This window comes from Cellulomonas sp. Marseille-Q8402 (assembly GCF_965119525.1).
The window spans coordinates 286,892-342,735 of sequence record NZ_CBCPLX010000002.1 but is presented as its reverse complement, the minus strand read 5'-3'; the positions used below and the strand labels follow the sequence as shown (position 1 = coordinate 342,735).

At 76.0% G+C, this 55,844-nt stretch carries 57 protein-coding genes, 1 tRNA gene and 1 pseudogene (2 of these 59 running past the window's edge); 23 read left to right on the top strand and 36 right to left on the bottom strand.

The window, feature by feature from the left end:
- On the top strand, positions 1-261 hold the end of the coding sequence (locus ACWPWW_RS12620) for a Cof-type HAD-IIB family hydrolase (RefSeq protein ID WP_454050717.1). Its footprint begins 612 nt before the window's first position; only the last 261 of its 873 coding nucleotides appear in the window; its start codon lies off the left edge, out of view; it ends in the stop codon at positions 259-261.
- A gap of 101 nt (positions 262-362) precedes the next feature.
- Here ACWPWW_RS12620 and ACWPWW_RS12615 read toward each other — a convergent pair whose 3' ends face one another.
- The 10 genes from ACWPWW_RS12615 to ACWPWW_RS12570 all read right to left on the bottom strand — a co-directional run bounded on the left by ACWPWW_RS12615 (position 363) and on the right by ACWPWW_RS12570 (position 8,840).
- The gene (locus tag ACWPWW_RS12615) at positions 363-836 is read right to left on the bottom strand and encodes an acyl-CoA thioesterase (protein WP_454050716.1); all 474 of its coding nucleotides are present in this window, start codon (positions 834-836) and stop codon (positions 363-365) included.
- Positions 837-840: 4 nt separating this feature from the next.
- On the bottom strand, positions 841-1,866 hold the full coding sequence (locus ACWPWW_RS12610; RefSeq protein WP_454050715.1) for a DMT family transporter: 1,026 nt from the start codon (positions 1,864-1,866) through the stop codon (positions 841-843).
- A gap of 70 nt (positions 1,867-1,936) precedes the next feature.
- Positions 1,937-2,416 (bottom strand): VOC family protein, encoded by a 480-nt coding sequence (locus tag ACWPWW_RS12605; RefSeq protein ID WP_454050714.1) that lies wholly within the window; start codon positions 2,414-2,416, stop codon positions 1,937-1,939.
- Between the two features lie 55 nt (positions 2,417-2,471).
- Positions 2,472-3,686, bottom strand: coding sequence for an MFS transporter (locus ACWPWW_RS12600; RefSeq protein WP_454050713.1), 1,215 nt, complete (start codon positions 3,684-3,686; stop codon positions 2,472-2,474).
- Between the two features lie 86 nt (positions 3,687-3,772).
- Positions 3,773-5,050, bottom strand: a complete 1,278-nt coding sequence (locus ACWPWW_RS12595; RefSeq protein WP_454050712.1) for an aminotransferase class III-fold pyridoxal phosphate-dependent enzyme — start codon at positions 5,048-5,050, stop codon at positions 3,773-3,775.
- A 5-nt stretch (positions 5,051-5,055) separates the two neighbouring features.
- Positions 5,056-5,829 (bottom strand): hypothetical protein, encoded by a 774-nt coding sequence (locus ACWPWW_RS12590; protein WP_454050711.1) that lies wholly within the window; start codon positions 5,827-5,829, stop codon positions 5,056-5,058.
- Positions 5,823-6,509 (bottom strand): TetR/AcrR family transcriptional regulator, encoded by a 687-nt coding sequence (locus ACWPWW_RS12585; protein ID WP_454051811.1) that lies wholly within the window; start codon positions 6,507-6,509, stop codon positions 5,823-5,825. Before ACWPWW_RS12585 ends, ACWPWW_RS12590 begins: the two co-directional genes overlap by 7 nt.
- Before the next feature lie 10 nt (positions 6,510-6,519).
- Positions 6,520-7,308 carry an SDR family NAD(P)-dependent oxidoreductase gene (locus ACWPWW_RS12580; RefSeq protein WP_454051810.1) on the bottom strand — a complete coding sequence of 263 codons (789 nt, stop codon included), beginning with the start codon at positions 7,306-7,308 and terminating at the stop codon, positions 6,520-6,522.
- A 288-nt stretch (positions 7,309-7,596) separates the two neighbouring features.
- Positions 7,597-7,953 (bottom strand): TraR/DksA family transcriptional regulator, encoded by a 357-nt coding sequence (locus ACWPWW_RS12575; RefSeq protein ID WP_454050710.1) that lies wholly within the window; start codon positions 7,951-7,953, stop codon positions 7,597-7,599.
- Positions 7,954-8,006: 53 nt separating this feature from the next.
- Entirely contained in the window at positions 8,007-8,840 is an 834-nt protein-coding gene (locus ACWPWW_RS12570) for a hypothetical protein (RefSeq protein WP_454050709.1), read from the bottom strand.
- A gap of 207 nt (positions 8,841-9,047) precedes the next feature.
- On the opposite strand from ACWPWW_RS12570, the gene ACWPWW_RS12565 reads away from it, so the two are divergent.
- Positions 9,048-10,205 (top strand): pyridoxal phosphate-dependent aminotransferase, encoded by a 1,158-nt coding sequence (locus ACWPWW_RS12565; protein ID WP_454050708.1) that lies wholly within the window; start codon positions 9,048-9,050, stop codon positions 10,203-10,205.
- A 13-nt stretch (positions 10,206-10,218) separates the two neighbouring features.
- On the opposite strand, the gene ACWPWW_RS12560 is transcribed toward ACWPWW_RS12565, so the two are convergent.
- Positions 10,219-10,743 (bottom strand): O-acetyl-ADP-ribose deacetylase, encoded by a 525-nt coding sequence (locus ACWPWW_RS12560; protein WP_454050707.1) that lies wholly within the window; start codon positions 10,741-10,743, stop codon positions 10,219-10,221.
- A gap of 75 nt (positions 10,744-10,818) precedes the next feature.
- Between ACWPWW_RS12560 and ACWPWW_RS12555 the strand changes: the two genes are divergently transcribed.
- Both ACWPWW_RS12555 and ACWPWW_RS12550 read left to right on the top strand, forming a co-directional pair.
- Positions 10,819-11,070 carry a hypothetical protein gene (locus tag ACWPWW_RS12555; RefSeq protein ID WP_454050706.1) on the top strand — a complete coding sequence of 84 codons (252 nt, stop codon included), beginning with the start codon at positions 10,819-10,821 and terminating at the stop codon, positions 11,068-11,070.
- Between the two features lie 83 nt (positions 11,071-11,153).
- Positions 11,154-11,636: an N-acetyltransferase family protein gene (locus ACWPWW_RS12550; RefSeq protein ID WP_454050705.1), complete on the top strand. Its 483-nt coding sequence runs from the start codon at positions 11,154-11,156 to the stop codon at positions 11,634-11,636.
- A 16-nt stretch (positions 11,637-11,652) separates the two neighbouring features.
- Here ACWPWW_RS12550 and dtd read toward each other — a convergent pair whose 3' ends face one another.
- The 9 genes from dtd to ACWPWW_RS12505 all read right to left on the bottom strand — a co-directional run bounded on the left by dtd (position 11,653) and on the right by ACWPWW_RS12505 (position 18,381).
- Positions 11,653-12,093: a D-aminoacyl-tRNA deacylase gene (gene dtd / locus ACWPWW_RS12545; protein ID WP_454050704.1), complete on the bottom strand. Its 441-nt coding sequence runs from the start codon at positions 12,091-12,093 to the stop codon at positions 11,653-11,655.
- Positions 12,090-13,109, bottom strand: coding sequence for an asparaginase (locus ACWPWW_RS12540; protein WP_454051809.1), 1,020 nt, complete (start codon positions 13,107-13,109; stop codon positions 12,090-12,092). The genes dtd and ACWPWW_RS12540 overlap by 4 nt, the downstream gene beginning before the upstream one ends.
- 89 nt (positions 13,110-13,198) lie before the next feature.
- On the bottom strand, positions 13,199-13,546 hold the full coding sequence (locus ACWPWW_RS12535; protein WP_454050703.1) for a DUF2516 family protein: 348 nt from the start codon (positions 13,544-13,546) through the stop codon (positions 13,199-13,201).
- Positions 13,547-13,603: 57 nt separating this feature from the next.
- On the bottom strand, positions 13,604-14,728 hold the full coding sequence (locus ACWPWW_RS12530; protein ID WP_454050702.1) for an FUSC family protein: 1,125 nt from the start codon (positions 14,726-14,728) through the stop codon (positions 13,604-13,606).
- Positions 14,725-15,915, bottom strand: coding sequence for a CAF17-like 4Fe-4S cluster assembly/insertion protein YgfZ (ygfZ, locus tag ACWPWW_RS12525; RefSeq protein ID WP_454051808.1), 1,191 nt, complete (start codon positions 15,913-15,915; stop codon positions 14,725-14,727). Before ygfZ ends, ACWPWW_RS12530 begins: the two co-directional genes overlap by 4 nt.
- A gap of 1 nt (position 15,916) precedes the next feature.
- Entirely contained in the window at positions 15,917-16,510 is a 594-nt protein-coding gene (locus ACWPWW_RS12520; protein WP_454050701.1) for an FABP family protein, read from the bottom strand.
- Between the two features lie 172 nt (positions 16,511-16,682).
- Positions 16,683-17,156, bottom strand: a complete 474-nt coding sequence (locus ACWPWW_RS12515) for a DUF4395 domain-containing protein (RefSeq protein ID WP_454050700.1) — start codon at positions 17,154-17,156, stop codon at positions 16,683-16,685.
- Between the two features lie 35 nt (positions 17,157-17,191).
- On the bottom strand, positions 17,192-17,605 hold the full coding sequence (locus tag ACWPWW_RS12510) for a thioredoxin family protein (protein ID WP_454050699.1): 414 nt from the start codon (positions 17,603-17,605) through the stop codon (positions 17,192-17,194).
- Between the two features lie 38 nt (positions 17,606-17,643).
- The gene (locus ACWPWW_RS12505) at positions 17,644-18,381 is read right to left on the bottom strand and encodes a hypothetical protein (RefSeq protein ID WP_454050698.1); all 738 of its coding nucleotides are present in this window, start codon (positions 18,379-18,381) and stop codon (positions 17,644-17,646) included.
- 169 nt (positions 18,382-18,550) lie between these two features.
- Here ACWPWW_RS12505 and ACWPWW_RS12500 point away from each other — a divergent pair, with 169 nt between their 5' ends.
- The 3 genes from ACWPWW_RS12500 to ACWPWW_RS12490 all read left to right on the top strand — a co-directional run bounded on the left by ACWPWW_RS12500 (position 18,551) and on the right by ACWPWW_RS12490 (position 21,613).
- Positions 18,551-19,285 carry a winged helix-turn-helix transcriptional regulator gene (locus tag ACWPWW_RS12500; protein WP_454050697.1) on the top strand — a complete coding sequence of 245 codons (735 nt, stop codon included), beginning with the start codon at positions 18,551-18,553 and terminating at the stop codon, positions 19,283-19,285.
- A gap of 112 nt (positions 19,286-19,397) precedes the next feature.
- On the top strand, positions 19,398-20,678 hold the full coding sequence (gene nhaA, locus ACWPWW_RS12495) for a Na+/H+ antiporter NhaA (protein WP_454050696.1): 1,281 nt from the start codon (positions 19,398-19,400) through the stop codon (positions 20,676-20,678).
- Between the two features lie 11 nt (positions 20,679-20,689).
- Positions 20,690-21,613, top strand: a complete 924-nt coding sequence (locus ACWPWW_RS12490; protein WP_454050695.1) for an alpha/beta fold hydrolase — start codon at positions 20,690-20,692, stop codon at positions 21,611-21,613.
- On the opposite strand, the gene nth is transcribed toward ACWPWW_RS12490, so the two are convergent.
- Positions 21,544-22,311 carry an endonuclease III gene (gene nth / locus ACWPWW_RS12485; protein ID WP_454050694.1) on the bottom strand — a complete coding sequence of 256 codons (768 nt, stop codon included), beginning with the start codon at positions 22,309-22,311 and terminating at the stop codon, positions 21,544-21,546. The genes ACWPWW_RS12490 and nth overlap by 70 nt on opposite strands.
- 224 nt (positions 22,312-22,535) lie before the next feature.
- On the opposite strand from nth, the gene ACWPWW_RS12480 reads away from it, so the two are divergent.
- Together ACWPWW_RS12480 and ACWPWW_RS12475 are read left to right on the top strand one after the other, a co-directional pair.
- Positions 22,536-22,958 (top strand): hypothetical protein, encoded by a 423-nt coding sequence (locus ACWPWW_RS12480; RefSeq protein WP_454050693.1) that lies wholly within the window; start codon positions 22,536-22,538, stop codon positions 22,956-22,958.
- Between the two features lie 50 nt (positions 22,959-23,008).
- Positions 23,009-23,686 carry a Crp/Fnr family transcriptional regulator gene (locus tag ACWPWW_RS12475; RefSeq protein ID WP_454050692.1) on the top strand — a complete coding sequence of 226 codons (678 nt, stop codon included), beginning with the start codon at positions 23,009-23,011 and terminating at the stop codon, positions 23,684-23,686.
- An 80-nt stretch (positions 23,687-23,766) separates the two neighbouring features.
- On the opposite strand, the gene ACWPWW_RS12470 is transcribed toward ACWPWW_RS12475, so the two are convergent.
- The 3 genes from ACWPWW_RS12470 to ACWPWW_RS12460 are packed head-to-tail and all read right to left on the bottom strand — an operon-like array spanning position 23,767 to position 24,730.
- Positions 23,767-24,249, bottom strand: a complete 483-nt coding sequence (locus ACWPWW_RS12470; protein WP_454050691.1) for a RidA family protein — start codon at positions 24,247-24,249, stop codon at positions 23,767-23,769.
- Positions 24,246-24,407, bottom strand: a complete 162-nt coding sequence (locus ACWPWW_RS12465; RefSeq protein ID WP_203669286.1) for a DUF4177 domain-containing protein — start codon at positions 24,405-24,407, stop codon at positions 24,246-24,248. The genes ACWPWW_RS12470 and ACWPWW_RS12465 overlap by 4 nt, the downstream gene beginning before the upstream one ends.
- Before the next feature lie 23 nt (positions 24,408-24,430).
- Entirely contained in the window at positions 24,431-24,730 is a 300-nt protein-coding gene (locus tag ACWPWW_RS12460) for a WhiB family transcriptional regulator (protein WP_454050690.1), read from the bottom strand.
- 241 nt (positions 24,731-24,971) lie between these two features.
- Here ACWPWW_RS12460 and ACWPWW_RS12455 point away from each other — a divergent pair, with 241 nt between their 5' ends.
- From ACWPWW_RS12455 to ACWPWW_RS12425, 7 genes are all read left to right on the top strand, one after another.
- The gene (locus ACWPWW_RS12455) at positions 24,972-27,389 is read left to right on the top strand and encodes a penicillin-binding protein (protein WP_454050689.1); all 2,418 of its coding nucleotides are present in this window, start codon (positions 24,972-24,974) and stop codon (positions 27,387-27,389) included.
- Complete coding sequence (locus ACWPWW_RS12450; protein WP_454050688.1) at positions 27,389-28,366, top strand: metallophosphoesterase; 978 nt, start codon at positions 27,389-27,391, stop codon at positions 28,364-28,366. Before ACWPWW_RS12455 ends, ACWPWW_RS12450 begins: the two co-directional genes overlap by 1 nt.
- Positions 28,367-28,502: 136 nt before the next feature.
- Positions 28,503-30,995, top strand: coding sequence for a GH36-type glycosyl hydrolase domain-containing protein (locus tag ACWPWW_RS12445; protein WP_454050687.1), 2,493 nt, complete (start codon positions 28,503-28,505; stop codon positions 30,993-30,995).
- 147 nt (positions 30,996-31,142) lie between these two features.
- Positions 31,143-31,213: transfer RNA gene (locus ACWPWW_RS12440), tRNA-Gly, on the top strand.
- A 231-nt stretch (positions 31,214-31,444) separates the two neighbouring features.
- A complete protein-coding gene (locus tag ACWPWW_RS12435) occupies positions 31,445-32,083 on the top strand; it encodes a hypothetical protein (RefSeq protein ID WP_454050686.1) in 639 nt (212 codons plus the stop codon).
- A gap of 98 nt (positions 32,084-32,181) precedes the next feature.
- The gene (locus tag ACWPWW_RS12430) at positions 32,182-34,644 is read left to right on the top strand and encodes a circularly permuted type 2 ATP-grasp protein (protein WP_454050685.1); all 2,463 of its coding nucleotides are present in this window, start codon (positions 32,182-32,184) and stop codon (positions 34,642-34,644) included.
- Positions 34,641-35,549: a transglutaminase family protein gene (locus ACWPWW_RS12425; protein ID WP_454050684.1), complete on the top strand. Its 909-nt coding sequence runs from the start codon at positions 34,641-34,643 to the stop codon at positions 35,547-35,549. Before ACWPWW_RS12430 ends, ACWPWW_RS12425 begins: the two co-directional genes overlap by 4 nt.
- An 829-nt stretch (positions 35,550-36,378) precedes the next feature.
- Here ACWPWW_RS12425 and ACWPWW_RS12420 read toward each other — a convergent pair.
- Positions 36,379-36,936 (bottom strand): DinB family protein, encoded by a 558-nt coding sequence (locus tag ACWPWW_RS12420; protein WP_454050683.1) that lies wholly within the window; start codon positions 36,934-36,936, stop codon positions 36,379-36,381.
- A gap of 132 nt (positions 36,937-37,068) precedes the next feature.
- Here ACWPWW_RS12420 and ACWPWW_RS12415 point away from each other — a divergent pair, with 132 nt between their 5' ends.
- From ACWPWW_RS12415 to ACWPWW_RS12405, 3 genes are all read left to right on the top strand, one after another.
- On the top strand, positions 37,069-37,767 hold the full coding sequence (locus tag ACWPWW_RS12415) for a biliverdin-producing heme oxygenase (protein ID WP_454050682.1): 699 nt from the start codon (positions 37,069-37,071) through the stop codon (positions 37,765-37,767).
- Between the two features lie 81 nt (positions 37,768-37,848).
- Positions 37,849-38,502 (top strand): TetR/AcrR family transcriptional regulator, encoded by a 654-nt coding sequence (locus ACWPWW_RS12410; protein WP_454050681.1) that lies wholly within the window; start codon positions 37,849-37,851, stop codon positions 38,500-38,502.
- 99 nt (positions 38,503-38,601) lie between these two features.
- Entirely contained in the window at positions 38,602-39,933 is a 1,332-nt protein-coding gene (locus ACWPWW_RS12405; RefSeq protein ID WP_454050680.1) for a diguanylate cyclase domain-containing protein, read from the top strand.
- An 84-nt stretch (positions 39,934-40,017) separates the two neighbouring features.
- On the opposite strand, the gene ACWPWW_RS12400 is transcribed toward ACWPWW_RS12405, so the two are convergent.
- The 7 genes from ACWPWW_RS12400 to ACWPWW_RS12370 form a co-directional block, all read right to left on the bottom strand.
- A complete protein-coding gene (locus ACWPWW_RS12400) occupies positions 40,018-42,063 on the bottom strand; it encodes an NHL domain-containing thioredoxin family protein (RefSeq protein WP_454050679.1) in 2,046 nt (681 codons plus the stop codon).
- Between the two features lie 70 nt (positions 42,064-42,133).
- A complete protein-coding gene (locus tag ACWPWW_RS12395; RefSeq protein ID WP_454050678.1) occupies positions 42,134-42,352 on the bottom strand; it encodes a hypothetical protein in 219 nt (72 codons plus the stop codon).
- Between the two features lie 62 nt (positions 42,353-42,414).
- The gene (locus ACWPWW_RS12390; protein WP_454050677.1) at positions 42,415-43,428 is read right to left on the bottom strand and encodes a hypothetical protein; all 1,014 of its coding nucleotides are present in this window, start codon (positions 43,426-43,428) and stop codon (positions 42,415-42,417) included.
- Between the two features lie 166 nt (positions 43,429-43,594).
- Positions 43,595-43,822 carry a DUF6458 family protein gene (locus ACWPWW_RS12385; protein ID WP_454050676.1) on the bottom strand — a complete coding sequence of 76 codons (228 nt, stop codon included), beginning with the start codon at positions 43,820-43,822 and terminating at the stop codon, positions 43,595-43,597.
- Positions 43,823-43,981: 159 nt separating this feature from the next.
- Positions 43,982-46,102 carry a S9 family peptidase gene (locus ACWPWW_RS12380; RefSeq protein ID WP_454050675.1) on the bottom strand — a complete coding sequence of 707 codons (2,121 nt, stop codon included), beginning with the start codon at positions 46,100-46,102 and terminating at the stop codon, positions 43,982-43,984.
- A gap of 12 nt (positions 46,103-46,114) precedes the next feature.
- Positions 46,115-48,220, bottom strand: coding sequence for a cytochrome c oxidase assembly protein (locus tag ACWPWW_RS12375; RefSeq protein ID WP_454050674.1), 2,106 nt, complete (start codon positions 48,218-48,220; stop codon positions 46,115-46,117).
- Positions 48,220-48,942 (bottom strand): copper resistance CopC family protein, encoded by a 723-nt coding sequence (locus ACWPWW_RS12370; protein ID WP_454050673.1) that lies wholly within the window; start codon positions 48,940-48,942, stop codon positions 48,220-48,222. Before ACWPWW_RS12370 ends, ACWPWW_RS12375 begins: the two co-directional genes overlap by 1 nt.
- Positions 48,943-49,084: 142 nt before the next feature.
- Between ACWPWW_RS12370 and ACWPWW_RS12365 the strand changes: the two genes are divergently transcribed.
- The 4 genes from ACWPWW_RS12365 (at position 49,085) to ACWPWW_RS12350 (ending at position 51,817) form a co-directional block, all read left to right on the top strand.
- Positions 49,085-49,795: a JAB domain-containing protein gene (locus ACWPWW_RS12365; protein ID WP_454050672.1), complete on the top strand. Its 711-nt coding sequence runs from the start codon at positions 49,085-49,087 to the stop codon at positions 49,793-49,795.
- Positions 49,796-49,799: 4 nt separating this feature from the next.
- A complete protein-coding gene (locus ACWPWW_RS12360; protein WP_454050671.1) occupies positions 49,800-50,213 on the top strand; it encodes an NUDIX hydrolase in 414 nt (137 codons plus the stop codon).
- Between the two features lie 160 nt (positions 50,214-50,373).
- Positions 50,374-51,294 carry a hypothetical protein gene (locus ACWPWW_RS12355; protein ID WP_454050670.1) on the top strand — a complete coding sequence of 307 codons (921 nt, stop codon included), beginning with the start codon at positions 50,374-50,376 and terminating at the stop codon, positions 51,292-51,294.
- Between the two features lie 46 nt (positions 51,295-51,340).
- Positions 51,341-51,817, top strand: coding sequence for a PPOX class F420-dependent oxidoreductase (locus ACWPWW_RS12350; RefSeq protein WP_454050669.1), 477 nt, complete (start codon positions 51,341-51,343; stop codon positions 51,815-51,817).
- Positions 51,818-51,844: 27 nt separating this feature from the next.
- Here ACWPWW_RS12350 and ACWPWW_RS12345 read toward each other — a convergent pair.
- The 4 genes and pseudogenes from ACWPWW_RS12345 to ACWPWW_RS12330 all read right to left on the bottom strand — a co-directional run.
- Positions 51,845-53,373, bottom strand: a pseudogene (locus ACWPWW_RS12345) (dihydrolipoamide acetyltransferase family protein).
- 32 nt (positions 53,374-53,405) lie between these two features.
- Positions 53,406-54,383, bottom strand: a complete 978-nt coding sequence (locus ACWPWW_RS12340; RefSeq protein ID WP_454051807.1) for an alpha-ketoacid dehydrogenase subunit beta — start codon at positions 54,381-54,383, stop codon at positions 53,406-53,408.
- A gap of 8 nt (positions 54,384-54,391) precedes the next feature.
- Positions 54,392-55,516: a pyruvate dehydrogenase (acetyl-transferring) E1 component subunit alpha gene (pdhA, locus tag ACWPWW_RS12335; RefSeq protein WP_454050668.1), complete on the bottom strand. Its 1,125-nt coding sequence runs from the start codon at positions 55,514-55,516 to the stop codon at positions 54,392-54,394.
- Between the two features lie 210 nt (positions 55,517-55,726).
- On the bottom strand, positions 55,727-55,844 hold the 3' end of the coding sequence (locus ACWPWW_RS12330) for a response regulator (RefSeq protein WP_454050667.1). 323 nt of this gene lie beyond the right edge of the window; the window shows 118 of its 441 coding nt (coding positions 324-441); its start codon lies beyond the right edge, outside the window; its stop codon occupies positions 55,727-55,729.

Genomic DNA, 55,844 nt, shown 5'->3' with positions numbered 1-55,844 from the left:
GACGTGATGAGCCCCGCCGCGGACAAGGGGCACGCCCTGGCGCGGGTGCAGGAGCGGCTGGGCGTCACGCCGGAGCAGACGATGGCGTTCGGCGACTACCTGAACGACGTCGGGCTGCTCGCCGGCGCGCGCTGGTCGGTCGCGATGGACAACGCGCACCCCGACGTCCGGGCCGGCGCCCGCTACGTCGCGCCGGCGAACTCCCGCAACGGCGTGGTCCGCACCATCGCCGCCGCCCTGGGCACGCCCCTCCCGTCCTGACGCGCCGCCCCCCGGCCCGCGAGGTCGTCACACGTGCACGAGGTCGTCCCGCAGGACCGACGACCTCGTGCGGTCGTGACGACCTCGAGCGCGACGCTGGGTCACCAGCCGTGGAGGGTGGGGGCCTCGCCGGGGTAGGACTCGAAGACGGCGCGCTCGTCCGGGGTGAAGGGGCGGGGCTGGTGGGTCCCGCGGTCGAGCTGGACCATCCGGGACCGGGCGCGCAGGTAGACGACCGGCTCCCCGGTCGTGGCGGGCTCCCCGTCGACGATCTCGTACGCGAAGTCCACCGACGACCGCCCGGTGCGCGGCACCCACACGTCGACCGCGATCGGCTCGGGCCGGAACGCCAGCGGCGCGAGGTACTCGATCTCGTGCTTGACGACGACGAGCAGCGAGTCCGTGGGCCGGCCGGCGGGGTCGACGCCCATCGACGGGAACAGCGCGAACCGCGCGTCGTCGAGGTAGCGCAGGTAGGCGGCGTTGTTGACGTGCGCGAACAGGTCGACGTCGGACCACCGCACCTGCATCGTCACGCGTCCGCGTCGGGGGGTGGGGGCAGCGGGGTCGGTCACCGGATCAGGGTAGGCCGGGTCCCTGCGCGGCAGGCGTGGCCGGGGCGCCCGGCGCGGCCGGGGCGGCGACGTCCTGCACCGGGTCGCCGCCCGGCGCCGGCTCCACCCGGGAGCGGCGCAGCCGGAGCCGGCCCTGCGCCAGCAGGATCCCGAGCAGCACCAGGACCGCGCCGGCGGGCTCGTTCCACCCGAGCTGCTCGCCGAGGACCACGACGCCGAGCGCGACCCCGATGACGGGCGTGATGTAGGTGACCGTGCTGGTCGCGGTCGGACCCCAGCGGAGCAGCACGTTGACGTACCAGAGGTAGACGATCCCGGTGCCGAGCACCCCGAGCACGACCAGGCTGCCGACGATGGCGGGCGTGAGCTCGACGGGAGTCGCGACGACCCACGGCGTCAGGAGCAGCATGAGCACGGCGCCCGCCGCGATCTGCAGGAACGACGTCGTCACGGCCGCCACCCCGCGGCCGGTGACGAACCGCCGCAGGTACCCGAAGGTGAGGCCGTAGCAGAGCGCCGCGCCGAGGCAGGCGAGCTGCCCCGCGACCTCCTCGACCGCCCCGTCGCCGCCGGCCAGCTGCCACGGCGCGCTCAGCACGACGACCCCCGCGAGCCCGAGGACGACGCCACCGACCTGCGCCCGGCTCAGCCGCTCGACGCGGAACGCCAGCGTCACGACGAGGACGGTCATCAGCGGCGTCGTCGCGTTGTAGATCGACGCGATGCCGGAGGAGACGTGCTGCTCCGCCCAGGCGAAGAGCGTGTACGGGGCGGCGCAGCCGAGCAGGCCCACGACCAGGAAGTGCCCCCACATCGCGCGGGACCGCGGCAGGGGGCTGCGGGTGACGAGCATGACGACGCCGAGCGCGAGCGCGCCCAGCACCAGCCGCGTCCACGCGATCTGCAGGGGCGCCGTGCCGGCGAGCGCGACCTTCATGAACAGGAAGCTCGCGCCCCACACCACGCCCATGCCGACGAACTGCACGACGGTGCTCAGGTCGGCCCGCCGGGCCCCGCTCTGCTCGCTCACCTGCGCAGACTACGGCCGCCCGCCGACACGCTCCGGCGGTGGTCGGACCCCGCGTCCGGGCACGTCGCGGTCAGCCGTCCGCGGCCGCGTGCAGCGCCGCGACGTCCAGCTTCTGCATCCCCAGCATGGCCTGCATCGCGCGCTGGGCGCGGGCCGGGTCGGGGTCGCCGAGCAGCTCGCCGAGCGCCCGGGGCACGATCTGCCAGGACAGCCCGAACGGGTCCTTGAGCCAGCCGCACTGCGACGGCTCGCCGCCGCCGGCGATCAGCCCGTCCCACAGGGCGTCGACCTCCTCCTGGGTGTCGACGGAGACGTAGAACGAGAACGCCTCGGTGAACCGGAACTGCGGCCCGGCGTTGAGCGCCTCGACCGGCAGGCCGTCGAGCTCGAACGAGACCGACATGACCTTCCCGCCGAGGTCGCCGGGGGCACCGTCGGGGTAGGTGCGGGTGTCGAGGACGGCGGAGCCCGGGATCAGCGACGTGTAGAGCTTCGCCGCCTGCTCCGCCTGGTCGTCGAACCACAGGAACGGGTGCACGCTGGTCTGCACGGGGTGCCTCCTCGACTCGGGTGCCGCCCAGTCTGCTCCGCGGACCTCGCGGTCGTCACGAGGTCGCGGGAGCGGCCACCCGGAAGCGCCCGGCGGTCGCCACGGTCGGCGCCACGAGCGCGGCGGGCAGCAGGAACGCCAGCGCCAGCCCCGGCCCGTCGGCGAGCAGGCCCACGGCGACCGCGCCCAGCACCGCGCCGGCGTAGTTGAAGACGTTGACCCGCGCGACGACCTCGTCGGTGCGCGCCGGGTCCAGGTCGCCCGCGGCCGAGAACGCCAGCGGGACCAGGGCGCCCACCCCCACCCCGACGACGGCGAACCCGAGCACGGCGGCGCCCGTGCTGGGCACCAGGGCGACCAGCACCAGGCCGGCCGTGGCGGCCGCCGCCGCGCCGGCGACGAGCGGGGCGCGGCCCGTGCGGGCGACCAAGCGGTCCCCCGCGAGCCGCGTGACCAGCACCGCCGCCTGGTACGCGGCGTACCCGAGCGGCGCGACGGCACCGGACGCGAGCAGCACGTCGTGCAGGTACACGGTGCTCCACGTGCTCACGGCCGAGTCCGCGACGAACGCGGCCAGCACCACGCTGCCGACCAGCCAGATGCCGCGCGTCGGCAGCGGGCCGCGCGCGGGACGGGGCGCTGGGGACGCTGCGGACGCGCTCGGCAGCACCGGGTCGGACCCGAGCAGCCGCCGGCGTCCGGCGACCGCAGCCCCCGCGAGCGCCACCGCCGCCACGACGAGCGCCCCGGTCGCGCCCGGGACCCCGGCCGTGCCGACCAGCGCCGACATGACCAGCGCGCCCACCACGGCAGCGGCCGTGTAGCTGGCGAAGAACCCGGACATCACCGGCCGGCCGTAGCGCCGCTGCACGAGGACGCCCTGGATCCCCGTCGCGGCGTCGACCACGCCCAGCCCGACCCCGTAGGCCGCGAACCCCGCGACGAACGGCGCCACCGGCACCGACAGCGCCACCAGCGGCAGAGCCAGCGCCTGCACCGCGAGGCCGGTCAGCAGCGCCGCCCGGCTGCCGTACCGGGTCGCCAGCCGCTCGGCGAGCACCGACCCCGCCGCCGCCGTCACGCAGACGAGCAGCACCACCAGGGAGACGGCGGTGTCGTCGATGCCCTGCCGCTCCTTGAACGCGGGCAGCGCCGTCACGACGGTCGCGTACCCGAACCCCTGGGCGGCGAACGCGGCGGCCACCGCCACGCGCGCCCGTACCGCCCCGGCCGCGGGAGCCGTCGTCTCGTCCGCTCTCGTGCTGTCCATCGCCCGCCCTCACGCCGTCGTCCGCTGGTGCCGTCGGTACCGGTGGTGCTGTGGTGCTGGTGGTGCGGTGGTGCTGGTGGTGCGGGTCAGGCCCCGAGCCCGGGGTGCCGCGCCCGGACGATCCCGAACGCCTCGTGCGCGACCTCGACCGTCCGCGCGATGTCCGCCGAGGTCAGGGCCGCGTTGATGAAGTGGTTGTGGTGTGAGGTGAGGTACACCCCGCGCTGCACGCACTCGGCGACCCACTCCTGGTGCAGCATGAGCGAGTCGTCCTCGGCCAGCCGGAGGTAGAACAGCGCGGGCGCCCCCGACGCCACGAGGTGCAGGCCGTGGTCCGCCGCGGCGGCGACCAGCCCGGTGGTCAGCTCGGTGCCGAGGCGCTCGAACAGCACCGGTGCGTCGAGGTCCCGCAGCTTGGTCAGGGTCGCGATGCCCGCGGCGAACGGCACGGCGCTCATCCAGTACGACCCCGTGTACTGCAGGCTGCTGACGACGTCCTTGAGCGAGTCCCGGCCGCAGAGCGCCGACACGTTGTAGCCGTTCGCGAGCGCCTTGCAGAAGCAGATCAGGTCCGCCTGGAAGCCGAAGTAGTGGTCGGAGCCGGCCAGGTCCAGCCGGAAGCCGGCGCGCACGTCGTCGACGATCAGCACGACGCCGTGGTCGTCGCAGAGCTTCCGCACGGCCTGCCAGAACCCCGGGCTCGGCAGCCGGTTGTCGACGAAGTTGCCGTGCATGTACGGCTGGGCGATCAGCCCGGCGACCTCGCCGCGGTGCTCGCTCAGCAGCCGCTCGAGCGCGGGCAGGTCGTCCCACGGCGCGTACAGGTTGTGGGCGACGTCCTCCTCGAGGACGCCGGGGTAGTCGAGCTTCTGCGTCCACGGCGCGACCCCGTGGTAGAAGCCCTCGAAGAACACGATCTTCTTGCGGCGGGTCGCCGCGCGGGCGGTCATCACCGCGAGCGTGGTGGTGTCGCCGCCGTTCTTCGCGAAGAAGGCCCAGTCGGCGCTCGCGACGGTGTCGACCAGCAGCTCGGCGAAGTCGATCATCACGGTCGACGGGATGGTGACGACGTCCTCGAGCCGCGCCTGGGCGGCCGCGGCCGCGTGCACGTCCGGGTCGCCGTAGCCCAGCACGTTGGGCCCGTAGCCGCACATGTAGTCGATGTACTCGTTGCCGTCGACGTCCCAGAACCGGGTGCCCTCGGCCCGCTGGGAGAAGAGCGGGAACGCCGTCGTCGGGATGGCGCAGCCCTCCGCCGGCCCCTGGTGCCCGTAGATGCCGGACGGCACGACGCGCAGCGCCCGGGCGAAGGCCTCGCGGCTCTTCGCGTAGGTGTACGGCGTGGTCGTGGTGCTGGTCGTCATCGCGCTCACTTCCCGAGGTACTGGCCGACGCGGTCGAGGATGCGGTTCACGTTGTCGACCATGGACACGGTGCCGCGCATGGCCATCCGGCCGTCGCCGAGGCAGGCCATCGCGCTGACCCGGCCGGCCAGGAGCGCGCCGGCGGTGTCGAGGTCGGCGAACGTCAGGGCCGCCCGCGGCGAGGGCGAGGGGTGCGGCAGGAACGTGAGCCGGTGGTCGCGGGCCCGGAGCGTGTACGCGAGCTCGCCGGTGACCTCGAGGGCCACGTCGCCGTCGCCGATCAGGTGCGCGCTGAACCGGCCCGACCGGTCCTCGTTGCCGAGCTGCGCGGCCGCGGCGACCGCGACGTGCAGGGTGAGGGCGGTGCTGGTCGCCCGGAACGCCGGGTCGGCGAGGTCCTCGTCCGACGGGCGCAGGTACCGCGTCAGCAGCTCGGTGAGCGGTGCGAAGACCTGCGTGAGGAACCCGAGCCGGTGGAACCCGCTGACCGGCACCGGCCGCGCCGTGCCGTCGATCACCCCGTTGAACGCCACGGGGCTCGCGAACGGCAGCACGACCGTCGCGACCGCGCGGTCCGGCACGACCCGCACCTGCCCGTCCCGGAACGCCAGCACCCCGCGCGGGCCGCCGCGGACGGCGAACGCGATCGACAGGGGGCGGGGGTCGCGGGCCAGCAGCGCGCGGGCCGCCGGGACGCGGCGGACCAGCTCGGGCAGCGTGCCGAGGACCGCGTACAGGTTCACGTACGCGGCCGCCCGCGGGTCGGTGTCCGTCAGCACGGGGCGTCCTCCTGGGTGCGGGGCGGTTCGGGCGGGGCAGCGCCGGTGGGACCGGCGACCGGCTCCGCGAGCGCGGCGAGCGCCCGCGCGGCGAACCGGGCGGTCTCCCGGGCGGCGGCGGTGTCCCGGTCGGCGAGCCACACGCTGGTCAGCCCCTCGGTCGCCATGACCAGCGCACGGGCGGCCTGGTCGAGCGGCACGGTCCACCGGCTGCGCGCCGCGACCGCCGCCGTGGCGAGCGTGGCGCGGGCCGACTCCTGGTAGACCCGGTGCTGGGCGACCAGGGAGGCCCGCTGGCCGGGGGTGCGCATGGCGTAGACGGCGAGCTCGAACAGCGCCTGCTCGCGGTCGGGGTGGGCGGCGAGCAGGTCGACGTAGCGCTCGAGCCCGCCACGGATGACGTCCTCCAGCAGCGGCGGGCCGGCCTGCTCGGTCCCGGCGTCGGACGGCAGGGCGACCGGCAGCAGCCCCTCCTCGGCCGCGCGGCGCTCCTGCGCGGTGACCTCGGCGATCACCGCCTCCAGCAGCTGGTCCACGGACGGGAACGCGTAGTGCAGGCTCGCCAGGGACATGCCGGCCTCGGCGACGACCGCCCGGGTGGTCGCGCCCGCGACCCCGTCGCGGACGATCACCCGGATCGCGGCGTCGACCAGGGCGCGCCGCCGCGCCTCCACCGCCATGCGCGGCACGTCACCCACCTCCCGCGAGCCGGCCGGCCACGCCGAGCACCACGCGGCGCGGCACCACCCCGGCGAGCACCGCCGTGACCCTGTTCCGCAGGCCGGCGACGACCGACGGCGGCGGGTTGCGGCGGTCGAGGGCCCGGAACGCGACGTCGACGATCTCCGGCACGGTGAGCACCTGGCCGACGCGGAACGCGTCCGACCCCGCGACCCCGAAGAACTCGGTCTCCGCGGGCCCCGGGGCGAGCGCCAGGACGCGGAGCCGCGACCCGCGGTGCTCCTGCCAGAGCGCCTCGGTCAGCGAGCGCACGTACGCCTTGGTCGCGGCGTAGACGGCGAACGACGGCCCCGGCTGGTAGGCCGCCGTGCTGGCGACGTTGACCAGGAGCCCGCGCCGGGCGGCCACCAGGTCCGGCAGCAGCAGCCGGGACAGCAGGGTCAGCGCGGCGACGTTCACCTGCAGCTCGGCGGCGACCCGCGCGGGGTCGGCCTCGTGGAACGGCCCGTACGTGCCGAAGCCGGCGCTGTTCACCAGGGCGTCCACGAGCACGCCGCGCCCGACCAGCTCGGCCACCAGGGCGGCGGGGGCGTCCGGGTCCGCGAGGTCCGCGGGGAGCACCGTCGACACGGCGCCGTGCTCGGCCCGCAGCCGCTCGGCCACCTGCTCGAGCCGGTCGCGGCGGCGCGCCACGAGCACGAGGTCGTACCCCCGGGCGGCGAACCGGCGGGCGAACTCGGCACCGATGCCGGACGAGGCGCCCGTGACGACGGCGACGGGGCGGGGGTGGGCGGAGATGGGCGTGCTCCTCGCAGGCCCGGACGGGGCGACTGGGACGACCGACCCAGTCCGGACACTGTCGCAGGCCAGGGGCCCGTGCACCACGGTCCGGCGCGAGATTTCACATGCCCGAAACCCGGTGAGCGGGCGGTCGCACGATCCCGGCGGCGCGCGCATCCGAGCGGACCGGGTGAGAGGTGCGCGAGCGTCCGCCGCTCGAGATGATCCGTGGCGGCACTCGTCGGCACGAGGCTCGACAGGGCGTGACCGCGGTCGACCACCCTGCACGGGTCCGCACCGTCCCGTTCAGCGCCCCGCGCACCCCACGCACGTCCGCGCCGTCGGCAGCGCCCGCAGCCGCTCCGTGGCGATCGGGCGGTGGCACCGGGTGCACGTGCCGTACGTCCCCCGCTCCAGCCGGTCCAGCGCGGCGTCGACCTCGGCCACCCGCTCGCGCATGTCGTGCGCGAGCGCGTCCAGCAGCCGGCGCTCGTACGCGATCGTCGACCCCTCGGGATCGTGCTCGTCGTCCGCCACCGACTCCCGCGACGCCGCGACGACCGCGTCCCGCTCGGCGCCCGTGCCCGCGAGGCGCGCGAGGGCCTCGCGCCGGCGCTCCCGCAGCACCGCCGCGACCTCCACCGGGTCGAGGGTCTCCGCCATCCGCCCAGTATCCGCCCGCACCGGCGCGGACGCCCGGCCGCCGCAGTCCACGGCTACGAGCGACGCGCCCGCTGCCGCACGCGTTCCCATCGCCGGCTGCTTGGGCCGTGCCGCGGCCGAGCGGGGCGGGCATCGCGCGCCCGAGGTCGCCGCCCGAGCAGGTCGGGCACTCTCGAGGTACGCAGGACGAGCGCGTGCAGGTCCCGGTCGAGCATCGCGGCGAGCCTCACCAGGTCGGCGAAGCCGTCGCGCGCCGTCGAGCGGACCACGACGCCGTCGTCCCGGCGCCGGCCGGTCAGGGGGTAGCCGTCGATGAGCGGCTCGTGGTGCGCCATCCGATTGCGCAGGACGTTGACGCGCGCCGCCACCTGGTGGGCGAACGCGCGTCCCCATCGCGCTCCGTCAGCACGCGCCACCGCACGCCCACCCGGGAACGCGCGGTCGAGCACCCCGCGCCACAGGAGCTGGTCGTAGTCGCAGCGGACACGTCGAGGCTCGGCACCGTGGTGATCGCCCTTGTCCAGCAGCCCGACCCAGAACCCGAAGGTGCACTGGGCGACGATCCTCCCCGGCAGCTTCGGCCCCACGACCTGCCCGTAGGCCTGGGCGAGCTGCCGGCTGGCCCGGTCGTCGAGCCCCACGTCGGTCCGCGAGTACCACTCGGGTCCCCACCGCTCGACGAGGCGTCCGTTCATCGCGTTCCGCAACGCGACCTCCAGCAGAGCGACGTCGGCGAGGAAGGCGGCGGCGAGCTCACGGTCCCAGAGGTAGAGCGCACGCGCCCAGGCCGCGTCGCCGCGCGCCACCCGCAGGTACGTCGCCATCCGGGTGGCGGAGATCGAGCGGTCCAGGGCCGCGACCTGCGCTCGCGACAAAGGTGCACGCACGCACTCACCCACTCACCCGTAGTAGCCTGGCGACGCAGTCCCCGGCGCACGCCTCTGTCGAACTCGAGTCGGCATGCAGCCGGGGTTCTTTTCGTTCGCCACCCTGCGGCAGCTTCTCCCCCGTCGTGTGGGACCTTTCGGCCCCCGCGGCAAACCGGCGGCGCCGGTCGTCACCGCCGCGACACACGCCGGGGCTAGCCTGCCCGGGTGCCTCGCATCGCCCCCCACGCCCGTGCCGTCCCCGCCTCCGGCATCCGCCGGATCACCGAGCTCGCGTGGTCGCTGCCCGGCACTGTCGTCCTGAGCGTCGGCGAGCCGGACCTCCCGACCGCGCCCCACGTCCTGGGCGCCGCACGCGACGCGCTGGACCGCGACGACACCCGCTACACGCCGAACGGCGGCATCGCCCCGCTGCGCGACGCCGTGGCGGCGTGGCTGGACGCGGAGCACGCGCCGCCGGTGCGCCGCGACAACGTGTGGGTCACCGCGGGCGGCGCGCAGGCGCTGCACCTCGGGCTCAGCCTGACCGTGGGCGCCGGCGACGGCGTGCTGGTCCCGGACCCGGGGTACCCGCCGTTCACGATGGCGACGCGGCTGCTCCAGGCCGAGGCCCAGCCGTACGCCCTGCGGCCGGAGGACGGGTTCCTGCCCGACCCGGCGGCGGTCGAGGCGGCGATCACCGACCGGACCCGCGTCCTGCTGCTGAACTCGCCGTCGAACCCGCTCGGCACGAGCCTGCCCGCGGACCTGGTCGCGGAGCTCGTGGACCTGGCCCGCCGGCACGACCTCTGGGTGCTGTCCGACGAGTGCTACGCCGCGTTCACCTACGACGCCCCGCACGTCCCGGCGGCCCGGTTCGACACCGACGGCCGGGTGCTGACGCTGCACACGTTCTCGAAGACGCACGCGATGACCGGGTTCCGGGTGGGCGTGCTGGTCGTGCCCGACACGATGGCGCCGCTGATGCCGACGCTGCAGGAGTCGGTGATCTCCTGCGTGAACACGCCCGCGCAGTACGCGGCGCTCGCCGCGCTGACCGGGCCGCAGGACGCCGTCGACCACGCGCGGGCGACCTACCGCGCGCACCGCGACCTCGCCACGGCGCTGCTCGACGAGCGGGGCATCCCGTGGCTGCCCGCGGGCGGCGGGATCTACCTGTGGGCGGACCTGTCGCACGCGACCGGCGGGGACGTCGCCGCGTGGGCCGAGGACCTGGTCCGGTCGGCCGGCGTCGCGGTCGCGCCGGGCTCGGCGTTCGGGCCCGCCGGCGAGGGCTGGGTGCGGATCTCGCTGACCGCGAGCGCCGACGACCTGCGCACCGGGCTGTCCCGGCTCCCCGCGCGGACCGGGGTCGTCGCCGGCTGAGCGCCGGGTCCGCTCAGTGCTCCGCGAGCGCCGCCTCGAACGCCGCCAGCACCCGGGGCGAGAAGAGCACGAACCGGACCAGGTCCACCGCGTCCGGGTGCGCCGCGGCCCAGCCGCGCACCGCGTCCGTCGCCACCTCGGCGACGGTCTCCGCGGGCCAGCCGTAGACGCCCGCGCTCACCGCGGGGACGGCCACGCTGCGCGCGCCGACCTGGACGGCGACGTCGAGCGACCGCGTGAAGCACGAGCGCAGCAGCGCCGGGTCGGTCTCGCCCGCGTGCGCGTCCGGGCCGACCGTGTGGATCACCCACCGGGCCGGCAGCCGCCCGCCGGGTGTGGCGACGGCGTCGCCGACCGGCAGGCCGCCCGGGTGGGACGTGCGGCGCAGCTCCCGGCACGCGGCGAGCAGCTCCGGCCCCGCCGCGGCGTGGATCGCGCCGTCGACGCCCCCGCCGCCGAGCAGCGACGAGTTCGCCGCGTTCACGACGGCGTCGACGTCCTGGGTGGTGATGTCGCCGGGGACGATCTCGATGCGCACGGACCCATGCTCGCGCGCCCCGGGACCGCGCGCCCTACGGTGAGGAGGACCGACCGCACCCCCGGAGGACGCACCGTGACCCAGCCGACCCCCACCGAGCCCGTGCCCACCGAGCCGCTGCCCTCCGGCCCGGACGGGGCGAGCAGCACGACGCCGGTCCCCGTCGGGCACGACGGCCGGGAGGACGTGCCGCTGCTCGAGGACGACGAGACCATCCCGCCCCGCCCGGAGGAGGAGGTCGCCGACGTCGCCCGTGCGGTGCCCGACCGCGCCGGCCACGGCGAGCCGGAGCTCGGCGGCGCCGACGACGCCCGGCTGCACCCCTGACGGTCCGCCCGCCGGTGCTTCACCCGCGCCGGGCCCGCAGGTCCTGCGGGCCGCTCCGCGCGCGGTGAGGCATGCTGGTCGGCGTGCAGATCAGGCGTGTGCTCGAGGACGACTGGCAGACCGTCCGCGACATCCGGCTGCGCGCGCTGCGGGAGAACCCCGACGTGTTCGGGTCGTCGCTGACGCGCGAGGAGCTGTTCGCGGAGCCGCACTGGCGGATGCGCCTGCGCAGCGCGTCGACGTGGGTCGTGGACGAGGACGGCACGGCGCGCGGCCTGGTCGCGATGATCCAGGAGCCCGGGTCGCCGACCAGCGACCGGCACGTCGTCCAGCTGTGGGTCGCCCCCGAGGCCCGGCGGCGCGGGATGGCCTGGGCGCTGCTGGACGCCGTCAAGGACGCCGCCCGGGCCGACGGCGCCGCCACGGTCTCGCTGTGGGTCGTCGACGGCAACCACGCCGCGGGCGACCTGTTCATCCGCGCGGGCTTCGTCCGCACCAACGAGCGGCACGCCCTCACCCGCGACCCGTCGCAGGTCGAGGAGCGCCTGGTCCTCCGGCTCACCTGAACCGCCCGCCCCCGGCTCAGGCGCCGTCCGGAGCCGACTCCAGCAGCAGGGTCACCGGGCCGTCGTTGACCAGCTCCACGGCCATGTCCGCGCCGAACACCCCGGTCGGCACCGTCAGCCCGCGGGCCCGCAGGTCCGCCACCACGGCGTCGACCAGCGGCTCGGCCACCGGCCCGGGGGCGGCGGCGTTCCAGGTGGGCCGGCGTCCCTTGCGCGTGTCGCCGTAGAGCGTGAACTGGCTGACCACCAGCACCGGGGCGCCGGCCTCGGCGGCCGAGCGCTCGCCGCGCAGGACCCGCAGCTCCGCGACCTTCCGGGCGATGTGCGCGACCTGCGCCGGTCCGTCGCCGGGCGTCACGCCGACGAGCACCACGAGGCCCTCGCCGTCGAAGGACCCGACCACGGCGCCGTCGACGGTCACGGACGCGCGGGTCGCCCGCTGGACGACCGCCCTCACGCCGGGACGCCGGGGCCGAACGCGGGCACGACGGCCCCGACCGGCTCGCCGTGCCCGAGCACCGGGACCTCGCCCAGCGCGTCCAGCGCGGCCAGGTCCGCACCGGGCACCGCGGCGACCTGCGCGACCCGGAGCGCGGCCACGAGGACCGCGGGACGCGGGCGCGCGCCGCCGTCGACGACCTTGAACGCCACGGCGGACCCGTCGGGGAGCGCCGCGGCGTAGACGCCGTCCGCGCCGTCCTTGGCGACCAGCCCGGGCACGGCCCGCATCGCGCGGGTGACGTCCCGCGCCGCGCCGCCGACCAGCTCGGGGTGCTCCGCCATCGCGGTGGCGACCCGGGCCAGCGGCGTCCCCGGCTCGCGCCCCGGCGCGACGGCGATCCGCGCGAACGCACGGGCGAGGCCGACCAGCGTGGTGGAGAACAGCGGGGCGCCGCAGCCGTCGACCGTGGTGTGCCAGGTCTGCACGCCGGTCAGCTCCTCGACCGCCGCGCGGCACGCGACCTGCACGGGGTGCTCGGGGTCGGTGTACGTCGCCGGCTCCCAGCCGGGCTCGTCCGCGTGCGCGGCGCAGGTGGCGAGCATCGCCGCGTGCTTGCCGGAGCAGTTCTGCGCGACCGGCTCCGGGCCGTGCCCGTCCTGGCGCCACGCGAACGCGGCGTCGGCGTCGAGCGGCAGGTCGGGCGTGTTCTCGAGCGCCGACTCGTCCAGCCCCGCGGCGAGCAGCGTCTCCCGGACCACCCGCAGGTGCTCGGGGGTGCCGTCGTGGCTCGCGCACGCCAGCGCGAGGTGCGGGCCGTCCAGGTCGAGCCCGGCGCGCAGCATGCCCACGGCCTGCAGCGGCTTGAGCGACGAGCGCGCGAGCACGGTCACCTCGGGGTCGCCGAGCGCGAGCCGGACCTCGCCGTCCGGGCCGAGCACCACCAGGTGCCCGGCGTGCACCGACTCGACCAGGTCGCCGCGCACGACGCGGGCCAGCGGCACCGCCGCGGACGCGACGTCACCCGTGCGCAGGGCGTCGTGCGCCACCACGGCCGCGGCGCCGACGGTGCCGTGCAGCCGCTCGGCGATCTGCGGTCCGCCGGGACGCGGGCCCGGCACGCTCACCACCCGCCCGAGCGGGGGCCGCCGCCGGTGCCGCCGCCGCGCCGGCCGGAGTGGGGCGCGATCGCGGGGCGGACGTCGACCAGGTAGACGATCGCGGCCACGGCGCTGAGCAGCCCGAGGAACGACGGGAACGCGCCCAGGCCGAGCGGCGGCGGCACGCAGAAGAACGCCACGGCGGTCGCGATGCCGAGCACGATCAGCCACACCTGCTTGGTCCGCTTGCCCGCGGCGACGAACGCGGACGCGGGCCGGCGCGCCGCGTCGACCAGGGCCCACACCGCGAGCACCAGGATGACGAGGCTGAACAGGATGAACAGCAGGACTTGCACGGAGCCGAAGATCACGCGCTGAGCCTACGGGGCGCGGGGCCCCGCGCGCCGGGTGACGGGTGACGGGCGACCTCAGATCTCGGGCAGGGTCTCCCGCGCCGTGCGGGCGTCCACCCCCGCGGCCTCGAGGAGGTCCACGACCAGCGACCGGACCAGCAGCAGCAGGCTCTGCGCCTGCCAGTCGTCGGGCGTGACGGTGAACGGGTCCAGCCCGGCCGCGAGCTCCAGCAGCTCCTCGCGGGCCCGGATCGGCTCGGACCCCACCCCGAGGGCGGCGGCGAGCGCGTCGGCCGCGAGCGCGGCGCGGTCCACGGCGTCGGCGACCGGCCCGAGGTCGTGCGGCTGCTCGGCCTGCACCGTGGCGAGGGAGCGCCGGGCCAGCACGCGGGCGTTCCGCACCGCGCGGTCGACCCGCACGGCCGACTGCCCGACCCACGCGAGCTCCGTGCGGTGCCGGCGGGCCGCGGGCGACACGCGCGCGAGGTCGCGGGCCGAGGACGCGGCGTCCTGCCACTCGTCGAGCGCGGGCTGCGAGGCGCGGCCCCGGATCAGCGCGTCCTGGACGTCGTGCGCGGAGCGGGTGCGCATCCCGCGTGCGACGAGCCGCAGCATCCCGGCGAGCTCCTCGACGGCCGCGCGGCCCTGGGCGCGCGGGCGGCGGCGCGGGTCGCTGGGCGTGAGGGCGGCGACGGCCAGCGCCACGGCGCCGCCGACCAGGGCGTCGGTCCACCGGCCGACCGGGCCGCCCGAGGCGCTGACCGCGGGCAGCCCCACGATGACGATCGCCTGGACGCCCGCCTGCGTGGTGAGCATCGGGCCGCGGTCGAGGAACCGCGCGACCATCGCCGCGACGAACAGCACGACGGCGACCTGCCACGCGCCGGTGCCGATGACGTGCACCACGAGGTCGCCGAGCCCCACGCCGATCGCGACGCCGACCGCGAGCTCCGCGACCCGGCGCAGGTCGCGGTCCGCGGTGAACCCGAGCGCGATCCACGCGCTGACCGGCGCGAAGAACGGGGCGGTGTGCCCGAGGACGGAGTAGCCGATCGCGTAGGCGATCCCCGCCGCGACCACGGCCTGCAGGACCGGCACGAACGCGGTGCGGACCCGCGACCAGCCCTGGCGGGTGCGCGCCGCGACCTGGACCCGGACGGACGACGGCCCGGACGACCCGGTGCGGGCGCCGCCGGTCACAGCATCGGGTGGCCGCCGAGGCCGCGCGTGAGCGGCCCGTGCGCGGCGGGGCGGTCGACGGACACGCCGTCGCCCGGCACCACGACCTCCTGGCCGGCGGTGACCGGCCCGCCGTCGCAGTCCACGACCACGTCGACGTCGACCGGCGCCGAGCGCTTCACCACGGCGAGCGCGACCGGCCCGAGCTCGTGGTGCCGCACCAGGCTGGTGACCCGGCCGATCTCGCGGCCGGGCTCGCCGGTCGTGAGCAGGTCGCCGAGGTCGCGCACCGCGGCACCGGCCTCGGGCAGCAGGTGCCCGGAGCCGTCGAGGTGCAGCAGCACCAGCCGGCGCGGCGGGCGGCCCATGTTGTGCACGCGGGCGATCGTCTCCTGCCCGCGGTAGCAGCCCTTGTTCAGGTGCACGGCGGTGCGCAGCCAGTCGAGCTCGTGCGGGATCGTCCGGTGGTCGACCTCCCGGCCGGCGCGCGGGCGCCACGCCTCGACCCGGACGGCCTCGCTGGCCCAGGTGCCGACCAGCGGCCAGCCGGCCGCCTCGCGCTCCCGGACCGCGTCGACCAGCCCGGCGCGGGGCACGAGGACCAGCCGCCACGCGCGGTCGGCGCCGGGGTGCTGGTCGTCGGGCAGGCCGTAGCGCGTGCCGCCGGGCAGCGTGCGGGGCCACGGGTCCCGCCAGGTGACCGGCTCCCCCTCGGCGCCCTCGGCGTCGACCGGCTCGCCGATCGCGGCCCAGTCGTCGGTCACGTCGGCGACCTCGACGCGCAGCATGAACCGCATCCGGTCGAGCCACGCCGCGAGCTCGGGTGCCGTCTCGCTGATCAGCCAGGTGGCCTCGCCGTCGTCGACGACCGCCGCGACGTGCTCCACGTGGCCCTGCGGGCTGAGGACGAGCGTCTCGGTCGACGTCCGCGGCGGCAGGTCGGCCAGCTGCTGCGAGGTGATCGAGTGCAGCCACGACAGCCGGTCCGGGCCGGCGACGCGCACGACGCCCAGGTGCGACTGGTCCACCACGCCGCCGCCGCGGGTGAGCGCGCGCTGCTCCGCGGTCGGGTCGCCGTAGTGCCACGCCACGCCCGCGTCCGGGCCGGAGCCGGCGACCGCGCCGTGCCGGTCCAGCAGCGGGCTGCGGTGGCGGGGCTCGGCGGGTGCCTGGGCCTGCTCGGCCTGCTCGGCGGGCTCGGCGGTCATCTCAGTCACCCGCCACGCGGCTCAGCCGCGCGGAGGCGTACGACTGCAGCTCCTGCCCGAACGCGGCCAGGTCGTGCGCCCACATGAGGTCGCCCTGGACCAGGCCGTAGAGGCGCTTGCCCGCCGTGACCTCGGCACCCGTCGCGGTGCGCGCGATGACGTCGCTGACCAGGTCGATCCTGCCGTTGCCGGTCGCCCCGACGTACACGCCGACGTGCCCGGACGGGTCGGCCAGCAGCAGCTCGACCGGGAACAGCTCGGAGCCCATGCCCTCGGGGCGCTCCGGCGGGATGCGCCAGAAACCCTGCTCGGTGGACCAGACGGCACCCCCGCCGTCGGCCCGCACCGCCCGGTCGCCGGCGTCCGCGCCGTCCCCGTCCGCCAGGGCCGAGGCGTCGTCCGGCACGACGACGAGCCGGATGGTGGACGTGTACGACAGGTACGGCCCGCCGTCGTGGTCGACGACGACGTCCTGTGTGAACGCCGTCTCCTCGATGCCCGGGTACCCGACGACGCCCTCGCCGTGCCAGCGGCCGACGAGCCAGGCCAGCGGGTACATCTCGGGCGCGAGGCCCTCGGGGAGGGTGAACGCCATGGGAACCCTTCTGGTCAGCGCTGTCCCTTGAACAGCCGGTAGACGACGAAGAATGCGAACCAACCGATCGTGATCGTCGCAGCGACGAGCAGACCGATGAACACGATCTCGAGTGCCTGCATGCACCGATCCTAACGACGGAACCACCGTGCGCCTTCCCGCAGCCCTCCGATCAGGCGCGCGAGGCCCGCAGCCGGACGCCGAGCAGGTACAGCTCGCAGCCGAGGCACAGCCCGATCGCGGCGCTGAGGGTCGCCGCGACGAGCGCGAGCGCCGCGGCCACCGGGACCGCCGCTCCGACGCCCGCGAGCGCCAGCAGCACCCCGGCGCCCGTGAGGACCAGCCCGACCAGCTGGGCGAACCGCGGCGGCCGCGGGTCCTCCGTCCCCGCCGGCGCGCCGAGCCGGGGGCGCACGAGCGTCCGGAACAGCACGCCCTGCACCGAGCCCTGCGCGCCCCGGGCGGTGCCGACGGCGAACAGGGCCGCGACCACCGCGAGCGCGGCCGTCGAGGCGGGGGCCGGGAGCAGCAGGACGACGACGAGCAGCACCGCGGTGACGGCGGCGCCGAACCGCGGGCCTCGAGGGTCGATCCCCGCCGGGGCGGCGGACGCGGGTGCTGCGGGGGTGCGGGGCTCGGTGCTCATGGCGGTGCCTTCCGGGGGACGGGGAGGGGGCGGGGTCAGCGCCGGAGCCGGTCGAGGGCGTCCAGGGCCTGCGACCGGGTGGTCGCCCCGGACATCCGGCCGCGGACGGCCCCGGCGGCGTCGAGCACGAGCACGGTGGGCGTCCGGAGCACGTCGAACCGCCGGACCAGGTCCATCCGGTCCGCGGCGTCCAGCTCCACGTGCGCGACCCCCGGGTGCTCGGCGGCGAGGGTGCCGAGCACGCCCGCGGTCGCCCGGCAGGGGGCGCAGACCTCCGCGGACAGCTGCACGAACGTCGCGGCGGCGCCGAGTTCGGCGCCCAGCTCGCCCGGTCCCAGGCGCTCGGTCGCGGCCACCGGGGCCCACCGCCCGTTGCGTGCCCGCCAGACGACGCCCACCACCGCGGCGAGCGCGAGGACGGCGCCCACGAGCAGCAGCCGCAGCTCCATGCCGACCTCCGGGTCCCGCGCGGGGCACGGGGACCGGGTCAGCCCACCAGCACGCGCCCCACGACGTAGACGAGGATGCCTGTCACGGCGACGGGCAGGACAGCCACCGCCCACCCCGCGAGACGATGTTCCAGCACGGCCATCCGGTCGAACAGCGCGTCCCCGGCAGCGACCAGGACGCCGACCGCCGCGCCCAGCAGCACGCCGGACAGCAGCCCGACGGCGGGCAGCGCCGCCCCGGCGACCAGACCACCGGCCGTGGCGGCGCCGAGCGTCGCACCGGCCCCGGCCCACCCGCGCAGCGGCAGCGCGGTGACGGCCGACCCGACGGCGAGCGCCACCGCGCCGGTCACGACGACGGCGTCGCCCGCCCCGGTCCGCTCCGCCGCCAGCCAGCCGGCGGCGCACACCGGCACGAGCGCGCCCGCCACGGTGCCTGCGACGGACTCGACCAGGCGCTCCCGGCCGTCGCGCCGGGCCAGCTCCGCCACGAACGAGGCGAGCACGGCACCGGCGAACACGGCGGGGACGGCGCCCAGCAGCGGCTCGGAGGTGGTGAGGTGCGCGACGGTGACGGCCGCGACGCCCGCGAGCCCGATCACCACACCGGTGCCGACCCGGGCGGGGAGCCCGGCGACCAGCGGCCAGCCGACCGCGAACGCCGCGGAGAGGAGGACGAGGAGCGCCGCGAGGACGACGCCGTCCCGCCCCGCGAGCGAGACGCCCCCGAGGACACCGGCAACGGCGACGAGCGTCGCCAGGACCGCCGTGGTCACGGCACGATTCGACGCCTGCACGGGTGTCATCCTCGCATCCCGGGGCCGTCCCCCCGGCATCGGGGGTGCTCGCACGGGCCCGCGGGACCCTCTCCGGCGGGCGCTCGGCGGCTGACGTGACATCCACGCTGTACCGTGTCCCCCAATTCGGACGGGAGGAGGATCGTCTGTGGCCGACCTGCTGCTGCTCACGCCCGCGTCCGGAGGCTCCTCCCAGGTCCTCCCGGCGCTCGGCCTGCTGTCCCACCGCGTCCGCGTGCTGCCCGTGGAGCCGTCCGCGCTGGTGGACGCCCCGGACGCGGACATCGTCGTGCTCGACGCGCGGCGCGACCTCGTCACCGCACGCACCACGTGCCGCCTGCTGCGCGCCACCGGGCTGACGGTCCCGCTGGTGCTCGTGCTCACCGAGGGCGGCCTCACGGTCGTCACCGCGGAGTGGGGCGCGGACGACATCGTGCTGGAGAACGCCACGCCGGCCGAGGTCGAGACGCGGTTCCGGCTGGTCATCGAGCGCGCCGCGTCGTCGGCGTACGACGACCAGCCGCAGGAGATCTCCTCCGGCGAGCTCATGATCGACGCCGGCGGCTACACCGCCCGCCTGCGTGGCCGCCCGCTCGACCTCACGTACAAGGAGTTCGAGCTCCTCAAGTACCTGGTGCAGCACCCGGGCCGCGTCTTCACGCGCGCCCAGCTGCTGCAGGAGGTCTGGGGCTACGACTACTACGGGGGCACCCGCACCGTGGACGTCCACGTCCGGCGCCTGCGGGCCAAGCTCGGCCCCGAGCACGAGCAGCTCATCGGGACCGTCCGCAACGTCGGCTACCGGTTCGACCCGCCCAAGGACCGCCGCTCGGGCGAGGGCACGGGCTCCCCGGCGCCCTCCGAGGTGCCGGCCGACGCCTGACCGCGCCCGACCCGCGCCGCGCCCGGCCCGGGCGCGGCGGGTACGCTCGTCCACGGTGTGCCGGGAAGTCTGGTCGGCGTCCTCGTCGTCGACCCCACCGGAGGCCGCAGCCGTGCCGCACACCCCCGCTCCCGCACCCACCGACCGCCCGAGCCTGTTCGGCGCGCTGACGCCCGGCGGGCTGAGCAACCTCCTCGACACCCTGCGCGCCGAGCGCACCGGCGGCGTGCTGCTGCTGCTCGGCGCCGTCGTCGCCCTGGTCTGGGCGAACTCCCCGTGGGCGGCGTCGTACACGACGGTCTCGGACGTCGTCGTCGGTCCGGCGGCGCTGCACCTCGACCTCAGCCTGGCGGCCTGGGCGACCGACGGGCTGCTCGCGATCTTCTTCTTCGTCGTCGGCGTCGAGCTGAAGCGCGAGATCGTCGCGGGCGAGCTGCGCCGGCTCCGCACCGCGGTCGTCCCGGTCGTCGCGGCCGTCGGGGGGATGGCCGTGCCGGCCCTGCTGTACGTCGCCGTCAACGCGGCTGCCGCGGGCGGCGTGCTGCGCGGCTGGGCCGTGCCGACCGCCACGGACATCGCGTTCGCGGTCGCCGTGCTCTCCGTGGTGGGCCGGAGCCTGCCCGCCTCGCTGCGGGCGTTCCTGCTCACGCTGGCCGTCGTCGACGACCTGCTGGGCATCGTGATCATCGCCGTCGTCTACACCGACGGGGTCCAGCTGCTGACCCTCGCCGCGTCGCTCCTCACGGTGGCGCTGTTCGCGCTGCTGGTGCGGGTCCGGCGGCTGCCGGTGCTCCGGACCGTCGGGCTCCTGCTCCTGGCCGGGACCGCGTGGGCGCTCATGCACGCGTCGGGCGTGCACGCGACCATCGCCGGCGTCCTGCTCGGCCTGACCGCACCGGCGCTGGCCCGGCCCGGTGAGCAGCACAGCGTCGCGGAGGCCCTCGAGCACCGCTGGCGCCCCGTCTCCGCCGGCTTCGCCGTGCCCGTGTTCGCGCTGTTCGCGGCCGGGGTGCCGCTGTCGGGCGGGGCCATCTCGGCCGCGGTCGGCGACCCGGTGGCGCAGGGCGTGGCGCTCGGGCTGGTGGTCGGCAAGCCGCTGGGCATCCTCGCCGCCACGTGGCTGGTCGCGCGGTTCACGCGGGCGGCGCTGGCGCCGGACCTGCACTGGCGGGACGTGGCCGCCGTCGGGCTGCTCGCCGGCATCGGGTTCACCGTGTCCCTGCTGATCGGCGAGCTGGCGTTCGGGCCGGACAGCGCCCACGACGCGCACCTCAAGGTCGCGATCCTGCTCGCCTCGACGACCGCGGCGGTCCTCGGCGGCGCCGCGCTCGCGTGGCGCGACCGGCAGCACCGGGCCCGCGGTCTCCACCAGGTGGCGTCCGGAACGCGGTAGGTTCGGCGTCGATGACCGTCGACTCCGCCGCCCTGCTGCTCGACGGCCCGTGGCGGCACCACTTCGTGCCCGCCAACGGCGCCCGGTTCCACGTCGCCGTCGCCGGCCCCGACGACCGCGACGCCCCGCTGGTCGTGCTGCTGCACGGGCTGCCCGAGCTCTGGTGGGCGTGGCGGCACCAGCTGCCCGCCCTCGCGGAGGACGGCTACCGGGTCGTCGCGATGGACCTGCGGGGCACCGGGGGCTCCGACAAGCCCCCGATCGGCTACGACGTGCCCACGCTGACCCGCGACGTCGCCGGCGTGGTGCGCTCGCTGGGCTGCGAGCGGGCCGTGGTCGTCGGGCACGGGGTCGGCGGCGGCGACGTCGCCTGGGCGATGCCGGCGTACCACCCGGGGCTGACCCGGGCCGTCGCGGTGCTGTCCTCCCCGCACCCCCTGCTGCGCCGCGCCGACCCGCGGTCCGGGCTGCGCGCCCGTGCCGCGCGCCGGATGGCCGCCGTCCAGGTGCCGTACCTGCCCGAGCGGTCGATGACGCACGGCGACCTCGTGGCACGCCTGCTGCGGGAGTGGGGCGGGCCGCGCTGGCCGGACCCCGCCGCCCTCGCGCTGTACCGCCGCGCCGTCCAGGTGCCGTTCGCCGCGCACTCCGCCCTGGAGCAGGTGCGGTGGCTCTACCGGTCGGGCGCGCGCGCCGACGGCCGGCGGCACGCCCAGGCGCTCCGGGCGACGCCGCCCGTGCCGACCCTGCAGGTCCACGGCGGCTCGGACGGCTGCTACTCCGTGTCCCGGGCGATGGCCGACGGGTCGGTCGCGCGCCGGCTCGGCCCGCAGTACCGGTTCGAGATGCTGTCGGGCGCCGGGCACTACCTGCCCGAGGAGGAGCCCGCCCGGGTCTCCGCACTGCTGCGGGACTGGCTCGCCGAGCTCGGCTGACCCCGGTCCGGCGCCGGCGCCGGCGGGACGGGCGGCACCCCGACCCGCACCAGCGCCGACGGGCAGTCCCGCGTGAGCGGGCACGTCGCGCAGTCCGGCTTGCGGGCGTGGCAGGTCCGCCGCCCGTGGAAGATCAGCCGGTGGCTGAGCAGCGTCCACTCGGCGCGCGGGATCAGCGCGGCGATGTCCTGCTCGACCTTGACCGGGTCCTCCTGGGTGGTCCAGCCGAGGCGCCGGGCCAGCCGCCCGACGTGCGTGTCGACGGTGATGCCCGGGATGCCGAACGCGTCGCCCAGCACCACGTTGGCCGTCTTGCGGCCCACGCCCGGCAGCGTCACCAGGTCGTCGAGCCGGGGCGGCACCTCCCCGTCGAACCGCTCGACCAGCGCGCGCCCCAGCCCCTGCAGCGACCGTGCCTTCGCCCGGAAGAACCCGGTCGGCCGGATCAGCGCCTCCAGCTCCTCGGGGTCGGCCCCGGCGTAGGCGGCGGCGTCGGGGTACCGCGCGAACAGCGCCGGCGTGACCTGGTTGACCCGGACGTCGGTGGTCTGCGCCGAGAGCACGGTCGCCACGAGGAGCTCGAGCGGCGAGGTGAAGTCCAGCTCGCAGCGGGCGTCCGGCCACCGCACGGCCAGCGCCCGGTTCACGCGCCGCGCGCGCCGGACGAGCGCGGTCGACGGGCGTGCGTCGCTGCTCATCGGACCAGCGTAGGTCCGGCGCGGGCCCGGCCGGGCCCACGGGCCGGTGTGAGCCGGTGCGGGCCGGTGCGGGCCGGTGTGGGCCCTGCGGGGGAACGCGTTCGTCCCCGAGGGTGACCGCGAAGTGGATCACATGACCAACTGCTCAAGTCGGGCGCACCGCACGTCGAGGACAAGGAGGACGGGCTGCGACCGCGGACCGCTAGAGAGAGACGGCGGACCGCATGACCCTGGCCAGCCCGGCCGACCAGCTCGTCGAGCTGCGACGCCAGCGCGGTGCTCTGCGCCTGGAGCACCAGCACGTCGTCCGGTGGCGCCGTCTGGTCCGGGACCGCCTGGAGCTGGCCGTGGCCGCCGCCGCGCCCCCCGAGGCACCCGGGGCCTGCCCCGACGTCCGCGCCGTCATGGGCCCGGCCGCCGCCGACGTGCCGCCCGCCGCGGAGCTGGCCGCGGCCGTCCGCGGGGCGCTGCCGATCGCCGAGGTGCACGAGCTGCCGCGCCTGCGGGACCTCGACATGCGGCTCGCGCGGTACGAGCTGCGCCTCGAGGACGCCCTGCGCGGCCTCACCGACCGGTACATCGACCAGCTCGCCCGGGACGTCACCGAGGGAGGGGTCGACGCGCTCCGCGGTCCTGCCCGCGCGTGATGAGGCAGACTGAGGACGTCACATCCCGGTCAGAAGGTGAGGTTCTCCCAGTGGAGGACGACGTCGTGCTCACGGCGCCCCTGTTCGCGAACATGGACCCCGAGGCGTCCCGGACCCTGCTCGCCTCGATGGCGCCGCTGCACGTGGGCCGGGGCGAGGTCCTGTTCCACGAGGGGGAGCCGGGCGACCGCCTGTACGTGATCCGCTCCGGCAAGATCAAGCTCGGCCGCCGGTCGACCGACGGGCGCGAGAACCTGCTCGCCGTGCTCGGCCCGGGCGAGATGTTCGGCGAGCTGTCGCTGTTCGACCCCGGCCCGCGCACCGCCACCGCCACCGGCCTCGCCGACGCGGTCGTGCTGGAGCTCGGCCACCACGACCTCATCCCGTGGCTCGAGCAGAACCCGACCGTCGCCAAGCACCTGCTGGGCGCGCTCGGCCGCCGGCTGCGCCGCACCAACGACGCGCTCGCCGACCTCGTGTTCTCCGACGTGCCGGGCCGCGTCGCCAAGGCGCTGCTCGACCTGTCGCACCGGTTCGGCCAGCAGACCGACGAGGGCGTCCGCGTCGCGCACGACCTCACGCAGGAGGAGCTCGCGCAGCTCGTCGGCGCCAGCCGGGAGACGGTCAACAAGGCCCTGGCCGACTTCGCCGCGCGCGGCTGGGTGCGCCGGGAGGGCCGCGCGATCGTGCTGCTCGACCTGGAGCGCCTGGAGCGCCGCGCGCGCTGAGCCGCCGCCCGCACGGACGCCGACGGCCCGCCCGCTCCCCGAGGGGGTGCGGACGGGCCGTCGCCGCGTCGGGAGGGCGCTCAGCCCTCGGGGGTCAGCTCCACGACGATCTCGACCTCGACCGGCGAGTCCAGCGGCAGCACCGCGACGCCGACCGCGGACCGGGCGTGTACGCCGGCCTCGCCGAACACCTCGTGCAGCAGCGTGCTGGCGCCGTTGATCACGCCGGGCTGGCCGGTGAACGACGGGTCGCTCGACACGAACCCGACGACCTTCACCACCCGCGCGACCCGGTCCAGGTCCCCGACCAGCGAGGCGACCGCGGCGACCGCGTTCAGCGCGGCGGTGCGGGCCAGCTCCGTCGCGGTCTCCGGGGAGACCTGGCCGCCGCCGGTGCCGACCTTGCCGGTCGCCGGCAGCTCACCGGCGACGAACGGCAGCTGGCCGGACGTGTAGACGTGGCTGCCGGTCCGGACGGCGGGGACGTAGGCGGCGACGGGCGCGGCGACCTGGGGCAGCTCGATGCCGAGCTCCGCGAGGCGCGCGAGGACGACCCCGCTCACCGCTCGCCCGTGGGGCGCTTGAGGTAGGCGACGAGACCGGTCTCGGACTGGAGCACCTGGACGAGCTCCCAGCCGTCCTGCCCCCACTGGTCGAGGATCGCCTTGGTGGCGTGGACGATGAGGGGGACGGTCGCGTACTCCCACGTGGTGGTGGCCATGGCGCCACCCTAGCGGCGCCCGCTCAGTTGGCGATCGCCTCGACGCCGGCCGCGCCGACCAGCTCGTCGTGCCACGACTCCACCTCGGGCCGCCGCCGGCGCAGGGCCCGGCGCTCCCGCTCCGTCATCCCGCCCCACACGCCGAAGTCCGCGCGCGAGTCGAGCGCGTCGGCCAGGCACTGCAGCCGCACCACGCACCCCGAGCACACCGAGCGGGCGTCCCGCTGGGCGGCCCCCTCGACGAAGAGCTCGTCCGGTGCGACCTTGCCCGCGCCGCACGCCGCGGCCGCCGTCCAGTGGCCGTCAGGCCCTGCGATCGTCATACGTCCCTCGTCCCCTAGGTACGGGACGGGCCGTCCCGAGCCGGCGCGAGCACCGGCGGACGGTTCGGCAGTCCCCCTGCCCGGCGACCGTATCCGGTCCGCCGGGGCCCGGGCATCCTCCGTTCGGGTTGTTCCTGCCGGTCAGGGCGCGGCGGCGAGGGTGTGCAGGTACCGTGCAGGTCCCCGCGGGCACCACGGAGTCCCCCGCGCGCGCCCAGGGCCCTCCCGTACCCTTTCGGGCATGGCTCCCTCCCCCTCGCCCCGCGGGCGGCAGGTCACCGTCGCGCAGGCGCTCGCGCTGCTGCTCGCCTTCGTGCTGACCGCCGGCGTCGGCGGTCTCCTGACCGCCGGCCTCGTGCTGCCCACGGTCGCCGTCGCGAACACCGCGACCGACCTGAGCGCGGAGGCGTTCGAGGACCTCCCGTCGCAGCTGGAGCGCAAGCCGCTCGCCGAGAAGTCGGTCATGCTCGCCGCCGACGGGACCGTGCTCGCCGAGTTCTTCTCCGAGAACCGTGTCGTGGTCTCCCTGGAGCAGGTGTCCGTCCAGATGCAGAACGCGGTGATCGCGACGGAGGACCGCCGGTTCTACGCGCACGGCGGCATCGACCCGGCGGGCATGGTCCGGGCGCTGGTGAAGAACCAGTTCAGCGACTCCACCCAGGGCGCCTCGACGCTGACGCAGCAGTACGTGAAGAACGTGCTGATCGAGACCGCCGTGCGGGACGGCGACCTCGCCGCGGCGGAGGCGGCGCGCGAGGCCGACGGCGCCGAGGGCTACGCCCGCAAGCTCCGCGAGGCGAAGCTGGCCATCGCGCTCGAGAAGGAGCTCACGAAGGACCAGATCCTCGAGAACTACCTGAACATCGCGCAGTTCGGCGTGGCGACCTACGGGGTCGAGTCCGCCGCCCGGCGCTACTTCGGCAAGGGCGCGGTCGACCTCACGTACCTCGAGGCCGCGACGATCGCCGGCATCACGCAGAGCCCGACCGCGTTCGACCCGGTGAAGAACCCCGAGGACTCGCAGGAGCGGCGCGACGTCGTGCTCAGCCTGATGCTCCGCGAGGCCTTCATCACGCAGGAGGAGTACGACGTCGGCATCGCCACGCCGCTGCCGGACACGCTGCACGTGAGCGAGGCGCAGAGCGGGTGCATGGCGGCCGGGAACGTCGTCCAGGGCTCCGGCTTCTTCTGCGACTACGTCACCCAGGTCATCCGGAACGACCCCGCGTTCGGCGCGACGCCCGAGGAGCGCGAGGACACGCTCTACCGCGGCGGTCTCACGATCACCACCACGCTGGACCCGCGGCTGCAGACGCAGGCCGACACCGAGGTCAAGAACACCGTGCCCGTGGACGACCCGACCGGCGTGGGCTCCGCGATCTCCGTGGTCGAGCCCGGCACCGGCCTCATCAAGGCGATGGCGGAGAACCGGAACTACAACAACTCCGCGGAGGCGACCGGCCGGGACTCCTCGGTGAACTACAACACGTCGTTCTCGTACGGCGGCTCCAGCGGGTTCGCCCCCGGGTCCACCTTCAAGCCGTTCACGCTGCTCGAGTGGCTCAAGCAGGGCCACAACCTCAACGAGCGGGTCAACGGCACCGAGCGCACGCTGAACCTGAGCCAGTTCACGTCGTGCGGCTCGAAGTACAGCAACGAGACGTGGAAGGTCGGCAACGCCGAGGGCGGCTCCGGCCAGATGACCGTCCTGGCGGCGACCCAGGGCTCGGTCAACCTCGCGTTCCTGTCGATGGCCATGCAGCTCGACCTCTGCAACATCATGGACGGCGCCGCACAGCTCGGCGTCGTGCGGTCGAACAACGGCGCGGAGGGCGAGACCTTCGGCGCCAACCCGTCGAACGTCCTCGGCTCGGACTCGACCACGCCGCTGATGCTCGCCGGCGCCTACGCGACGTTCGCCTCGGGCGGCATCTACTGCAAGCCCACGGCGATCACCAACATCAAGGACGCCGACGGCAACGACCTGGCGATCCCGGACGCGGGCTGCGCCCAGGCGATCGACCCGAACATCGCCAACGCCATGAACCTGGCGATGAGCAACGTCTGGAAGGGCACCGGCCGCACGATCGGTGCGCCGTCGTTCTACACGGCGTCCGGCAAGACCGGCACCACGACCCGCAACGAGCACACCTGGTTCGTCGGGTACACCCCGCGCCTCGTGTCCGCCGTGTGGGTCGGCTACCCGGACGCGATGCGGCCGATGCAGGGCATCACCATCAACGGGAAGTACGCGCGGTACGCGTACGGTGCCACCTACGCCGGCGTGACCTGGAAGAACTTCATGGACCAGGCGCTGAACGACGGCCAGCCGAACCCCGGCTTCACCGCACCGAACAACGAGGCGGTCTACGGCCGGGCGATCCCGGTCCCGTCCGTGGTGGGTCAGGACCAGGCGACGGCGACCGCGACGCTGGAGGGCGCCGGGTTCGGCGTGACCGTCGGCGGGTCCACCCCGTCCGACGTCACCGCGGGCTCGGTGGCGAGCCAGAGCCCCGCGGGCAGCGCACCCGCCGGGACCACCGTGACCCTGACGCTGTCCAGCGGACCGGGCGGTGCGCCGGCCGACGCCGGCGGGGGCAACGGCGGCGGGAACGGCGGCGGTGGCGGTCAGGGCAACCCCGGACAGGGCAGCCCCTAGTGCCGCACCCCGTCGCGCGGGCCCTCGGGGGCGCCGCCCTCGCCGGGGCGGCCGCCGTGGCCTGGGGCTCGCTGGTCGAGGTCCGCTGGTACACGCTGCGTGAGGTCACCGTGCCGGTGCTCCCGCACGGCCAGGCGCCGCTGCGCGTGCTGCACCTGTCCGACCTGCACCTGACGCCCGGTCAGCACCGGAAGGTCGACTGGGTCCGCGACCTCGCGTCCCTGAACCCCGACCTGGTCGTGGACACCGGGGACAACTGGGCGCACCTCGACGCGATGCCGGCGCTGCTGCACGCCCTCGAGCCGCACCTGGCGACCCCCGGCGCGTTCGTGTGGGGGTCGAACGACTTCTTCGCGCCGTCGCCCAAGAACCCCGCGCGGTACCTGCTGCCCGACGCCCGCACGTCGCCCGCCGCGCCGCCGGTGGAGCTGCCGTGGCGCGAGCTGGGCCGGCGGTTCGCCTCCGCCGGCTGGGTCGACCTGACCAACCGGCGCGGCGAGGTCGAGGCGGGCGGCCGGCGGATCTCGCTCGTCGGCACGGACGACGCGCACCTGGACCGGGACCGGTTCCCCGCCGCGGGTGGTCCGGAGGACGTCCGCCCGGCCGCGGTGGTCGACGACGCCGGGGTCGCGCGCGCGGCGCAGGGCGACGTCGACCTGCACCTGGGCGTCACGCACGCGCCCTACCTGCGGGTGCTGGACGCGATGCACGCCGACGCGGTCGACCTGGTGCTGGCCGGGCACACGCACGGCGGGCAGCTCGCCGTCCCGGGCCACGGCGCGCTCGTCACCAACTGCGACCTGGACCGCGGCCGGGCGAAGGGGCTGCACGGCTGGCCCGGCGCGCGGCCGGACGCCCGCGGCGGCGCCGACTCCACCTGGCTGCACGTCAGCGGCGGCCTGGGCACGTCCCCGTACGCCCCCGTGCGGTTCGCCTGCCGGCCCGAGGCGACGCTGCTGACGCTCGTCGCGGCCTGACCCGAGGCCGCGCCGCCGGCCCGGGTCCGGCACCGGACACCCGTCCTCGGACCGCACCCGGGTGCCGCTATGCTGACCGTCGCCAGCCGCGTGGGAGCGCTCCCGCAGCGGTTTCACCAGAGCGAGAGGCGCAACGATGCGGTACGGCCACTTCGACGACGAGGCACGCGAGTACGTCATCACGACGCCGCACACGCCCTACCCGTGGATCAACTACCTCGGCTCCGAGGAGTTCTTCTCGCTGATCTCGCACACGGCGGGCGGGTACTCGTTCTACCGCGACGCGAAGATGCGCCGCCTCACGCGGTACCGGTACAACAACATCCCCACCGACGAGGGCGGCCGGTACTTCTACGTCAACGACGGCGGCGACGTCTGGACCCCCGGGTGGCTGCCGGTCAAGGCGGAGCTCGACCACTTCGAGGCGCGGCACGGCCTGGGCTACTCGCGCATCACCGGCGAGCGCGGCGGCCTGCGCGTCGAGACGCTGTTCTTCGTGCCGCTCGGCGAGACCGCCGAGGTGCAGCACGTGACCCTGACCAACACCTCGGACGCCGAGAAGACGGTCAGCCTGTTCTCGTACCTCGAGTTCTGCCTGTGGAACGCGCAGGACGACCAGACCAACTACCAGCGCAACCTGTCGCTCGCGGAGGTCGAGGTCGAGCTGGACGGGCCGAGCGGCTCGGCGATCTACCACAGGACCGAGTACCGGGAGCGCCGCGACCACTACGCCGTCTACGGCGTGAACACGCGGGCCGACGGGTTCGACACCGACCGGGACACCTTCGTCGGACCGTGGAACGGGCTCGGCGAGGCGGCCGTCCCCCGGGCAGGCCGCGCGACCGGCTCGGTGGCGTCCGGCTGGTACCCGATCGGCTCGCACCAGGTGGACGTCACCCTCGCGCCGGGCGAGAGCCGGTCGCTGACGTACGTGCTCGGCTACGTCGAGAACCCGCACGAGGAGAAGTGGGCGCCCGCCGACGAGGCCGCCGGCGTCCGGGCCCTCCAGGTGGTGAACAAGGAGCGCGCGCACGCGCTGCTGTCCCGGTTCGCCACGACCGAGCAGACGCTGGCCGCGTTCGAGGCGCTGCGCGCGTCCTGGACCGACCTGCTCTCGACCTACTCCGTGACGTCGACCGACGAGCGGCTGGACCGGATGGTCAACATCTGGAACCAGTACCAGTGCATGGTCACGTTCAACATGTCGCGGTCGGCGTCGTACTTCGAGACCGGCATCGGCCGCGGCATGGGGTTCCGCGACTCCAACCAGGACCTGCTCGGGTTCGTGCACCTGGTCCCGGAGCGCGCACGCCAGCGGATCATCGACATCGCGTCGACCCAGCTCCCCGACGGCTCGGCGTACCACCAGTACCAGCCCCTGACGAAGCGCGGGAACGACGACATCGGCTCGGGCTTCAACGACGACCCGCTGTGGCTGATCCTCGGCGTGGCGGCGTACATCAAGGAGACCGGGGACTGGGCGGTCCTGGACGAGCCCGTGCCCTTCGACAACGAGCCCGGCTCGGAGGTGCCGCTGTTCGAGCACCTCACCCGGTCGTTCGAGTTCACCGTCGCGCACCGCGGCCCGCACGGCCTGCCGCTCATCGGGCGCGCCGACTGGAACGACTGCCTCAACCTCAACTGCTTCTCCACCGAGCCCGGCGAGTCCTTCCAGACGACGGAGAACCGGTCCGGCGGCGTGGCCGAGTCGGTGTTCATCGCCGCGATGTTCGCGCACATCGGCCCGGAGTACGCCGAGCTGGCGGAGCGCCGGGGCCTGACCGACGTCGCCGCGCGGGCGCGGAGCGAGATCGAGGCGATGCGCACGGCCGTCCTGGAGCACGGCTGGGACGGCGAGTGGTTCCTGCGGGCCTACGACTTCTCCGGCAACCCGGTCGGCACGGACGCGAAGCCCGAGGGCAAGATCTGGATCGAGCCGCAGGGGTTCGCCGTCATGGCCGGCATCGGCGTGGACGCCGAGGACCCGGCCGACCCGGCGTCCCCCGCGGTGCGCGCGCTCGACTCGGTCGAGGAGCACCTGGCGACGCCGCACGGGATGGTCCTGCAGTGGCCGGCCTACACGAGCTACCAGATCGAGCTGGGCGAGGTCTCCACGTACCCGCCGGGGTACAAGGAGAACGGCGGCATCTTCTGCCACAACAACCCCTGGGTGATCATCGGGGAGACCGTGGTCGGCCGCGGCGCCAAGGCGTTCGACTACTACAAGCGCATCACGCCCGCCTACCGCGAGGACATCTCCGACGTGCACCGGCTCGAGCCGTACGTGTACGCCCAGATGATCGCCGGCAAGGAGGCGGTGCGGCACGGCGAGGCCAAGAACTCCTGGCTGACCGGCACCGCCGCCTGGAACTTCGTCGCGGTCTCGCAGTACCTGCTGGGCGTGCGGCCGGAGCACGACGGCCTGGTCGTCGACCCGCAGATCGGCCCGGACGTGCCGTCGTTCGACGTGACGCGGGTGGCGCGCGGCGCGACCTACCGCATCACGGTGACGAACTCGGGCACCCCGGGGGCACGCGGCCGGCTCGTGGTGGACGGCGCACCGGTCGAGGGCACGACGGTCCCCTACGCGCCGGCGGGGACGACCGTGCGGGTCGAGGTCACCGTCTGACGCCGCGGTACCGGGGTCGTGGCTCGCGGCCACGCCCCCGGTGCCGACGGTGCGACGGACGAGGCCGGAGGACCCGCTATGCTGGACGCGCGTTCCCGGTGACGGGGGCGTCACGACCGTCGGGGGTCCAGGCCTGCCGACGGTCGCGCGGGTGTAGTTCAATGGTAGAACTTCAGCTTCCCAAGCTGATAGCGCGGGTTCGATTCCCGTCACCCGCTCTCCCGCAGGGCCAGGCCGGTACGTCCGCGCCTGGCCCTTCGTCGTCCCCGGGTCGCGCACCACCTACCCGGTGCCGGGGAGCGCCGTCCCGCAGCACTCAGCACGGGCGCGCCGAGCACCTACTCGACCCGCCGTCGCCACCTCCGCACCCGCCTTCCGGACCACTCAGGGCCGGGGAGCCGGTCCGACCCTGCCTAGCGTTCCGACGCCAGCGCAGACGGAAGGACCACATGAGCCAGCAGATCTCCCGGGTCGACCTCCGGTTGCCGGACCGGTGGTGCGCGTGGCGGCCGGGTGACGCGCCCCGGGTCGCGCAGCGGCTGGCGGCCGGCCTCACCACCGGTCCGGTCGCCGCCGCACGGCTCCGCGCGGCGCTGACCGCCGTCGACCGCGCGGTCGTCGAGCTGAACGCGCGGCACGTGCGCGCCGCCGCGTGGGTGCCGGAGCCGTCGGGCGACGTGGTCGGCGGCCTGGCGTGCGAGCTGCTCGCCGAGGCGCCGACGGGTGACGGTGCCGCGAACAGCTACCTGCTGCGGGTCAAGCGCAAGATCTACCGGTCCGCACGCGTCCCGACGCGCACGACGTTCCACGCCTCCACGCTGCGGGAGGTGCCCGCCGGCGAGGCCGTCGTGACGCTGCGCAGCCACGGCGTCACGCGGCACGAGGTGATCTGGACGGTGTTCGCCCCGGATGCCGCCGAGGCGGTGGAGCTGCGGTTCGACACCCGGGACCGGGAGCGGTACCAGGACCTCATCGCGCACGCGGAGACCATCGCGACGGCGCTGCAGATCACGGTCGCCCGTCCACGGCCCTCGGTGGTCACCCCGCGGGGCGGCGCGCCGACCAGCGCGTCCGCCGCGCGGGGCTGACCGCCGCACGGGCCGCCCGGCTGCGACACTGGTCCCGCGTCGGCGGCGGCGCACCTCCGGCGGCGCCGGGTGGCCGGGCGGAGCACGGAGGCGGGCGGATGACGGACGTGCTGTCCACCGACGGCACCGGCCTCGGCACCACGGCGGACGACCTGACGGCGGTGCGGGAGGCGGCGGACCGGCTGCTCGCCGACCACGGGGTCACCTACGGCGCGCCGGCCCAGGGTGGCGACGGCAGCGACGCCGACGCCGCCGGCCCGTGGCGCCTCGACCCCGTGCCGGTCGTCCTGGACGAGGCGGACTGGACCCCCCTCGACGCGGCGCTGACCCAGCGCGCGGAGCTGCTCGACGCGGTGCTGGCCGACCTGTACGGCCCGCGGCTGCTGCTGCGGGACGACGTGCTGCCCCCGGAGCTGGTGCTGGCGCACCCGGGGTTCCTGCGCGCCGTCGACGGCCTGCACCTGCCCGGCGGCCACGACCTGGTGCTGACCGCGACGGACCTGTGCCGCACGCCGGACGGGTCGTGGGTGGCGGTGTCCGACCGGACGCAGGCGCCGTCGGGTGCGGGGTACGCCATGGAGGACCGCCGCGTGGTGGCCCAGGTGCTCGCCGACGTCTACCGGCAGACCCCGATCCAGCGGATCGGCCCGTTCTTCCACGCGCTGCGCCACGCGCTCGGGAACGCCGCCCCGGCCGCGTCGGCCGAGCCCCGCGCGGTCCTGCTCAGCGCCGGCCCGGCGTCGGAGACGGCGTTCGACCAGGCCTACCTGGCGTCGATGCTGGGGCTGCCGCTGGTCGAGGGCAGCGACCTGGTGGTGCGCGAGGGGCGGCTCTGGCTGCGGGGGCTCGGCGGGCCGGAGCCGGTCGACGTCGTGCTGCGCCGCGTCGACGCCGACTGGTGCGACCCCCTGGACCTGCGGTCGGGCAGCCGCCTGGGCGTGCCCGGGCTGGTGCGCGCGGTGCAGGCGGGCACCGTGAGCGTCGTGAACCCGCTCGGGTCCTCGGTGCTCGAGAACGCCGGCCTGCTCGCCCACCTGCCGGTCCTGGCCCGGACCGTGCTCGGCGCCGACCTGCTGCTCCCCCAGGCGGCGACGACCTGGTGCGGCCGGCCGCAGGGGCTCGCGCACGTCCTCGACCACCTCGACCGGCTGGTGCTGAAGCCCGTCGACCGCGCCGGCGGTGCCGAGGTGGTGCACGGCTGGACGCTGGACGCCGCCGGGCGGGAGCGGCTCCGCGCCCGGGTCGCGGCGGACCCGGCCGGGTGGGTCGGCCAGGAGCCCGTCGTCGGCACCGCCGCCGGCTCGCGCGCCGGGGTGCTGCGGACCTTCGCCGTCGCCGCGCCCGACGGGTACCGCGTGATGGCGGGCGGGCTGGCCCGGCTCGCCCCCGACGTGGACGACCCGGTGGTGTCGCACGCCCGGGGCGCCGTCGCCCGGGACGTCTGGGTGCTGGCGGGCGACGTCGCGCCGGCCGGCACGGCCTCGGCGGAACCGGACGATGCCCCGCCCCACCCCGGGCGCCCGCCCGGCACCGGGTTGTCCCCGCGGTCGGCCGAGAGCCTGTTCTGGCTGGGCCGCTACACCGAGCGGGCCGACGGCACCGTCCGCCTGCTGCGGGCCGTCGTCGACCGGTGGGACGACTACCACCGCGCCCCCGCGAGCGCCGGAGGTCGCGCACTGGCCCTGCTGCTGGACGCGGCCGGTGCGCGCGACCTGCCCGACCTGCACGACCTCCTCGTCGACCGCACCCGGCCGGGGACGGTCGCGTGGGCGGTCCGGCGGGTCGCCGAGGCGCAGGCGGTCGTCCGGGACCAGATGTCCGCCGACCTGTGGCTCCCGCTCGCGAGCATGGCCCGGACGCTCGCGGCGCAGCGCCGGGCCGCGGCCGCCGCGGGCGGTCCCCCGCGCCGCACCGACCTGCGCGCCGGGCTGGACCGGATGCTCGAGGCGCTGCTGGCGGTCGCCGGCATCGAGGGCGAGGGGCTGGTGCGCGACGTCGGCTGGCACCTGCTCGACGCGGGCCGCCGCGTGGAGCGGGCGCAGTCGGTGGTCGCGACCCTGGCCGCGACCGTCACCACCCCGGCTCCCGCGGACGTGGAGTCGCTCGTCCTGGAGTCCGTGCTGCTGGCGCACGAGTCGGCGATCACCTACCGCCGCCGGTACACCGCCCGCCCGGCCGTGCCCGGCGTGCTCGACCTGCTGCTGCTCGACGGGGACAACCCCCGGTCGCTCGCCTACCAGGTGGCCCGGCTGCGGGCCGACCTCGCGCGCGTGCCGGCACCGCCCGGCGCCACGGAGCAGCAGGACCGGCTGCTCGCCGACGTGGAGGACCTGCTGGCGGAGCTGCACCCGCCCACCGTGGGCGACCCGGACGGGACCGGGCCCGGCGCCGGGCGCGCACGGCTCGCCGAGGTGCTGGAGTCCCTGGGCTGGCGGCTGCGCGCGGTGGCCGACGAGGTGGCCCGGGTGCACTTCGTCCACCCGGCTCCCGCGCACGCCGTGGCCGAGGAGTGGGGCGTCGGCCGCTCGCCCCGGGACGCCGACCCCGAGGGCGCCGCGTGACCGGCCGCCGCTACGAGCTCGTGCACCGGACGACCTACCGGTACCCCCAGCCCGTCACCACGTCCTACGGGCGCGCCGTCCTCCTCCCCCGGGACCTGCCCGACCAGCGGCGGCACGCGGCCGAGGTGACCGTCGAGCCCGCGTCCGCCGACGCGGACCGGCACACCGACTGGTTCGGCAACACGTCGACGTACTTCGCGGTGACCACCCCGCACACCGAGCTCACCGTGACCGCCGCGGCGACGCTGACCGTGAGCCGGCGCCGGGCGGACGTCGCGACGCTGCCCGACCTGCCGTGGGAGGAGGTGGCGCGGCGCGTGCGCGAGGGCGACCCCGAGACGGGTGGCCGCGACCTCGTCGGGCTGCGCGAGGCCGTCCTGGCGTCCCGGCACGTGCTCCCGTCGGACGCGGTGCGGGCATGGGCCGCGCCGTCGCTGCCGCCGGGGCGGCCCTACGCGCGGGTGCTCGCCGACCTCGCGCACCGGATCCGCACGGAGCTGACCTACCGGAGCGGCTCCACCACGATCGCGACGACGCAGGTCGAGCTGCTCGAGTCCGGCGCGGGGGTCTGCCAGGACTTCGCGCACCTGATGATCGCCGCCCTGCGCGCGCACGGGCTGCCCGCCCGCTACACGAGCGGCTACGTCGAGACGCTCCCGCCGCCCGGGCGGCCCAAGATCCGGGGGGCGGACGCGTCCCACGCGTGGGCGTCGGCGTGGCTGCCCGGGGCCGGCTGGGTGGAGGTGGACCCGACCAACGACCAGTTCGTCGGCGACCGGTACGTCGTGCTCGGCTGGGGCCGGGACTACGGCGACGTGCCCCCGTTGCGCGGGGTCATCTTCACGGAGGGGTCGGGCGCGCGGCCGGAGGTCTCGGTCGACCTGCACCCCGTCGACCCGGCCTGACGGCGCCCCGGGGTCGTCCCCGTCGTCCACCGCGCGTGCACACGGCATCCACAGGCCCGCGGGACGTGCCCTGCGGGGATCGCGTCGCCGTGCACAAGGTGGGGACAACTCCTGTGGATGAGACCGGACATATCACCCGGCCGAGTGGCGCGGGCACCCGTTCGGGCGACCGGAGGCTGTGGACATGTGGGCAAGCCTGTGGGCAACGACGTCCGGGCACGAAGAAGGCCCCTCGGAGTAAGCGTCCGAGGGGCCTTCCCCTGATCGTCGTCCCGCCGTCCCCGACGGGTCGGGGACCGGCCACCGCTCTGACGGTGCGGCTCCGCCCCGGCACCCGGTGGTCGCCCCGAGGGGCGTCCGCCGCGGGCAGGACGGCGACGATCCGGCCGTCGGGGTCCTACGGGCCGCCCGTGCGACTGCGTCGTCATCCGCAGCCCGGCGGGTCTCCCCGCCGAGGTGGTCCGTCGTTCTCCCTCGGGCCCGACCCCGCCGGCTCCGCACCGCAGGACCCCCGTCGAGCGGGTCCTCCTGCGGTGGACGGTGGGTCCGCCGTGGTCGTTGGAGACGTTCTAGTCCTGCCCGCGCGGCGGCCGCAAGGCCTCGGCCGTCACCATTTCGTGTCCACCGGAGAATGCACACGTTGTCCACAGGCCGTCCTGTGTGATCGCGCGGAACTCACAGGGCTGTGCACAACATCTGTGGACGACGGGACGCGGCGCGCCTCGCGGGACACAGGCGCGCGTCGTCCTAGCCTCGGGCACGGCTGAGGCCCCTCGGAGTAAGCGTCCGAGGGGCCTCGTCGTCGGCCGGCCGAGGTCAGGCGCGCACGTCAGGCGCGGACGTCGTGCAGGTGGTGGACCACGTCGTGCAGGAAGTACTGGCCCAGCGTCTCCACCGTGAACGCCGACCCGTTGGACCGGCGGCCGGTGCGCTCCCACTCGTCGGGCCGCACGGCGGCGAAGGCGTCCGCGAGCGCGGCGGCGGCGTCCGCCAGCTCGTCCGCGACGCGCCCCGGGTCCTGCAGGTCGTACCGCTCGGCGAGGGCGGTCGCGTCCTGGTCCCAGTTGGGGAACTGCGGGTCGTCCTGCTCGAGCATCAGGCGCAGCCGCTCACCGAACACCCGGTGCACGTCCCGGACGTGCGCGCCGTACTCCAGCACCGACCACACCCCCGGGCGGGGGCGCTCCCGCACGTCCAGCCGGTTCAGGGCGGCGCGCCACCGCGGCACGAGGTCGTGCACCGTCCCCGCGATGCCGGGGCCGGTGGCGTCCGTGCCGGCGAAGCCGCACTCCGGGCAGCGCTCGGTCAGGACCCAGGTCCAGTCCTTCGCGTCCGGCTCGGCCGGGGTGTAGTCGTCGTCGGGGCTGTCGGGCGGCGTCGCGGTCACGTGCGCACGCTAACGTGTCGGGCCCGGGGAGGCGTACGATCCGACAGAAGGGTAGGCAAGCCTTACTTCGTCCGGTACGTTCTGACACGACGTCATATCGTCGTCGATCCGTCGGTCCTCCCGGGAGCCTCGATGACCACCACGCACGACCTGCCCGCAGCCGCACCTGCCGTGCCCGGCGCCGACCCGGCCGGCCCCGCGCCGCTGTCGCTGCTGCTCCGCGAGGGCACGCGTCCCGAGCACGAGGCCGCGGAGGGCTCGAGCTTCGTCGAGGACCTGCTCGGCGGCCGGCTCACGCTCGAGGCGTACGTCGACCTCGCGCTCCAGCTGCACGCCGTCTACGTCGCGCTCGAGGAGACCGCCGAGCTGGTGCGCCGCGCGCCCGACGGCGACGGCGTGGTGTTCGACGAGCTGCGGCGCGTACCCGCGATCGAGGCCGACCTGGTGCACCTGGCCGGGCCGGGCTGGCGCCTGCGGGCGACCCCGCTGCCGGCGACGGCCGCGTACGCCGACCGCATCCGCTCCGGCGGCGCCGACGTCGGCCGCTACGTGGCCCACTCCTACACCCGCTACCTCGGCGACCTGTCGGGCGGCCAGGTCATCGGCCGCATGGTGCAGCGGCACTACGGCGTGGCGGACGCGGGCGTCGGCTTCTACGCCTTCCCGGACGTCCCCAAGCCCAAGCCGTTCAAGGACCTGTACCGCGCGCGGATCGACGCGCTGCCCCTGTCGGCGGCCGGTCGCGAGGCCGTCGTCGACGAGGCCCGGGCCGCGTTCCGGCACAACCGCGCGCTGTTCGCCGCGCTGGGCGAGGTGCACCGGGTCGCCTGACGGGACGGTCCGCGCCGACCCTCCACAACTCCGGCACCCCGTGGCACCCCACGTGCTGACGGTTCGTGCCAGGATGTCAGCATGCCCAAGATCATCGGCGGCTCGCTGCACGAGCACCGCGAGCAGACCCGGCTGCGGCTGTTCGGTGCGATGTCGCGCCTGATGGCCGAGCGCGGGTTCGACGCGATCACGCTCGCCGACATCGCGCAGGCGGCCGGTGTGGGCCGCACCGCGGTGTACAACCACTTCGCCGACAAGGAGTCGATGCTCGTCGGCTTCATCATGCACGAGACCGAGCAGTACATGGCCGCGCTCGAGGCCGAGATCTCCGGCGTCGACGACCCGACCGAGCAGCTGCGCGCGTACGTCCGCGCGCAGTGCGTGCTCAAGCGCGACTACCACCTCGCCCCCGGACCGGACCTGCGCTCGGTGCTGTCCCGCGGGACGCAGCAGCGGGTCCGCGAGCACGTGGTCGTCGTCGAGGCGATGCTGCGCCGGATCCTCGCCGCCGGGATCGACGCCGGCGCGTTCCCCGCCCAGGACCTCGGGACGACCGTGTCCCTGGTCAACGCGTGCCTGAGCAGCCGGGCGCTGCCGGAGGACGGGCCGGAGCGCGACCGCGCGATCGAGTCCACCGTGCTGTTCGTGCTGCGCGCGGTGGGCGCGGGCGACCGCGCGGAGGAGGTCGCCGGTACCGGGACGGACGGTCGTGCGCGTGAGGCCGTGCCCGTCTGAGCCGGGGAGCCCGCACCCCGAGCGGGGATTCACCCGCCCGGGCGAACCCACGCGGGTCTCCCGGGTGTGGGCCGGGCCGTGACACGCGATGATGAGCCCGTGACCGACGCACCGCCGCCGGCCCGGACGAGCGCGCCCCGCGATGACGGGGACGACGCCCGGCACTTCGCCCTGCTCGCGCACCGCCTGAGCGGCTGCTCCACCCTGTCCGAGGTGCACGAGGCCGGCGTCGTCGCCGCCCGCGACCTGCTCGACGTGGGCGTGGCCGCCGTCGCGCGCCTGGAGCAGGACGACTGGCACGTGCTGGCCGCCGACCCGGCGGACGAGCTGCCCGCCGCCGAGGACGCGCTGAAGGACGGCGAGGCCGTCCGCGCCCTCGTCCGCCGGCGCGAGACCTGGCTCTCGGCGCCGGGCGACGACCCCGTGCGGCCCCGGCCCGCGCTCGTGGCGCCCGTCGTCGTGAACGGCGACCTGTGGGGGGTGCTCTGCGCGGTGCGCGACGAGCGCGCCACCCCGTTCGGGCCGGACGACGCGGCGCGCGGGGAGGTGCTCGGCGCCCTGGTCGGCGCCCACGTCGCCCGCCTCGACCTCGCCGAGCAGGTGCGGCACCTGGTGTCCGACGACGCCCTCACGGGCCTCAGCACGCGCCGGGTCGCCGACGAGGCCGCGCAGGCCGCCATCGACTCCGGCGACGAGACCTGCATCGTCATGTGCGACGTCGACGGCCTCAAGCGCGTCAACGACGAGCTCGGGCACGACGCCGGCGACGAGCTCCTGCGCAGCGTGGCCGGCGTGCTGCGCCGGGCCAGCGGCGGGCTGCCCGGGTCCACGGCGGCGCGGATCGGCGGCGACGAGTTCTGCATCGTCACGTGCGGGATCCCGCGCACCACCGTGGTGCAGGTGGTGGACGCGATCGTCGGCGACAGCACGCTGCCGCACGGCGCCTCGCTGTCCTACGGCATCGCGTCGTCGGCGCGCGGGTCGCTGGGCGCCGCCCCGACGCCGCGTTCGCTGTTCCGCCGGGCGGACGCCGCGCAGTACCACGCGAAGCGCAGCCACGCCGCGGCCCGCGCCCGGCAGTACCGCGCCGACGACCCCGGGGCCGTGCTCGGCCGCACCGTCGCCGCCGCGGTCACCGCCCTGGCCGGGACCGGGCCGACCGCTCTGTCCCGCCTGTGCGCGCTCGCGGCGGCCGCCACCGAGGCGATGGGCGGCTCGGGCTGGTCGGTCGCGCACGACGACGGCGACGACGGCTCGGTGGTGGTCGCCCGCGGCGGCACCTCCTCGCTGCACGTGAGCGGGATGCGGCAGCTGACGCTGCGGCGGTCGCCGTGGACCGTGACGCTCGAGTCCACGCTGCCCGCCGACGACCCGACGACCAGCACCACCCTGGACACGCTGGTGTCGCTGGCGGTGGTCGGCGCGGCCTGACCGGCGCACCCCCGGCGGTCCGACCGCGCACCGACCGCGCGGACCGCCCGCCGGGGCGCGGACCGTCCTCCGGGGCGCGGTCCGTCAGCCGTGCAGGGGGAGCGAGAGCTCCGCCGGCGCACCGGCGACGACGCGCACCGGCACGCCCCAGTCCTGCGAGTTCAGGTGGCACGCCGGGAACTCGATCGCCGGGTCGGCGTCGCAGCTCGCCGCGCGGGCCGTCACGTGCAGCACGCCCTCGCCGACCTCCGGGTTGATCCGCAGCGTCCGGGTGAGCGGCACGTCGTCCCCGGACCCGTCGAGCAGCAGCTCCGGCGGGGTCGCGGACACCCGCAGCATCGTGGACGGCCCGTAGCGGTCGTCGTACTTCTGCCCGGCGGCCGGCGTGAACACCACGTCGAGGGCGAGGTCGCCCGGGCCGATGTCCGTGACCGGGCGCTGCGTGCGGTGCGCGCCGGAGTCCAGCACCTCGCCCGCGAGGGTCGCCGGCAGGGCCACCCGGGTCAGGCGGTGCGCGGCCGACTCGACGACCAGCAGCGTCACGCCGCCCGCCTCCGCGTCCGCCTGCACGACGATGCCGCTCGGCTCGGCGAGCCCCGTCGCCAGGGTGCTGACCTCGCCGCGGCCGTCGGCGCCCGGGGCCCAGCGGCGGACGGCGCCGTTGTAGGTGTCCGCGACCACGACCGAGCCGTCCGGCAGCACGGCGACACCCAGCGGGTGCTGCAGCAGCGCCTGGTCGGCGGCGCCGTCGCGGTGGCCGAAGTCGAACAGCCCCGCGCCCACGGCGGTGCCCACCGTCGCGGCGGACCACGCGTCCGCGGGGCCGGCACGGTCGGGTCGGGCCGGGCCGGCGGCCGCGCGCACCGCCGCGAGGGCGCCGACCAGGCTCGCGGCCTGCTCCGGGGCGGCGGGCGGGGCCGCCGGCGTGCCGGGGTCGATCCAGCGCAGCGCCGACACCTCGGAGTCCGCCAGCCACACCCGCCCGTCCGCGGCCGGTGCGAGCCCCGACGTCTGCGCGAACCACGCCTCGCGCGGGTCCCCGTCGACGAGGCCCTCGTTCATCGTGCCGGCGACCGGCTCGACCGCACCGGTCCGCGGGTCGAACGCCCACAGCTGGTGGTCGCCCGCCATCGCGACCAGCGCGGTGCCCGTCGGCTCGGACCACGCCACGTCCCACGGCGAGGACAGCGGGACGTCCCTGCCCGCGCGCGGGGTGCCGTCGGTCCGCCAGAGGTCGGGGCGCCCGGGCAGCGGCGACGGCACCGTCGGCTCGCCGACGAGGTACTGCTCGCCGGTGCCGGCGACGGTGGTCACGTGCCCGTCCGACAGCCGCACCCCCCGCAGCGCGTGGTTCACGGTGTCGGCGACGAGCACGTCGTAGCCGACCGCCGCCGCGACGTCGTCCGGCAGCAGCGTCAGGCCGTTCGGCTCGCTGAACCGCGCCGCGTCCGGGGCGCCGTCCGCGAGGCCGCGCTCCCCCGAGCCGATGCGGCGCAGCAGCGTCTCGCCGTCGACGTCGAGCTCGGCGAGCGAGTGGTGGCCGGCGTCGGCGACCAGCAGCGACCCGCCGGGCAGCGCGACGGCCTTCGCCGGGAACCGCAGCGTGCCCGCCGTGGGCTCGGGCGGGACGTACGGGCCGCCGCCGCGGTGCAGGGTGCCCTTGGCGTCGTGCTCGGCGACCAGGTCGCGAACCAGCCGCTCGACGTTGCTCTGGTGCCCCTCGCCGGCCATCTGGGCCACGATGTAGCCCTCCGGGTCGATGACGACCAGCGTCGGCCAGGCACGCGCCGTGTACGCCGACCACGTGACCAGCTCCGGGTCGTCCAGGACGGGGTGGTGCACCTCGTAGCGCTCGACGGCCGCGGCCAGCGCGACCGGGTCGGCCTCGTGCACGAACTTCGGCGAGTGCACGCCGACGATCACCAGCACGTCGCGGTACTGCTCCTCGAGCGCGCGCAGCTCGTCGAGGACGTGCAGGCAGTTGATGCAGCAGAACGTCCAGAAGTCGAGCAGGACGATCTTGCCGCGCAGGTCGGCGAGGGCGACGTCCTGGCCGCCGGTGTTGAGCCAGCCGCGGCCGACGAGCTCGGACGCGCGGACCTTGGGGAGACGGGCGCTGCTGGTGGTCACGGGAGTAGTGAACACGACGCGCGGGCGTCGTATGCCGCGCCGTCCGGCCTCCGGGCGACGGCGACGCCGGTCAGGCCTGCGCCTCGAGCACCCCGACCACGCGCACCCGGACCGCGACGCCGTCCACCGCGTCCGGCAGCCCGTCGGCGTCCGCGCTCGACGCGACGCTGACCTGCAGGCGGTAGCCGTCGTCGCCTCGGGCGAGGCCGATGCCGCGCACCCCCGGCCGGCCGCCCAGGTCGCGGCGGAGGTGCTGCTTGGCCGCGCGGGCCCGGTCGATGTCGACCATGTGCGTCCCGTCCTCGCGCCGTCGTCGGCTCGACGCCGCCCGTCGGGGGCGCGGCCGGCGCGTCAGGCGGCGGGCGAGCCCAGCAGCCGGGCGCCGAGCGCCGTGAGCACGGCGTCGACCGGGTTGACGTACGTCAGCCCGGTCCCATTCTCACCCCCGGTCTCGGAGCCCGCAAAGAGCAGACCGAGTGCGACGCCGTCCTCCCGGTAGACCAGCGAGCCCGAGTCGCCGCCGCGGGAGAACGGGCCGGTCCCGGTGGACTCGACCTCGATCTGGTCGTCGAACCGGAGCTCGCCGAGCTCCTCGCCGTAGCCGACGACGACCTCGTCCAGCTCGATGGCCGTGACCCGGCCCTGCGTGACGGCGGTGGTGCGGCCGACCTTGGCGACCCGCTCGCCGCCGACCGCGACCGCCGTCGTCGTGATCGCGCCGACCGGGTAGGTGGCGTCCACCACGGGGTCGTCCAGAAGCGCGACGGCGCAGTCGACGGTCGCGACCTGACCCGGGGAGAGCGGCGCCGTCGCGGCGAGGGTGCCGACCCGGTCGGCGGGAGCCGTGCCGCCGTCCGCGGGCCCGGGCTGCAGGACGACGTCGCCGACCTGCGCCCGGGGCGAGCCGGCCAGGACGTGGTAGTTGGACAGCGCGTGCACGACGCCGTCCACGGTGACGAACGCACCGAGGGTGCCGGCGCTGACGTCGACGTGCGCGATCGAGACGCCGGGGCGCAGGGGGCGGACGCGGCCGGTCTCCCCGAGGGCCCGGGCCGTCACGACGGGCGGGCGGGGTGCGGGGACGGTGGCGCTCAGCGGACGGATGCGTCCGGTGCGGCGCACGTCGGCCGCGGGGCCGACCTGCTCCGCCACGCGGCGCGCGACGCTGCGCACGCCGGGCAGGCCGAGCCGGTACCGCACCGCCACGCCGTAGGACCCGTCACCGCGCGGCGCCAGGCCGAGCGCGACGGCGTTCCGGCCCGGCTCGCCGTCGTCGGCGGCCGCCGCCACGACGCCGTGCTGCGCGAGGTCCTGCAGGTAGCCGACCAGCTGCTGCTTCAGCCGGCGTGCCTCGTCCTGATCCATGCGTCCTCCCCCGTGGCCGGCCCGGTGCCGGCGGACCCATCGTCGCGCCCGCCACCGACACGGCCGCCGACGCGTCCCGACCCGTCCCGACCCGTCCCGACGCCAGGTGGAGAGAACGGCCCGACACGCACCGGCGTGCCGGGCCGTTCGCTCCAGCTGGTGCGCGTCAGGCCGCCGGGGGCGGGGTGCGGTCCTCGTACCGCTCGACGACCTCACGGTGCGAGGTGTTCGCGCGCTGGTTGGTCAGGACGAGCGCGAGGATCAGCGCGAGCACGCCCGCGCCCATGCAGATGTACCCGATCACCGTCAGGTCGACGTTCGCGATGTTGTCGCTCACGCCGAACGCGAGGATCGCGCCGATGACGATCAGGGCGATGCCGCCGCCGATGCCCATGGTCGGACTCCTTCCGCCGCCCGGGCGCGGGTGCCCGGGTCTGCGGTCCGATCGTGGCGGAGAGTGCGCAGGTGCGCGCGGCGAACGACCCGGTCGGGCGACGAACCCCTCCGTTGCACAACGCGGCGGTTGCGCAACGGAGGGGTCACCATCGGGTCGTCAGCCGAGCACCTCGGGCAGCGCGGGGAGGTCGCCACCGGACAGGCCGAGGACGTGCTCGGCGAGGAACGTCTCGACGACCTGGTACCAGACCTTGGCGTGCTGCGGCGTGAGCACCCAGTGGTTCTCGTCCGGGAAGTAGAGGAACCGGTGCGGGGTGCGCCCGTCCTCGTCGGCCGGCAGCGCGGAGCGGGACAGCAGCTCGTACCAGAGGCGCAGGCCCTCGCCGATCGGCACCCGGTAGTCCTTATCCCCGTGCACGACCAGCATCGGGGTGCTGATCTTCTCCACCGACAGGTGCGGGGAGTTGGCGAGCGCCATCGCGGGCGTCATCTCGCGCTCCCAGTAGAAGCCGTGGTCCGTGGTGGGCCCGAACTGGTCCAGGGCCCAGAGGCTCGCGTGCGTGACGATGCCGCGGAACCGGTCCGTGTGCCCGGCCACCCAGTTGGCCATGTAGCCGCCGAACGAGCCGCCCATCGCGCCGGTACGGGTCTCGTCGACGTCCGGCCGAGCGACGGCCGCGTCGGTGGCGGCCATGAGGTCGGTGAACGGCGCCGCACCCCACGCGCCCCAGCCGCGCTGCACGAAGCCCTGGCCGTAGCCGGTCGACAGGGCCGGGTCGGGCAGCAGGACGGCGTAGCCGCGGGCCGCCATGATCCACGGGTTCCACCGCCAGGACCAGGCGTTCCACGAGCCGAGCGGGCCGCCGTGGATCCACAGCAGCAGCGGCGCCGGGGACGCCGCCGAGGCACCCTCGGGCAGGACCAGCCAGGAGCGGACCTCCGAGCCGTCCTCGGCGGTCGCGGTCACCTCGGCCAGCGTGCCCGGCAGCGCGGGCAGCGGCGCCGGGGCCGGCAGGGCGACGGCCTCGACCGGGGTGCCGGACGCCAGCGCGGCGGCGAGGTCGATGCGCACCGGGTGCGCCGGCGCGGCGTACGAGGTGCGCAGGGCGTAGAGCGTCGCGCCGTCGGGGCTGAGCCGCAGGTCGCCGAACACGGCGTCGTCCGCGGTCACGCGGGTCACGACGTCGGAGTCGAGCGCGACGTGGAACACCGGGCCGCGGCCGAGGTCGTCGGTCTGCACGAGCAGGCCGGCGCCGTCCCGGGTCCAGACGACCTCGTGCGGCCAGCGGTCCCAGCCCGCGGCGACCCGCGTCGGCGTGGCGTCCGAGGTGCCGAGGTCCCTGACCCACAGCTCGACCCGCGGCGCCTCGGTCGGGCTGCTGACGGTCTCGCGCACGTACGCGACGCGGCGGGAGTCCGGGGAGACCACCGGGGACGACAGGTCCGCGGCGAGGTCGTCGACGAGGACGCGCCGGGTGCCGGTGGCGACGTCGACCGCGACGAGCTGCTGCCGCAGGGCGCCGCGGGCGGCGGGCCGGGTCCAGGACGTGACGAGGGTGCGGCCGTCCGGGGACAGCACGGCGTCCTGGTGCTGCAGCGCGGCGCCCGCGTCCGGCGCGAGGTCCCGCAGCTCGAGCCGCGGCGCGGGCGCACCGGCCTCGGGCGGCGTCGCGACGGTCGTCAGGTCGCCCGCGAACAGGTGCGGCACGGCGGGGCCGAGGTCGTGGTCCCAGTACCGGACGGGGTAGGCGGAGTGCAGGATCGCGGCGACCTTGGCGTCCTTGCGCGCGCCGATCAGCCGCTCGTCCTCGGCGTCGTCGGCCGCGCTCGGCAGGACGTCGGAGACCAGCACGACGACGGGCGCGTCCTCTGCCACGACCACGCCGTCGACCCCCGCCTTGCGAGCGGCGACGACCCGGGCCTCGGCGCCGTCGGCGGGGAGCAGCCAGAGCGCGGCGGGGGCGTCGTCCTCCGGCTCGGCGTCGGCGTCGGGGCGGCCCGACGTGAACAGCAGGTCGCCGGTCGAGGCGAACCGCGCGGCGGACTCGCCCTTCGCGGACCGGGTCAGCCGGCGCGCCGGGCGGACGCCCGCGGGGTCCACCTCCCAGAGCGCGGTGACGTAGCGGGTGCGCTTGGCGTCGAGGGTCGACACCGCCGTGACGAGGCGCGTGCCGTCCGGGGACAGCGCCAGCCCGGACGTCCGGGGCAGCGCCACGTAGGCGTCGAGGTCGTGGAAGGGGGTCGGGGGCGGCGTGGGCTCAGCGGCGGCGTCAGTCACCCCGCCGTCCTATCACGGCTCGCGGCGCTCGTTCCCGGTCACGGCCGGCCCGGCGTCCCGCGACGCCAGCCGCGCGAGCATCGCGTTGTACTCGTCCATCTCGACGTCGCCGTCGCGCTCGACCTTGCGGTCCCGGCGCCGCGCGGTCCGGTCGTCGTCGCGGGACCACGCCAGCGCGACCCCGACGGCGAGCGCGAGGGTCGGCAGCTCGCCGATGCCCCAGGCGACGCCGCCGCCGCGCTGCTGGTCCTCGATGGCCGACGGCCCCCACTCCCGGCCCAGCAGCCCGAACCAGTCCGGGACCAGCAGGACGTCGCCGCTGGTGAGGGCGACGCCGAAGAACGCGTGGAACGCCATCGTCGCGAACAGCAGCAGCAGCCGCTGCGGGTACGCCGGCCGCGTCGGCCCGGGGTCGATGCCGACCAGCGCGTTGACGAACAGGTACCCGGCCAGCGAGAAGTGCACCACCATCGCGTAGTGGCCGACCCCGGAGGTCAGCGCCCACGCGAACACGTCGGTGTAGTAGAAGACGATCATCGACCCGGCGAAGTTCACCGCGGCGACCACGGGGTGCGCGACGAACCGCCCCCAGGGGCTGTGCACCAGCCAGAGCAGCCACTCCCGCGGTCCCCGCGAGGTGTCGGCGCCGCCGCGGGCCGCACCGGCGCGCGCGGCCGACGCCCGGGACGGCAGCGCCCGCAGCGCCAGCGTGACCGGCGCGGACAGCGCGAGCAGCACCGGGATCACCATCGCCAGGATCATGTGCTCGACCATGTGCGCGCTGAACAGCACGTGCCCGTACATGGCCGGGCCGCCGGACGTGGTCCAGAAGAACAGCAGCATCCCCGCGGTCCAGGACGCGGTCCGCGCCCACGGCCAGGCGTCGCCGCGACGCCGGAGCCGCAGCACCCAGCGGAGGTAGACGACCAGCCCGGCGACGGCGGCGCACGCGAGCAGCACGTCCCAGCGCCACTGCGTGATCCAGCTCAGCGTGGTCGGCTCGGGCGGCAGGGGGTGGCCCGTGACGATCTCGGCGGGGGTCGGGTCCGCGATCACCCCGTCCGGCACCGGCGGCGGGGAGGACCCGAGCGCGACGGCGACGCCCGACACGGCGCCCATCACGGTCAGCTCGACCAGCACCAGCCGCCAGAACAGCCAGGTCGCGGGCGCGCTGCGGTCCCCGCGCAGCCGGTCGACGACGCGGAGCCGGTGCGCGAGGCCGAGCAGCCCCAGCACGGCGAACAGCGCGATCTTCACCAGCAGCAGGACGCCGTACCGCGTGCCGAGGTCGGACCAGGAGCCCAGCCGGATCACCGAGTTCACGGTCCCGGAGACCGCCACGGCGGCGAAGCACCACCCGGCGATGACGGAGAACCGCGCCACGGCCGGCGCCAGGTCCGCGCCCAGGCGGTGCGCGAGCGGCGACAGCGCGAGCAGCGTCCCGATCCACAGCGCCGCGCCGACCAGGTGCAGGAACATCGACGACGTGGCCAGGTCGTGGCTGGCGGCACCCGCGGCGTGGCCGGTCTGCGCGGCCTGCCACAGGGCGACCACCACGATCAGGGCGATCCCGGCCGAGCCGAGCGGCGACGTCGTCATCAGGGCGAGCGCGGTGACCACCGCGGCCGCCACGGCGACGAACAGCAGGACCCGGCCGAGCTCGAACTGCGTGACGAACTGGCCGAGCTCCCCGCCGAACGCGGGGTCGGTGAGCGGCAGCCCGGCGACGTTGGCGTAGGTCAGCACCAGCTCGACCACGGCGGACAGCGTCCACACCGCGGCGGCGACGGCCGTGACGCCGGAGGCGGCGCGCACCACCGCGCCGTCCGCCCGCCGCACGAGGACCGTCACCAGCAGCACGAGCCCGCCGAGGGTGGCCGACGCGGCCAGCTCGCTCGCGGTCGACGCGACGGGTAGACCCCAGCGGACCAGCGCGCCGGGGTCCCGGAGGGCGGTCGGCGCGGCCGCACCGGTGAAGGCCATGCCCGCGACCACGGCCGCGAGCGCGGCGACCGCGAGGGCCGCGAGGCGCAGCACGCTGTCCGACCGCCGGACCGTCGCGGGGGTGCGGTCGGGGCGGGTCGGGCGCGAGCCGGCCGGGGCGGCGACGCCGGTCATCAGCCCTGCTCCTGGCCGTCCTTCGAGCGGCGACGCTCGCGCACCACGAACCAGGTCACCGCACCGGCGGCCAGGACGGCGACGACGACCGCCGCCACGAGCCCCGCGGCCAGCCCGGCGTCCTCGTCCTCGGCCAGCTCCTCCTGCGCGGTCGTCGTGGCCTCGGGCGACGGCTCGACGGCCTGCGTGGTCATGCTGGGCTCGGCGGTCGGCTCGATCGTCTCCGGGGCGGTCGGCAGCGCCGGGGCGGTGCCCTCCGCGGCCGTGAACGCGAGCTCGCCGGACAGGGGGTGGCCGTCGGCCGACGTGACCCGCCACTCCACCGTGTACGCACCGGCGGGCAGGTCGGCGACGAGCGCCTGGGCGACCGTGTCGTCGACCAGCTCGGGCGCGCCGGTGCTGACCGTCGCGCCGTCGGGGCCCAGCACGACGATCTCGGTGCCGAGCGCCTGCGCGGGCTGATCGAACGTCAGCGTGACGTGCGTGGGCGGCGTCGCGACGGTCGAGCCGTCGGCGGGGTCGGTGCCGACGAGCGCGTTGTGGGCGGAGGCCCGCGGCGCGGTGACGAGCACGGCCGCGAGGGCCACCAGCAGCGCGGCGAGCACCGCGGCCGCGCGGACCACGTGCGCGGGCACGCCGGGCCGCAGGGCGCGCGCCGACACGGCGACGGCGCGGGCGGGGCGGGTGCGGGCGGCGGGCACGGCGGGGCGCTCGGAGGACATCACCCCCATCATCACCCGCCCGGCCACCCGACCGCGCCGCGGGAGACGCGGATCACCCGGGCCGCCCGCGAGCCGGCCGGCACGAGGAGCGACCCTGTGGACAACCGCTGCGGAGCCGGTCCGCGCCCCTAGTGTCGAGGAGGTGACGACCCCGATGCTCGCGGATCTCGACCCGGACCAGCGCCCGCGCGAGCGGATGCTGCGCCTCGGCGCGGACGCGCTGTCCGACGTCGAGCTGGTCGCGCTGCTGCTCGGCTCCGGGCGGCGGGGGTCGAGCGCCCTGGACACGGCACGGGAGCTGCTGGTGGCGCACGGCGGGCTGGCCGGGCTCGCGCGCGCGACGCCCGACGCGCTGCTGCGGACCGCCGGCGTCGGCCCGGCCAAGGCGACGAGCGTCGTGGCGGCTCTCGCGCTCGCGCGGCGGTTCGGGTCGTCGAGCGACCGGCGGGAGACGGTGCGGACGCCGGCGGACGTGGCGCGGATCGCCGGCCCGCTGCTGCGCGGCCCGGCCGACGGCCGGGTGGTGGCGGTCGCCGGGGACCGCGCGTCCCGGCTGCTCGGCGCCGTGGTCGTGCCGGGTGCCGTCGCGCACGCCAGCCCGTTCGCGGTGCGGGAGGTGCTCGCGGAGACCCTGCGCCGTGGTGGCGTGACCGTCGCGCTGGCGCACCGGCACCACCCCGGGGACCCCGTCCCGCACCCGGCCGACCTCGCGGCGTCCGCCGCGCTCGCGGAGGCGGCCGCGCACTGCGGCGTCCGGCTGGTCGACCACCTGGTGCTCGCCGCGGACGCGTGGACCAGCGCCGCCCGTGCTCCGGACCGGCTCGGAGCCGGTGCGCCGGACCGGGCAGGATGAGCGGGTGACCGACCCCCAGCCCGTCATCCGGATCGCCGCGGCGGTCATCGTCGACCAGACCGGGCGGTGGCTGCTGGTCCGCAAGCGCGGGACCGCCGCCTTCATGCAGGCCGGCGGCAAGATCGAGCCCGGGGAGCACCCGCGCGACGCGGTCGTCCGCGAGGTGGGCGAGGAGCTGGCGGTCGTCGTCGGCCCGGACCAGGTCCGCGACCTCGGTCGCCGGGACGCCGCCGCGGCGAACGAGCCGGGCCACCGGCTGGAGGCGCACGTGTTCGCCGTCGACGGCGTGACCGGGGGCGTGGCCACGGCCGAGATCGCCGAGGCGGTGTGGGTCACGCCCGCGGAGGCCCGGCTGCTGCCGCTCGCCCCGCTCACGGTGGAGCTGCTCGCGGAGGCGGAGGCCCCGGCGCGTCCTTGACCGCTCCCCCGCCCTGGAGGAGCCTGGTCGCACAGCGGTCAGGGGGCGTGCTGTGGGCGATGCGGGACGACCAGCGGGCGCGGGACGCGCGGCGGGCGCGGGACCGGCGGCGGGCGCGGACCGGGCGCCGACGCCGTGGTACCGGCGGGCCAGCAGCCTGGTGCTGGCGGCCGGGGCCCTGGCCGGCGCGGTCGTCGCGCTGACGTCGGCGTGGGGCGTGCTCTTCGGGCGCGACCCGGTCGACCGCGTCGAGATCACCTCCGTCGAGCACGTCGGCTACCAGACGCTGCCGCAGTTCGCGGCGGGCCACGGCGGCACCGAGGCACCGCTGGCTCCCGCGGGCGACGCCGCCGGCCGGGTCGTGCTGCGGCCGGTCGCGGACGTGGACGCGGGCGCCGCTCCCGCGGACGAGGTCTCCCCGCCGCCCGAGGAGCCGGACGACCCGGACGACCCGGACCAGCCGGGCGACCCGACCGCGCCCGCGACGGACCCGGCTCCAGCGCCGTCCGGCCCGGCCACGGACACGCCGACGGACTCCCCCGCCACGCAGGACCCGCGCGCCGCCGACACAGCCCTGCGGTCCACGGTCGAGCGGCTGCTCACCGACGATCCTCGGCTGGACGGCTACCGCATCCCGCCCGACGAGGTCGCCGACTGGCTCGTGGTCCCGGTCGTGGGCGTCACGCCCGGGACGTCCGTGTCACCCGGGACGATCGCGTCGCTCGAGGTGGAGATGCGGAACGACGTGGTCGCCGCGGTGGAGTCCATCGAGACGGTCGAGGTCGCGGGCCTGGCCGAGCCGCTCGGCCTGGTGGTCGCGGTCAACTTCGACGTCGAGGGGATGGCCACGCAGCAGCTGCAGATCACCTGGTCCCTGAACGGCCTGGACGTCGTGTCGCAGTGGACGTCGGAGCACTTCGGCTACCGCGCCACCGCCACGACGGACCGCGACCGGGGCGCGGTCGAGCTGTGGGTCCCGGACCTCGAGGCGCCCGGCACGTACGCCGTGGACGTCGCGATCAGCCGGGTCTCGGACGGCGCCGTGCTCACCACCGACGGACTCACGCTGCCCAACCCGTGACGGCGCCCGCCGGGCTGCGGGCCGGGCGTCGGCCTAGGGTCGGGGCATGGCCCGCACCATCGCGACGAACCGCACCGTCGACCTGCCCGAGCTCCTCGACTTCGTCCGCCCCCGGCACCACCTGCTGCTGGTGACGACCCGGCGTGACGGGCGTCCCCAGGTGTCGCCGGTCAGCGGCGGGGTGGACGAGGCGGGGCGGATCGTCATCTCCACCTACCCCGGCCGCGCCAAGACCGTGAACGCGGAGCGCGACGCCCGCGTCTCCGTGGTCGTGCTGTCGGACGAGTGGAACGACGCCTGGGTGCAGGTCGACGGCGACGCCGAGGTGCTGCACATGCCCGAGGCCGAGGACGCGCTCGTCGACTACTACCGCTGCATCGCCGGCGAGCACCCCGACTGGGACGAGTACCGCGCGGCGATGCGGGTGCAGGGCAAGAGCCTGATCCGCGTCACGCCGACCCGGTGGAGCCCGATCGCGACGGGCGGCTTCCCGGCCGACGTCGCGGCCCGCCTCGACGGCTGACGGAGCGCGGCGCGACCGGCCCCGCGGTCAGCCCCAGACCAGCGCCTGCGCCGGGTCCTCCAGCACGGCGGCGACGTCGGCCAGCACCATCGAGCCGAGCGCGCCGTCCACGAGGCGGTGGTCGACGCTCAGCGCGAGCTGGGTGACGTGCCGGACCTTGACCTTGCCCTTGTGCACCCAGGGCTGCTCGCGGATGGCGCCGAACGCGAGGATCGCGGCCTCGCCCGGGTTGAGGATCGGCGTGCCGGTGTCGATGCCGAACACGCCGACGTTCGTGATGGTGATGGTGCCGTCGGACATGTCGCGCGGCGTCACCTTGCCGGCGCGCGCGGTCGACGTCAGCGCGGCGAGCCCCTCGGCCAGCTCGTGCAGGCCGAGCCGGTGCGCGTCCTTGATGTTGGGGACGACGAGGCCGCGCGGGGTGGCCGCGGCGATCCCGAGGTTCACGTAGTGCTTGTAGACGATCTCCTGCGCGGCCTCGTCCCAGGACGCGTTGACGTCCGGGTGCCGGCGCACGGCCATCAGCAGGGCCTTGGCCGCGATGAGCAGCGGCGTGACGCGCACGTCGGCGAACTCGCGGTCCTGGCGGAGCCGCGCGACCAGCTTCATCGTGCGGGTGACGTCGACCGTCTGGAACACGGTCACGTGCGGGGCGGTGAACGCGGACGTCACCATCGCCTCGGCGGTGCGCTTGCGGACCGACTTCACCGGGACGCGGGTCTGCCGGCCGTCGGGCGAGACCGTGCCGGACGCGAGCCACGGCTGGTCGTCCCCCGGGTAGGTCGCCAGGGTGCGCGCCTCGGCGCCGGCCTGCTGGGCCAGCACGTCCTCGCGGGTGACGATGCCGCCCGGGCCGGTCGGCACCACGGAGTCGAGGTCGACGCCGAGGTCGCGGGCGAGCTTGCGCACCGGCGGCTTGGCCAGGGCGCGGCGGCCGGTGACGGCAGCCGGCTCGCCGGTGGGCGTGGCACCCGGGCGGGGGTCGGGGGCGCCGCGGGGGTCGCCGGCGGCGTCGGGCCGCCGACCGCCGGGTCGCCCTCGGCGGAGGTGAACCGCGCACGGCGGGCGGTCGGCGCCGCCGCCGTGCCGTAGCCGACCAGCACGGCGCCGCCGGGCTCCTCGGCCGCGGGCTCGGGCTGCGCCGCGGGCACCGAGGGCACTGCGGGCACCGAGGGCACGACGGGCGCCGCCGCCCGCTCACGGCGCGCGGGGACCGGCGCGGACTGGATCGGGTCGGAGTCGGACGTCGGGCCGTGCACGGCCACCTCGGGCCCGACGCCCGGGGCGGCGTCCACGGGGCCGTCGCCGGCGGGGTCGGTGTCGACCTCGATGATCGGCGTGCCGACCTCGACCGTCTCCCCCTCCTGGACCAGCAGGCGCGTGACGACGCCGGCGTACGGGCTGGGCAGGTCGACCAGCGACTTCGCGGTCTCGATCTCCACGATCGTCTGGTTGATCGCCACGGTGTCGCCGACGGCGACGTGCCAGGCGGCGATCTCGGCCTCGGTCAGGCCCTCGCCGGCGTCGGGGAGGCGGAACTGCTGGTAGGACGGCACGGGCTGTGCTCCTCGGGTGGTGCGGAGTCGGGTCAGTGCGCGAGCACGCGGTCGACGGCGTCGAGGACGCGGTCGAGGCCGGGCAGGTACTCGTGCTCGAGCTTGGCCACGGGGTACGGGGTGTGGAAGCCGCCGACCCGCAGCACCGGGGCCTGCAGGTGGTAGAAGCACTCCTCGGTGACGCGCGCGGCCACCTCGGCCCCCGTGCCGTACAGGACGGGCGCCTCGTGCACCACGACGCAGCGGCCTGTGCGGCGCACGGACTCCGCGACCGTGGTGATGTCGAGCGGGGAGATCGCGCGCAGGTCGACCACCTCGACGCTGCGGCCCTCGGCCGCGGCGGCCTCCGCGACGCGCAGGGCCGTGGCGACGGTCGGCCCGTGCGCGACGAGCGTGACGTCGGTGCCGGCCCGCAGCACGCGCGCGCCGTCGAGGGTGGACGGCGCGGCGAGCGGGTCGGCGTCGGTGTCGACGTCGCCCTTCTCCCAGTAGCGGCCCTTCGGCTCGAAGAACATCACCGGGTCCGGCGAGGCGATCGCCTGCTGGATCATCGTGAACGCGTCCTGCGGGTCGGACGGGCTGACCACGCGGAGCCCGGCGGTGTGCGCGAACAGCACCTCGGGCGACTCGCTGTGGTGCTCGACCGCGCCGATGCCGCCGCCGAACGGCACGCGGATGACCACGGGCAGGTTCAGGCGGCCGCGCGACCGGTAGTGCATCTTCGACAGCTGCGTGGTGATCTGGTCGAACGCCGGGAAGATGAACCCGTCGAACTGGATCTCGCACACCGGGCGGTAGCCGCGCAGCGCGAGGCCGATCGCCGTGCCGACGATGCCCGACTCGGCCAGCGGGGTGTCGACGACGCGCTCGGCGCCGAAGTCCTTGGCCAGCCCGTCGGTCACGCGGAACACGCCGCCGAGGGCGCCGATGTCCTCGCCCATGAGCATGACCTTCTGGTCCCGCTCGAGCGCCTTGCGCATGCCGGTGTTGATCGCCTTCGCGAACGTCATCCGCTGGGTCACTTGTCACCTCCCGAGAACGAGGCCTCGTAGCGCTCGAACCAGGCACGCTCGGCGTCCACCACGGAGTGCGGGGTCGCGTACACGTGCTCGAACATCGTGCTGGTCTCCGGCCGGCCGAGCGACCGGACGGTGGTGCGGACCCGCTCGCCGAGGGCGTCCGCCTCGGCGGCGAGCTCGGCGCGGAAGGCGTCCGACAGCTCGCCCGTGGCGGCCAGGTGCGCCTCGAGCCGGTCGATCGGGTCGCGCTGGCGCCAGTAGTCCTCCTCCGCGGAGGACCGGTACCGGGACGGGTCGTCCGAGGTGGTGTGCGCGCCCATCCGGTAGGTGAACGCCTCGATCAGCGTCGGGCCCCCGCCGGAGTGCGCCCGCTCGACGGCCTCGGCCGTGACGGCGTAGCAGGCGAGGACGTCGTTGCCGTCGACGCGCACGCTCGGCACGCCGAAGCCCGGGCCGCGCGCGGCGAGCGGCACGCGGGCCTGCCGCGTCGTCGGCTCGGAGATCGCCCACTGGTTGTTCTGGAGGAACAGCACCACCGGGGCGTTGTTCACCGCGGCGAACACGAGCGCCTCGTTGACGTCGCCCTGCGAGGTGGCACCGTCTCCGAAGTACGTGACGACGGCGGTGTCCCGCTCCGGGTCGCCGGTGCCCACCAGGCCGTCGCGCTGGACGCCCATCGCGTAGCCGGTCGCGTGCAGCGTGTGCGACCCGATCACCAGCGTGTAGAGGTGGAAGTTGAACTCCTCCGTGTCCCAGCCGCCGTGGTCGACGCCGCGGAACAGGCGGAGCACCTCGGTCAGGTCCAGGCCGCGGGTGTGCGCGACGCCGTGCTCGCGGTACGAGGGGAACACGTAGTCCTGCGGGGCCAGCGCGCGGCCGGAGCCGACCTGCGCCGCCTCCTGACCCAGCGACTGCGCCCACAGGCCCAGCTCGCCCTGGCGCTGCAGCGCGGTCGCCTCGGTGTCGAACCGCCGCACGAGCACCATGTCGCGGTACAGACCGCGCAGGGCGTCGGCGTCGAGGTGCGCGACCCGGGGGGTGTAGTCCGGGTGGTCCACGCGCTCACCCGCGGGGGTGAGCAGCTGGACCAGGCCGTCGTCGGTGAGCGGACCGCTCGGGCTCACGCGGTACTCCTTACGGGAGGGGGAGCCCTCGGTGCTCGGGGGCCGGTCTAACCTACGCCAGCGTAGGCTACGCAACCGTAGGTCCAGGGACCCGGGCGTCGTCAAGACGGGCGGTCCCCCGTTGTCGGGTCCCGACAACCCCCGCGACCCGCACGCGCCGACGGCCCGCCTCCCCGGCGTGGCGGGGTGGCGGGCCGTCGGGCCGCGGTGTCAGCGCTGGGGCAGGCGCACGACCTCGACGAAGAACTCGTCGATCTGCCGGACGACCTCGATGAACCGGTCGAAGTCCACGGGCTTGGTGACGTAGGCGTTGGCGTGCAGCGAGTAG

What these genes read in the sequence shown, in the direction of transcription:
- ACWPWW_RS12600 (WP_454050713.1), bottom strand. Translation starts at nt 3,686, where the DNA reads ATGGACAGCACGAGAGCGGACGAGACGACGGCTCCCGCGGCCGGGGCG.
- ACWPWW_RS12595 (WP_454050712.1), bottom strand. Translation starts at nt 5,050, where the DNA reads ATGACGACCAGCACCACGACCACGCCGTACACCTACGCGAAGAGCCGC.
- ACWPWW_RS12585 (WP_454051811.1), bottom strand. Translation starts at nt 6,509, where the DNA reads ATGGCGGTGGAGGCGCGGCGGCGCGCCCTGGTCGACGCCGCGATCCGG.
- ACWPWW_RS12575 (WP_454050710.1), bottom strand. Translation starts at nt 7,953, where the DNA reads ATGGCGGAGACCCTCGACCCGGTGGAGGTCGCGGCGGTGCTGCGGGAG.
- ygfZ (WP_454051808.1), bottom strand. Translation starts at nt 15,915, where the DNA reads ATGACCGCCGAGCCCGCCGAGCAGGCCGAGCAGGCCCAGGCACCCGCC.
- ACWPWW_RS12520 (WP_454050701.1), bottom strand. Translation starts at nt 16,510, where the DNA reads ATGGCGTTCACCCTCCCCGAGGGCCTCGCGCCCGAGATGTACCCGCTG.
- ACWPWW_RS12515 (WP_454050700.1), bottom strand. Translation starts at nt 17,156, where the DNA reads ATGAGCACCGAGCCCCGCACCCCCGCAGCACCCGCGTCCGCCGCCCCG.
- ACWPWW_RS12510 (WP_454050699.1), bottom strand. Translation starts at nt 17,605, where the DNA reads ATGGAGCTGCGGCTGCTGCTCGTGGGCGCCGTCCTCGCGCTCGCCGCG.
- ACWPWW_RS12490 (WP_454050695.1), top strand. Translation starts at nt 20,690, where the DNA reads ATGACCGTCGACTCCGCCGCCCTGCTGCTCGACGGCCCGTGGCGGCAC.
- nth (WP_454050694.1), bottom strand. Translation starts at nt 22,311, where the DNA reads ATGAGCAGCGACGCACGCCCGTCGACCGCGCTCGTCCGGCGCGCGCGG.
- ACWPWW_RS12480 (WP_454050693.1), top strand. Translation starts at nt 22,536, where the DNA reads ATGACCCTGGCCAGCCCGGCCGACCAGCTCGTCGAGCTGCGACGCCAG.
- ACWPWW_RS12465 (WP_203669286.1), bottom strand. Translation starts at nt 24,407, where the DNA reads ATGGCCACCACCACGTGGGAGTACGCGACCGTCCCCCTCATCGTCCAC.
- ACWPWW_RS12460 (WP_454050690.1), bottom strand. Translation starts at nt 24,730, where the DNA reads ATGACGATCGCAGGGCCTGACGGCCACTGGACGGCGGCCGCGGCGTGC.
- ACWPWW_RS12455 (WP_454050689.1), top strand. Translation starts at nt 24,972, where the DNA reads ATGGCTCCCTCCCCCTCGCCCCGCGGGCGGCAGGTCACCGTCGCGCAG.
- ACWPWW_RS12445 (WP_454050687.1), top strand. Translation starts at nt 28,503, where the DNA reads ATGCGGTACGGCCACTTCGACGACGAGGCACGCGAGTACGTCATCACG.
- ACWPWW_RS12435 (WP_454050686.1), top strand. Translation starts at nt 31,445, where the DNA reads ATGAGCCAGCAGATCTCCCGGGTCGACCTCCGGTTGCCGGACCGGTGG.
- ACWPWW_RS12430 (WP_454050685.1), top strand. Translation starts at nt 32,182, where the DNA reads ATGACGGACGTGCTGTCCACCGACGGCACCGGCCTCGGCACCACGGCG.
- ACWPWW_RS12415 (WP_454050682.1), top strand. Translation starts at nt 37,069, where the DNA reads ATGACCACCACGCACGACCTGCCCGCAGCCGCACCTGCCGTGCCCGGC.
- ACWPWW_RS12410 (WP_454050681.1), top strand. Translation starts at nt 37,849, where the DNA reads ATGCCCAAGATCATCGGCGGCTCGCTGCACGAGCACCGCGAGCAGACC.
- ACWPWW_RS12395 (WP_454050678.1), bottom strand. Translation starts at nt 42,352, where the DNA reads ATGGTCGACATCGACCGGGCCCGCGCGGCCAAGCAGCACCTCCGCCGC.
- ACWPWW_RS12390 (WP_454050677.1), bottom strand. Translation starts at nt 43,428, where the DNA reads ATGGATCAGGACGAGGCACGCCGGCTGAAGCAGCAGCTGGTCGGCTAC.
- ACWPWW_RS12385 (WP_454050676.1), bottom strand. Translation starts at nt 43,822, where the DNA reads ATGGGCATCGGCGGCGGCATCGCCCTGATCGTCATCGGCGCGATCCTC.
- ACWPWW_RS12375 (WP_454050674.1), bottom strand. Translation starts at nt 48,220, where the DNA reads ATGACCGGCGTCGCCGCCCCGGCCGGCTCGCGCCCGACCCGCCCCGAC.
- ACWPWW_RS12370 (WP_454050673.1), bottom strand. Translation starts at nt 48,942, where the DNA reads ATGTCCTCCGAGCGCCCCGCCGTGCCCGCCGCCCGCACCCGCCCCGCC.
- ACWPWW_RS12350 (WP_454050669.1), top strand. Translation starts at nt 51,341, where the DNA reads ATGGCCCGCACCATCGCGACGAACCGCACCGTCGACCTGCCCGAGCTC.
- ACWPWW_RS12340 (WP_454051807.1), bottom strand. Translation starts at nt 54,383, where the DNA reads ATGACGTTCGCGAAGGCGATCAACACCGGCATGCGCAAGGCGCTCGAG.